The 57,671-nt window shown below is 59.1% G+C and carries 50 protein-coding genes, 1 tRNA gene and 1 riboswitch (2 of these 52 running past the window's edge); of the genes, 27 read left to right on the top strand and 24 right to left on the bottom strand.

Annotated features, from left to right (window positions below; translation table 11 throughout):
• Nucleotides 1-1,793, bottom strand: the 5' portion of a protein-coding gene (locus ATU_RS08135) for an LTA synthase family protein (RefSeq protein WP_035258595.1). It extends 148 nt beyond the left edge of the window; only the first 1,793 of its 1,941 coding nucleotides appear in the window; the start codon lies at nucleotides 1,791-1,793; the stop codon falls past the left edge of the window.
• Nucleotides 1,794-2,015: 222 nt separating this feature from the next.
• Here ATU_RS08135 and ATU_RS08130 point away from each other — a divergent pair, with 222 nt between their 5' ends.
• From ATU_RS08130 to bluB, 3 genes are all read left to right on the top strand, one after another.
• Nucleotides 2,016-3,695, top strand: a complete 1,680-nt coding sequence (locus ATU_RS08130; RefSeq protein WP_010971777.1) for an NAD+ synthase — start codon at nucleotides 2,016-2,018, stop codon at nucleotides 3,693-3,695.
• Between the two features lie 69 nt (nucleotides 3,696-3,764).
• Complete coding sequence (locus ATU_RS08125) at nucleotides 3,765-4,595, top strand: TolB family protein (protein WP_010971776.1); 831 nt, start codon at nucleotides 3,765-3,767, stop codon at nucleotides 4,593-4,595.
• 70 nt (nucleotides 4,596-4,665) lie between these two features.
• A riboswitch (cobalamin riboswitch) is annotated at nucleotides 4,666-4,848 on the top strand.
• Nucleotides 4,849-4,944: 96 nt separating this feature from the next.
• The gene (bluB, locus tag ATU_RS08120) at nucleotides 4,945-5,661 is read left to right on the top strand and encodes a 5,6-dimethylbenzimidazole synthase (protein ID WP_006316679.1); all 717 of its coding nucleotides are present in this window, start codon (nucleotides 4,945-4,947) and stop codon (nucleotides 5,659-5,661) included.
• Nucleotides 5,662-5,854: 193 nt separating this feature from the next.
• On the opposite strand, the gene ATU_RS08115 is transcribed toward bluB, so the two are convergent.
• The gene (locus ATU_RS08115; RefSeq protein WP_035258593.1) at nucleotides 5,855-6,970 is read right to left on the bottom strand and encodes a DUF2865 domain-containing protein; all 1,116 of its coding nucleotides are present in this window, start codon (nucleotides 6,968-6,970) and stop codon (nucleotides 5,855-5,857) included.
• A gap of 135 nt (nucleotides 6,971-7,105) precedes the next feature.
• Nucleotides 7,106-9,421 carry an NADP-dependent malic enzyme gene (locus tag ATU_RS08110; protein WP_010971773.1) on the bottom strand — a complete coding sequence of 772 codons (2,316 nt, stop codon included), beginning with the start codon at nucleotides 9,419-9,421 and terminating at the stop codon, nucleotides 7,106-7,108.
• 615 nt (nucleotides 9,422-10,036) lie between these two features.
• Here ATU_RS08110 and ATU_RS08105 point away from each other — a divergent pair.
• Together ATU_RS08105 and ATU_RS08100 are read left to right on the top strand one after the other, a co-directional pair.
• Nucleotides 10,037-11,200, top strand: a complete 1,164-nt coding sequence (locus tag ATU_RS08105) for an acyltransferase family protein (protein WP_246767025.1) — start codon at nucleotides 10,037-10,039, stop codon at nucleotides 11,198-11,200.
• A gap of 244 nt (nucleotides 11,201-11,444) precedes the next feature.
• Complete coding sequence (locus ATU_RS08100) at nucleotides 11,445-12,275, top strand: UDP-2,3-diacylglucosamine diphosphatase (RefSeq protein ID WP_010971771.1); 831 nt, start codon at nucleotides 11,445-11,447, stop codon at nucleotides 12,273-12,275.
• Nucleotides 12,276-12,529: 254 nt separating this feature from the next.
• Here ATU_RS08100 and dgcA read toward each other — a convergent pair whose 3' ends face one another.
• Complete coding sequence (gene dgcA / locus ATU_RS08095; protein ID WP_010971770.1) at nucleotides 12,530-13,513, bottom strand: N-acetyl-D-Glu racemase DgcA; 984 nt, start codon at nucleotides 13,511-13,513, stop codon at nucleotides 12,530-12,532.
• 143 nt (nucleotides 13,514-13,656) lie between these two features.
• Here dgcA and ATU_RS08090 point away from each other — a divergent pair, with 143 nt between their 5' ends.
• The 4 genes from ATU_RS08090 to ATU_RS08075 are packed head-to-tail and all read left to right on the top strand — an operon-like array spanning nucleotide 13,657 to nucleotide 17,664.
• Nucleotides 13,657-14,817, top strand: coding sequence for an ABC transporter permease (locus ATU_RS08090; protein WP_010971769.1), 1,161 nt, complete (start codon nucleotides 13,657-13,659; stop codon nucleotides 14,815-14,817).
• A 10-nt stretch (nucleotides 14,818-14,827) separates the two neighbouring features.
• The gene (locus ATU_RS08085; RefSeq protein WP_010971768.1) at nucleotides 14,828-15,664 is read left to right on the top strand and encodes an ABC transporter ATP-binding protein; all 837 of its coding nucleotides are present in this window, start codon (nucleotides 14,828-14,830) and stop codon (nucleotides 15,662-15,664) included.
• 8 nt (nucleotides 15,665-15,672) lie between these two features.
• Nucleotides 15,673-17,043, top strand: a complete 1,371-nt coding sequence (locus tag ATU_RS08080) for an MlaD family protein (protein ID WP_006315371.1) — start codon at nucleotides 15,673-15,675, stop codon at nucleotides 17,041-17,043.
• Nucleotides 17,044-17,058: 15 nt separating this feature from the next.
• Nucleotides 17,059-17,664: an ABC-type transport auxiliary lipoprotein family protein gene (locus ATU_RS08075; protein WP_006315372.1), complete on the top strand. Its 606-nt coding sequence runs from the start codon at nucleotides 17,059-17,061 to the stop codon at nucleotides 17,662-17,664.
• A 58-nt stretch (nucleotides 17,665-17,722) separates the two neighbouring features.
• Here the strand turns inward: ATU_RS08075 and ATU_RS08070 are convergent, their stop codons facing one another.
• The gene (locus ATU_RS08070; RefSeq protein WP_010971767.1) at nucleotides 17,723-18,160 is read right to left on the bottom strand and encodes a PACE efflux transporter; all 438 of its coding nucleotides are present in this window, start codon (nucleotides 18,158-18,160) and stop codon (nucleotides 17,723-17,725) included.
• Nucleotides 18,161-18,687: 527 nt separating this feature from the next.
• Here ATU_RS08070 and ATU_RS08060 point away from each other — a divergent pair.
• Complete coding sequence (locus ATU_RS08060; protein ID WP_006315377.1) at nucleotides 18,688-18,936, top strand: hypothetical protein; 249 nt, start codon at nucleotides 18,688-18,690, stop codon at nucleotides 18,934-18,936.
• Between the two features lie 140 nt (nucleotides 18,937-19,076).
• Here ATU_RS08060 and ATU_RS08055 read toward each other — a convergent pair whose 3' ends face one another.
• The 4 genes from ATU_RS08055 to ATU_RS08040 all read right to left on the bottom strand — a co-directional run bounded on the left by ATU_RS08055 (nucleotide 19,077) and on the right by ATU_RS08040 (nucleotide 20,738).
• Nucleotides 19,077-19,265, bottom strand: a complete 189-nt coding sequence (locus ATU_RS08055; protein WP_006315378.1) for a hypothetical protein — start codon at nucleotides 19,263-19,265, stop codon at nucleotides 19,077-19,079.
• A gap of 288 nt (nucleotides 19,266-19,553) precedes the next feature.
• The gene (locus tag ATU_RS08050) at nucleotides 19,554-19,784 is read right to left on the bottom strand and encodes a hypothetical protein (protein WP_003502959.1); all 231 of its coding nucleotides are present in this window, start codon (nucleotides 19,782-19,784) and stop codon (nucleotides 19,554-19,556) included.
• 202 nt (nucleotides 19,785-19,986) lie between these two features.
• Nucleotides 19,987-20,238, bottom strand: coding sequence for a hypothetical protein (locus ATU_RS08045; RefSeq protein WP_006315380.1), 252 nt, complete (start codon nucleotides 20,236-20,238; stop codon nucleotides 19,987-19,989).
• 167 nt (nucleotides 20,239-20,405) lie between these two features.
• Entirely contained in the window at nucleotides 20,406-20,738 is a 333-nt protein-coding gene (locus ATU_RS08040) for a hypothetical protein (protein ID WP_010971762.1), read from the bottom strand.
• A 309-nt stretch (nucleotides 20,739-21,047) separates the two neighbouring features.
• Here ATU_RS08040 and ATU_RS08035 point away from each other — a divergent pair, with 309 nt between their 5' ends.
• Entirely contained in the window at nucleotides 21,048-21,485 is a 438-nt protein-coding gene (locus tag ATU_RS08035) for an energy transducer TonB (RefSeq protein ID WP_010971761.1), read from the top strand.
• Between the two features lie 166 nt (nucleotides 21,486-21,651).
• On the opposite strand, the gene ATU_RS08030 is transcribed toward ATU_RS08035, so the two are convergent.
• A tRNA-Lys gene (locus tag ATU_RS08030) sits at nucleotides 21,652-21,727 on the bottom strand.
• Between the two features lie 154 nt (nucleotides 21,728-21,881).
• A complete protein-coding gene (locus ATU_RS08025; protein WP_010971760.1) occupies nucleotides 21,882-22,136 on the bottom strand; it encodes a GlsB/YeaQ/YmgE family stress response membrane protein in 255 nt (84 codons plus the stop codon).
• Between the two features lie 145 nt (nucleotides 22,137-22,281).
• Here ATU_RS08025 and ATU_RS08020 point away from each other — a divergent pair, with 145 nt between their 5' ends.
• The 3 genes from ATU_RS08020 (at nucleotide 22,282) to ATU_RS08010 (ending at nucleotide 28,597) form a co-directional block, all read left to right on the top strand.
• Nucleotides 22,282-24,927: a mechanosensitive ion channel family protein gene (locus ATU_RS08020; RefSeq protein ID WP_035258583.1), complete on the top strand. Its 2,646-nt coding sequence runs from the start codon at nucleotides 22,282-22,284 to the stop codon at nucleotides 24,925-24,927.
• Nucleotides 24,928-25,091: 164 nt separating this feature from the next.
• On the top strand, nucleotides 25,092-27,605 hold the full coding sequence (locus tag ATU_RS08015; RefSeq protein ID WP_010971758.1) for a GcvT family protein: 2,514 nt from the start codon (nucleotides 25,092-25,094) through the stop codon (nucleotides 27,603-27,605).
• A 158-nt stretch (nucleotides 27,606-27,763) separates the two neighbouring features.
• Complete coding sequence (locus tag ATU_RS08010) at nucleotides 27,764-28,597, top strand: response regulator (protein ID WP_035258644.1); 834 nt, start codon at nucleotides 27,764-27,766, stop codon at nucleotides 28,595-28,597.
• A 14-nt stretch (nucleotides 28,598-28,611) separates the two neighbouring features.
• Here ATU_RS08010 and ATU_RS08005 read toward each other — a convergent pair whose 3' ends face one another.
• Nucleotides 28,612-30,168, bottom strand: coding sequence for a phospholipase D family protein (locus tag ATU_RS08005; protein ID WP_010971756.1), 1,557 nt, complete (start codon nucleotides 30,166-30,168; stop codon nucleotides 28,612-28,614).
• 155 nt (nucleotides 30,169-30,323) lie between these two features.
• On the opposite strand from ATU_RS08005, the gene ATU_RS08000 reads away from it, so the two are divergent.
• The 3 genes from ATU_RS08000 to ATU_RS07990 are packed head-to-tail and all read left to right on the top strand — an operon-like array spanning nucleotide 30,324 to nucleotide 31,643.
• Complete coding sequence (locus tag ATU_RS08000) at nucleotides 30,324-30,638, top strand: ArsR/SmtB family transcription factor (RefSeq protein ID WP_010971755.1); 315 nt, start codon at nucleotides 30,324-30,326, stop codon at nucleotides 30,636-30,638.
• On the top strand, nucleotides 30,635-30,991 hold the full coding sequence (locus ATU_RS07995; RefSeq protein WP_010971754.1) for an SRPBCC family protein: 357 nt from the start codon (nucleotides 30,635-30,637) through the stop codon (nucleotides 30,989-30,991). The genes ATU_RS08000 and ATU_RS07995 overlap by 4 nt, the downstream gene beginning before the upstream one ends.
• Before the next feature lie 43 nt (nucleotides 30,992-31,034).
• Nucleotides 31,035-31,643, top strand: a complete 609-nt coding sequence (locus ATU_RS07990; protein WP_010971753.1) for an ATP-dependent Clp protease proteolytic subunit — start codon at nucleotides 31,035-31,037, stop codon at nucleotides 31,641-31,643.
• A 7-nt stretch (nucleotides 31,644-31,650) separates the two neighbouring features.
• Here the strand turns inward: ATU_RS07990 and ATU_RS07985 are convergent, their stop codons facing one another.
• From ATU_RS07985 to ATU_RS07975, 3 genes are all read right to left on the bottom strand, one after another.
• Complete coding sequence (locus ATU_RS07985; RefSeq protein WP_010971752.1) at nucleotides 31,651-32,541, bottom strand: NAD-dependent epimerase/dehydratase family protein; 891 nt, start codon at nucleotides 32,539-32,541, stop codon at nucleotides 31,651-31,653.
• A 599-nt stretch (nucleotides 32,542-33,140) separates the two neighbouring features.
• A complete protein-coding gene (locus tag ATU_RS07980) occupies nucleotides 33,141-34,004 on the bottom strand; it encodes a class I SAM-dependent methyltransferase (protein WP_010971751.1) in 864 nt (287 codons plus the stop codon).
• Between the two features lie 29 nt (nucleotides 34,005-34,033).
• On the bottom strand, nucleotides 34,034-34,690 hold the full coding sequence (locus ATU_RS07975; RefSeq protein ID WP_035258642.1) for a TetR/AcrR family transcriptional regulator: 657 nt from the start codon (nucleotides 34,688-34,690) through the stop codon (nucleotides 34,034-34,036).
• Between the two features lie 223 nt (nucleotides 34,691-34,913).
• Between ATU_RS07975 and ATU_RS07970 the strand changes: the two genes are divergently transcribed.
• Complete coding sequence (locus ATU_RS07970; RefSeq protein ID WP_035258639.1) at nucleotides 34,914-35,807, top strand: NAD(P)/FAD-dependent oxidoreductase; 894 nt, start codon at nucleotides 34,914-34,916, stop codon at nucleotides 35,805-35,807.
• A 405-nt stretch (nucleotides 35,808-36,212) separates the two neighbouring features.
• On the opposite strand, the gene parE is transcribed toward ATU_RS07970, so the two are convergent.
• Nucleotides 36,213-38,345 (bottom strand): DNA topoisomerase IV subunit B, encoded by a 2,133-nt coding sequence (gene parE / locus ATU_RS07965; RefSeq protein ID WP_010971748.1) that lies wholly within the window; start codon nucleotides 38,343-38,345, stop codon nucleotides 36,213-36,215.
• Between the two features lie 225 nt (nucleotides 38,346-38,570).
• On the opposite strand from parE, the gene ATU_RS07960 reads away from it, so the two are divergent.
• The 4 genes from ATU_RS07960 to ATU_RS07945 all read left to right on the top strand — a co-directional run bounded on the left by ATU_RS07960 (nucleotide 38,571) and on the right by ATU_RS07945 (nucleotide 42,812).
• Nucleotides 38,571-39,452, top strand: coding sequence for an alpha/beta fold hydrolase (locus ATU_RS07960; protein ID WP_010971747.1), 882 nt, complete (start codon nucleotides 38,571-38,573; stop codon nucleotides 39,450-39,452).
• A 212-nt stretch (nucleotides 39,453-39,664) separates the two neighbouring features.
• The gene (gene tpiA, locus ATU_RS07955) at nucleotides 39,665-40,435 is read left to right on the top strand and encodes a triose-phosphate isomerase (RefSeq protein ID WP_006315428.1); all 771 of its coding nucleotides are present in this window, start codon (nucleotides 39,665-39,667) and stop codon (nucleotides 40,433-40,435) included.
• Between the two features lie 115 nt (nucleotides 40,436-40,550).
• Nucleotides 40,551-41,024, top strand: a complete 474-nt coding sequence (secG, locus tag ATU_RS07950; RefSeq protein WP_010971746.1) for a preprotein translocase subunit SecG — start codon at nucleotides 40,551-40,553, stop codon at nucleotides 41,022-41,024.
• A gap of 150 nt (nucleotides 41,025-41,174) precedes the next feature.
• A complete protein-coding gene (locus ATU_RS07945; protein ID WP_006315432.1) occupies nucleotides 41,175-42,812 on the top strand; it encodes a CTP synthase in 1,638 nt (545 codons plus the stop codon).
• A 109-nt stretch (nucleotides 42,813-42,921) separates the two neighbouring features.
• Here ATU_RS07945 and ATU_RS07940 read toward each other — a convergent pair whose 3' ends face one another.
• Both ATU_RS07940 and fumC read right to left on the bottom strand, forming a co-directional pair.
• The gene (locus tag ATU_RS07940) at nucleotides 42,922-43,854 is read right to left on the bottom strand and encodes an alpha/beta hydrolase (RefSeq protein ID WP_010971744.1); all 933 of its coding nucleotides are present in this window, start codon (nucleotides 43,852-43,854) and stop codon (nucleotides 42,922-42,924) included.
• Between the two features lie 198 nt (nucleotides 43,855-44,052).
• Complete coding sequence (gene fumC, locus ATU_RS07935) at nucleotides 44,053-45,444, bottom strand: class II fumarate hydratase (protein WP_010971743.1); 1,392 nt, start codon at nucleotides 45,442-45,444, stop codon at nucleotides 44,053-44,055.
• A 462-nt stretch (nucleotides 45,445-45,906) separates the two neighbouring features.
• On the opposite strand from fumC, the gene ATU_RS07930 reads away from it, so the two are divergent.
• Nucleotides 45,907-47,811, top strand: a complete 1,905-nt coding sequence (locus ATU_RS07930) for a L,D-transpeptidase family protein (protein ID WP_455698004.1) — start codon at nucleotides 45,907-45,909, stop codon at nucleotides 47,809-47,811.
• Between the two features lie 201 nt (nucleotides 47,812-48,012).
• Here ATU_RS07930 and ATU_RS07925 read toward each other — a convergent pair whose 3' ends face one another.
• Complete coding sequence (locus tag ATU_RS07925; protein ID WP_010971741.1) at nucleotides 48,013-48,714, bottom strand: HAD family hydrolase; 702 nt, start codon at nucleotides 48,712-48,714, stop codon at nucleotides 48,013-48,015.
• 190 nt (nucleotides 48,715-48,904) lie between these two features.
• On the opposite strand from ATU_RS07925, the gene rpiA reads away from it, so the two are divergent.
• The 4 genes from rpiA to ATU_RS07905 all read left to right on the top strand — a co-directional run bounded on the left by rpiA (nucleotide 48,905) and on the right by ATU_RS07905 (nucleotide 53,343).
• The gene (rpiA, locus tag ATU_RS07920) at nucleotides 48,905-49,600 is read left to right on the top strand and encodes a ribose-5-phosphate isomerase RpiA (protein ID WP_035258577.1); all 696 of its coding nucleotides are present in this window, start codon (nucleotides 48,905-48,907) and stop codon (nucleotides 49,598-49,600) included.
• Between the two features lie 16 nt (nucleotides 49,601-49,616).
• Nucleotides 49,617-50,183 (top strand): DUF2059 domain-containing protein, encoded by a 567-nt coding sequence (locus ATU_RS07915; RefSeq protein WP_010972660.1) that lies wholly within the window; start codon nucleotides 49,617-49,619, stop codon nucleotides 50,181-50,183.
• Between the two features lie 143 nt (nucleotides 50,184-50,326).
• Complete coding sequence (gene gor, locus ATU_RS07910) at nucleotides 50,327-51,715, top strand: glutathione-disulfide reductase (RefSeq protein WP_010971739.1); 1,389 nt, start codon at nucleotides 50,327-50,329, stop codon at nucleotides 51,713-51,715.
• A 251-nt stretch (nucleotides 51,716-51,966) separates the two neighbouring features.
• Nucleotides 51,967-53,343, top strand: coding sequence for a class II 3-deoxy-7-phosphoheptulonate synthase (locus ATU_RS07905; protein ID WP_010971738.1), 1,377 nt, complete (start codon nucleotides 51,967-51,969; stop codon nucleotides 53,341-53,343).
• Between the two features lie 69 nt (nucleotides 53,344-53,412).
• Here ATU_RS07905 and ATU_RS07900 read toward each other — a convergent pair whose 3' ends face one another.
• From ATU_RS07900 to sfsA, 5 genes are all read right to left on the bottom strand, one after another.
• Nucleotides 53,413-55,152, bottom strand: a complete 1,740-nt coding sequence (locus ATU_RS07900) for a TadG family pilus assembly protein (protein WP_010971737.1) — start codon at nucleotides 55,150-55,152, stop codon at nucleotides 53,413-53,415.
• 1 nt (nucleotide 55,153) lies between these two features.
• Nucleotides 55,154-55,576 (bottom strand): TadE/TadG family type IV pilus assembly protein, encoded by a 423-nt coding sequence (locus ATU_RS07895; protein WP_006315456.1) that lies wholly within the window; start codon nucleotides 55,574-55,576, stop codon nucleotides 55,154-55,156.
• A gap of 137 nt (nucleotides 55,577-55,713) precedes the next feature.
• On the bottom strand, nucleotides 55,714-56,556 hold the full coding sequence (radC, locus tag ATU_RS07890; RefSeq protein WP_010971736.1) for a RadC family protein: 843 nt from the start codon (nucleotides 56,554-56,556) through the stop codon (nucleotides 55,714-55,716).
• Nucleotides 56,557-56,569: 13 nt separating this feature from the next.
• Nucleotides 56,570-57,403 (bottom strand): type I methionyl aminopeptidase, encoded by an 834-nt coding sequence (map, locus tag ATU_RS07885; RefSeq protein WP_169539112.1) that lies wholly within the window; start codon nucleotides 57,401-57,403, stop codon nucleotides 56,570-56,572.
• 31 nt (nucleotides 57,404-57,434) lie between these two features.
• A protein-coding gene (gene sfsA, locus ATU_RS07880) for a DNA/RNA nuclease SfsA (RefSeq protein ID WP_006316347.1) crosses the window boundary here: on the bottom strand, nucleotides 57,435-57,671 show its final stretch. 483 nt of this gene lie beyond the right edge of the window; 237 of the gene's 720 nt are visible here — the last part of the coding sequence; its start codon lies off the right edge, out of view; its stop codon occupies nucleotides 57,435-57,437.

The raw sequence follows: 57,671 nt of genomic DNA, 5'->3' as shown, positions 1-57,671 counted from the left end.
GGCATGGCCTCGCCATCCGTCGCCACCAGCATGTGCCGGTCGATGACGGAGAATTCCTGCTGAACGTCACCCAGCGTGCCGGTGTAGAAAGGATCGGAGAAGCCCGCGGTCTTCAACACATGATAGGGCAGGAGCGCCGGGCTGATGGTGCCGATATTCTTGCGCACGCCTTTCTTGGAGGACCAGACGACGAGCGGTGTTTCGTGTTCCTTCTTCATCACCTCCAGCGGCGCGCGGCGGCTGGCCACCATGCCCGGCATGTAACCGCTTTCCACGAAGGTCTGGCCGAGCGGCGGCAGGTGATCGCCGAAGAGGACGATGATGGTTTCGCGGTCACGCTTCTTTGCCCAGCGCATCAGTTTCAACAACGCGTCATCGGCTTCCACGACACCCTGCGAATAGGTGGCAAGCGCCTGCGAGGCCGAGGCGGAAAGACCGCCCGTCACATCAATCGTGTTTTCGGCATAACGGGCCGCTTCGTAGGGGCCGTGTCCCTGCAGGGTGACGGCAAAGAGGAAGAGCGGGTTCTTCGCCGTATCGGCGGTCGCCATGATCTCGTTCATCAAGGCATCGTCGGAGGCGAAGTTGCCGCGTTTTTCCATCGCCGGCAGCGTCTCTTCGGAGCGGAATTCCTCGAAGCCAAAATTCTTGTAGACCTGCTTGCGGTTCCAGAACCATTCCTGGAACGGATGCATGGCGATGGCGGAATATCCTTCGCCCCGGAAGAAGCTTGCGAGCGAGGGCACCGGACGGCGGATATATTGCTGATAGGGAATGCTACCATAGGGCAGGAAGGCGTTGGAGAAACCGGTCAGCGCCTCAAATTCCACATTGGCCGTCATGCCGCCGAACTCAGGCGAAAACACATTGCCGGACTGTTTGGCGCGGATGGTCGGCATGGGATCGGCCGAAAGTTCGACATTCTCCAGCCGGGTCGGATCCCATAGCGATTCGCTCATCAGCATGATGACATCAGGGTAATCGCCCTTGTTGGCGGCGAAGGAAGCGGATTTCGAGGTGAGGTCGGCGATGCTGTTGTCGCCATAACCCTCGGGTGCCGCGACATTGGCCATGGGGATATTAAAGGCGAAGGCCATCAGGAAGCCGTTATGGCGGTAGTTCTCCTGCTGATCCCACATCATGGGAATGATGTTGAGGCGATCGCGCACCCAGGAATAATGCGAATAGTCCATCAGCGAGGCAAGACCGGCGAGAAGCGGCAACGCCAGCACAAGACCCGCGGCGCGCTCACGCCAGCTCAAGCCCGGCGAATGGCGGCGCGCCAGCAGCCATAACGCCACAAGGGCTGCGATGGCGGCGCAGAGGCCGAGGACCACCAGTGCTGCCGTCAGGGGCTGGGCCTTCAACATGGTCGGCAGAAGCTCGAGGATCTGCCGGCCGAATAAAAGGTCGGAAGGGTAAAGTGGATCGGAGAGATAAGTCTGTTTCTGGGCGGAAATCAGTCCCGTCAGCGCGCAGAGCGGCGCGACGGCAATCAGCGACAGGTAACGCCTGCCAAGGATCGCATCCAGCGCCAGGAGAAGGGCGAGCACGGCGGCGATGGTGGTTACGCCCGGGCGGGCCGGGGAGGTGAGGAAAGCGCCGACATCACGGAGCGAACCGCGGGCGATCCATTCCAGCGCCACGACAAGCACAATGGATGCGATCGTCAGATTGGCAAGCGTATAGGCCGTACCCGAAAGCTTCGAAAGGCTCCTCAGTCCCGCAGGCGAAAAGACAAGACCAGCCTTTTCGGAAGCCGTTGTTTTTGGCGCCGAATCTCTCAAACTCATACTCCGGTATTTCAGGCGGCAGCGCCGATCCGGGGAGGTGAATCGGACGTCGCAAAATTGTCATGTAACTGTCACATAAGCGCGATGAACGCGACATGAACTTTGCGGAGGATGGCTGGGGCGGTGATAACCTTAGCGTGAACGCAGCCGTGGCGTCTTGCCCAGGCGACGGCATGCAATTGCCGCGTTGCGGAGCGGCCACGGGCGCGGTATTGAAATGGCATGAGCGACAGACACGATATCCAGAACCATCTTCGAATTGCCGTCGGGCAGTTCAATCCGACTGTTGGCGACGTGGCGGGCAATCTCGCCAGGGCGCGTGAGGCACGGGCCGATGCGGCGACGCAGGGTGCCGACCTTCTGCTCCTGACGGAGCTGTTCATTTCAGGCTATCCGCCGGAGGATCTGGTGCTTAAGCCGGCTTTTCTGAAGGCCTGCCTGAAGGCTGTGGAAGAACTGGCGGCGGAGACTGCCGATGGCGGGCCGGGCGTCGTCATCGGTTTTCCGCGTCAGGGCGAGACAGGCCGGCACAATTCGGTGGCGCTTCTGGATGGTGGCAAGATCATCGCGTTGCGTGACAAGATCGATCTGCCGAATTACGGCGAGTTCGACGAAAAACGTGTTTTCGAAGAAGGGTCGATTTCCGGGCCCTATAATTTCCGTGGCGTGCGGATCGGCATTCCGATCTGCGAGGAAATCTGGAACGACATGGGCGTGTGCGAGACGCTGGCCGAAAGCGGGGCGGAAATCCTGCTGGTGCCGAATGGGTCGCCCTATTATCGCGGCAAGCTGGATGTGCGCCATCAGGTGGCGCTCAGGCAGGTGATCGAAAGCGGCCTGCCGCTGGTTTTCGCCAATCAGCTGGGCGGACAGGATGAGCTGGTGTTTGACGGTGCGAGCTTCGGCTTTAATGCCGACAAGACGCTGGCCTTTCAGATGAGCCAGTTCGAGGCCACGCTCGCTGTCACCGACTGGAAACGCACCGCAGACGGCTGGCATTGCGACAGCGGGCCTTTCTCGAAAATCCCTGAGGGCGAGGAGGCGGATTACCGCGCCTGCATGCTGGGCTTTAGGGATTACGTCAACAAGAACGGCTTCAAGAGCGTGGTTCTCGGCCTTTCCGGCGGCATCGATTCGGCGATCTGCGCAGCCCTTGCCGTCGATGCGCTGGGTGAGGAGCGGGTACGCTGCATCATGCTGCCCTACCGCTACACCTCGGAAGAATCGCTGAAGGACGCCGCCGATTGTGCGAGAGCGCTCGGCTGCCGTTACGATATCGTGCCGATCGTCGAGCCGGTGGAAGGCTTTCTTTCGGCGCTCTCCGAACTCTTCGAGGGCACGGAAGAGGGCATTACCGAAGAAAATCTGCAGAGCCGCACGCGTGGCACCATTTTGATGGCTGTCTCCAACAAGTTCGGCTCGATGGTGGTAACGACCGGCAACAAGTCGGAAATGTCGGTGGGCTATGCGACGCTTTATGGCGATATGAATGGCGGTTTCAATCCCATCAAGGACCTCTACAAGATGCAGGTCTATGCCATTTCCAGCTGGCGCAACGCCCATGTGCCGCCGGGCGCGCTTGGCCCTTCCGGCGAGGTTATCCCAGCCAATATCATCGCCAAGGCGCCATCGGCCGAACTGCGCCCCAACCAGACCGACCAGGATTCGCTGCCGCCCTATCCGGTGCTGGATGATATTCTCGAGTGCCTTGTCGAGAAGGAAATGTCGGTCGAGGAAATTCTGGCGCGCGGCCATGATGTGGCCACCGTGCACCGGGTCGAGCATCTGCTTTATCTGGCCGAATACAAGCGCCGGCAATCGGCTCCGGGTGTGAAGATCACCAAGAAGAATTTTGGGCGGGACCGGCGTTATCCGATTACCAACCGGTTTCGGGATCGGTAAGGTGCGCAAACGGAATGTATGCGCCAGTCGACGCTCCACACCAGACTATCGACAGGCCCGGGAGGCAGCATGCGCAGTTCCATCGAAATCTTCAACATCCGGACCCGGAAGATGCGGGTGGTCTGGCAGACGCCGGAGCTGTTTGAAGCGCCGAACTGGTCGCCGGACGGGAAATATCTGCTGTTGAACAGCGAAGGGCTGCTTTATCGCCTGTCACTTGCCGGCGACCCTTCGCCGGAAAAGGTCGACACCGGCTTTGCGACAATCTGCAATAACGACCACGGCATTTCGCCCGATGGTGCGCTCTATGCCATTTCCGACAAGGTGGAGTTCGGCAAGAGCGCGATCTACCTTTTGCCGTCGACGGGCGGCACACCGCGGCTGATGACGAAGAACCTTCCCTCCTACTGGCATGGCTGGTCGCCGGACGGGAAAAGTTTTACCTATTGCGGCATTCGCGACCAGGTTTTCGACATCTATTCCATGGACATAGACAGCGGCGTTGAAACGCGCCTCACCCATGGTGAAGGCCGCAACGACGGCCCGGATTATTCGCCGGATGGACGATGGATCTATTTCAACTCCAGCCGAACCGGCCAGATGCAGATTTGGCGCGTGCGGGTGGATGGTTCCAGCGTCGAGCGCATCACCGACAGCGCCTATGGCGACTGGTTCCCGCATCCGTCTCCTTCGGGTGACAAGGTGGTGTTCGTTTCTTATGACGCCGATGTCTTCGATCATCCGCGTGATCTCGATGTGCGGGTGCAGCTGATGGATATGGATGGCGGCAATGTCGAAACGCTGTTCGACCTGTTTGGCGGGCAAGGAACGATGAATTCGCCCAACTGGTCTCCTGATGGCGATGAGTTTGCTTATGTCAGGTATTTCCCGGTGGAATGATGACGGTAAGGTGCGGCAGGCCACATTGCCGCACCACCCGTGGGACACTTGTGCTTGCAAGCTTTTTTGCCCATAGCTTCTCCGGTCAGGTGCCCGCCCTTGCGGCGGGAGAATCGGGAATCCGGTGAAAGACCGGAACGTGCCCAACGCTGTAAGGCGGATGCTCTTTTTCTCATGCCACTGAAGCAATTCGGGAAGGCGAAAGGGGCGGATGAAGCTTAGTCAGAAGACCGGCCTGGCAGGATAGACCGAACCGCGCGGACGGCGGCAGGTTGCTGAAGAGGCGCGTCATCGCTGCAAAACCGGCATGGTTTCTGCACCGGCGCGCCCGCATTGTTGGGGTTAAACGATGCCGACCGATCCGTCCGCTGGCAATCCATTGCAAGCCAATCCATTCGATCACGCGCTTTCACCCGCCCGCCCGTTTTCCGGTGCGGAACGCGAAGCGATCTACCGCGCCATCGAGACGCGGCGTGATGTGCGCGACCAGTTCCTGCCCGATCCCTTGCCGGAGGAGCTGGTGGAACGCCTGCTGAAAGCGGCGCATTCCGCGCCCTCGGTCGGTTTCATGCAGCCGTGGAACTTCACCCTCGTCACCGATGGAGGGGTGCGCCAGGCCGCATGGGTGGCCTTCAGCCGCGCCAATGAGGAGGCGGCGGCGATGTTTGAAGGCGAGAAGCAGGCGCTTTACCGCAGCCTGAAGCTTGAGGGTATCCGCAAGGCACCGCTCAGCATCTGCGTCACCTGCGATCCCACCCGCGGCGGCAAGGTGGTGCTGGGCCGCACCCACAATCCGCGCACGGATGTCTACTCTACCGTCTGCGCCATCCAGAACCTCTGGCTTGCCGCCCGCGCCGAAGGCATCGGTGTCGGCTGGGTCAGCATTTTCCACGACAGCGATGTTCGCGCCATTCTTGATATCCCCGAGCATATCGAAATCGTCGCCTGGCTGTGCCTCGGGCGCGTCGATGCGCTTTATACCGAGCCGGAGCTGGCGGTGAAGGGCTGGCGGCAGCGCGTGCCGCTCGAGGAACTGGTGTTTCGCAATCGCTGGGGTGGGCGGTAAGGGATGAGATGCGATAGCGTCGCCTCTCGTTCCTTCTCCGCGCATGGGGAGAAGGTGGCCCGAAGGGTCGGATGAGGGGGCTAGCTCACCGAATATCGCTGACGTTGCCCCTTCATCCCGCTGTCACGAACTTCTCCCCCTCGGAGAGAAGAAACAGGGGCGCGCTCGCCCCATTACGCACGCGCAAGAGATTTCACTGCTGCGGCTGAATGCCTTTAAGTGCCGGGTTCTTCAGGTCTATCCGGCCTGTCTGATCCGGCAGGAATTTGGGGCCGATGACGCGCACCCTGGTGTCGTTCGGGTCATAGTCGCGTTCGGGAACGGGTTGTTCCGGCGGCTTTGCGGCCTGTTGCTGCTCGGCGGATTTCTGCGGCTTGTCTCCACTCTTGTCACCCTGGGGTGATGGAATGGTGCTGATGCTGGAATAGGGCCTTTCGGCTTGCGGCCGGGCGGCCTCTTCCTGCTTCTGCATGTCCTGGTGGTAGGCGGCCATGTTGCAGGCGCAGCCCGGCGCTTTCGGGGAGGAATTGCGATAGGCGAAGGCGGTCGGCAGGTCTTTGTAGGGTTTGCCGGTTTGCGCAGACACCATGTCTGCTGTTTCCTGATCCGTCATGGAATGGAAATAAAGCTCCGTCTCGGTTCCCGGGCACATTTTCTGGCATTGTTCGGCCTGGGCGCGGAAATCGAGCGGCGAGGCGTTGGAGGCAATCGGGAAGAATGAACCGTCGCAGGTGCGCACGCAGAGTGTGCGAAGCCCGCCCTCAGCGGCGGCATTGGGGTAGGGCGAAAGGCCTGCCTGTCCCGGCTCATTTTCCTGCTGACGGAAGGCATCGGGATAACGCGTCACATCGGGAGCCTGCGGCAGTCGCGTGTCCGTTTCCGGCATTGTGCTGCAACCGTTGGCATCGAGGGCGGCGAGAATGCGCTGGCGCCTGACGTCGCCGTCGTCATTGCGCGCTGCCGCCATGGCGTCGTCGCGATCGCGGATGATCGCGTCACGTTCGGCCTCGGCATCCACCAGCGCATCGCCGATCTCGGCGCAGACGCTGGCATTGGGATTGCCATAAACGATGACGCTGCCTGATGAGCAGCCATAGCTGCGCATGTCGTTCCTGATCTTGCGGATGACGATGTTCTGGCGGGCGAGCGCATTGGCATAACGCCGCACCTCGGCCGTGTTGCCGATAACGCGAGGCGGCTCGCGCAGCTGTTGATACAGCGTATCGCACACCTGCTCCGCAAAAGCGGCGGCAGGAGCCGTGAAAACAAGGGGAAGCAGGAGGCCGATGATGCGGCTGCGCCGGGTCAATTGTGCGATCCGTTTGATGTCCCCGGCCGGTGGCAGGGGTGTTACGCTTCAGGAAATCCGTGTTTCGGGAAGATAACATATGCTGTTGCCGCATTGCGGCAACAGCATGTTCAAAACTGCGTTAATGCGCCTTCATCACACCGAAGGGTGCGAGGCCTGCACCACGGCAAAGGCCGCCATGTTGACGACGCCGCGCGAGGTGACGCTGGGCGACAGGATGTGGGCGGGCAGGGCCGTGCCGAGCAGGATCGGGCCGACATGCAGGCCTTCCGTCAGCGTGCGAGTGACACCGAGCGTGATATTGGCGGCATCGAGGTTCGGGAAGACCAGAAGGTTCGCCTCGCCGGTCAGCACGCTGTTGGGCATGGCACGCTTGCGCAGCGCTTCGGAGAGTGCCGAGCCGCCCTGCATCTCACCATCCACTTCCAGTTCTGGCGCTGCCTGCTGGATGATCTTCAGTGCGCGGCGCATCTTGCGGGCGCTTTCCGAGTCACGCGATCCGAAGTTGGAATGGCTGGCGAGCGCGATCTTCGGCGTAATGCCGAAACGACGGATTTCCTTCGCCGCAAGGATCGCCATCTCGGCCACTTCTTCTGACGTCGGGTCGTTGTTGACGAAGGTATCGGTCAGGAACAGGGCGCCCTGCTGGGTAATGAGAAGGCTGAGGCCCGCAAAGGAGCGCACACTTTCCTGCTTGCCGATGATCTGGTTCACGTCGCGCAGATGGCGGTCATAACGGCCTTCCAGACCACAGATCAGCGCATCCGCTTCGCCACGCTTCACCGACAGCGCACCGATGACGGTGGAGTTGGTACGCACGATGGTGCGGGCGGCTTCCGGGTTGATGCCGGCGCGACCGACGAGGGCGAAATAATCATCCACATATTCGCGGTAGCGCGGATCGTCTTCCGGGTTGACCACGGCGAAATCCGCATGCGGGCGGATGCGCAGGCCGAAGCGCTTCAGGCGCGTTTCGATGATCTGCGGGCGACCGATGAGGATCGGGACGCCGGTGCCTTCTTCCAAAAGCACCTGGGCGGCGCGCAGCACGCGCTCGTCTTCGCCTTCGGCAAAGATGATGCGCTTCTTTTCGGCCGCCTTGGCGGCATTGAAGACCGGCTTCATGATGAAGCCGGAGCGCCAGACGAAACGGTTCAGCTGGTCGAAATAGGCCTCGAAATCGGTGATCGGCCGGGTGGCCACGCCGCTTGCCGCCGCAGCGCGGGCAACGGCGGGTGCAATGCGCAGGATGAGGCGCGGATCGAACGGCGAGGGAATGAGATAGTTCGGGCCAAAGATCGGCGTTTCGCCGCTATAGGCTCTGGCGGCGACTTCCGAGACTTCCTCGCGGGCAAGCTCTGCAATGGCCTGCACGGCGGCCATCTTCATTTCCTCGTTGATCGTGGTTGCGCCGCAATCCAGCGCGCCGCGGAAGATGTAGGGGAAGCAGAGAACATTGTTGACCTGGTTCGGGAAATCCGAACGGCCGGTGCAAATCATCGCATCCGGGCGGGCGGCACGGGCAGCCTCCGGCATGATTTCGGGATTGGGGTTGGCAAGCGCGAGAATCAGCGGATTTTCCGCCATGCGCTCCAAGAGTTCCGGCTTCAGCACGCCCGCGGCGGAAAGGCCGAGGAAGACATCGGCACCGTCGATCGAATCCGCCAGCACACGCTTGTCTGTCTTCTGGGCGTAAACTTCTTTCCACTCGTCCATCAGCGTGTTGCGGCCTTCATAAACGAGGCCTTCGATATCGTGGACCCAGATGTTTTCCTTGTTTGCACCCATGGCGACCAGCAGGTTGAGGCAGGCAAGCGCTGCCGCACCGGCACCGGACGCAACGATCTTGACGCTCGAGAGCGATTTTCCGGCCAGTTCCAGCGCGTTGGTGACGGCGGCGGCGACGATGATCGCCGTGCCGTGCTGGTCATCGTGGAAGACCGGGATGTTCATCTTTTCGCGCAGCTGGCGTTCCACCTCGAAACATTCCGGCGCCTTGATATCCTCAAGGTTGATGCCGCCGAAGGTGGGTTCCAGCGCGGCGATGGTGGAGACCATGTCGTTGATGCCGGGCGCATCGATCTCGATATCGAACACGTCGATACCGGCGAATTTCTTGAAGAGGACGGCCTTGCCTTCCATAACAGGCTTGGAAGCGAGCGGACCGATATTGCCGAGGCCGAGCACCGCCGTGCCGTTTGAGATGACGGCGACGAGATTGGCGCGCGCGGTATATTCCGCTGCCATTTCCGGGTTCTCATGGATGGCGAGGCAGGGGGCGGCAACACCCGGCGAATAGGCAAGCGCCAGATCCCGCTGGTTGCCGAGTGGCTTGGTGGCCTGGATTTCCAGCTTGCCGGGGCGTGGGTAGCGGTGGAAAAAGAGCGCCTGTTCCTCGATGTCGGCCTTTGCCGTGTTGGCGGGCGTGTTGTTCTTATCGTGAGAGGTCATGTCTTCCACCGTCATATCTGGTTCAATTCCGGCCCCCTGAATACAACAAACTTCCCCAGGGTACAGCCGTTATTTACCGCCTTCTCATGCAAATGCAGGCATGGCTGATACCAACCCCCAACGCGTTCTAATCATTGGCGTTGGTGTCAGAGATGTCGTCCCTGCGCATCTAAGTGCTGCCCCAATGGCTAATCTCGCTTCGTGGCGCTGAATTATGATTTTCTAATGGAATCCTGTGAGTCCAAATCATTGGGCGTTGATATGAATGGACCTACACCATTCACAAAGCACTGTGTCTTTGTGTCGTAGAGCAGGAATGTTGTGACTTTCTGGCAGTCATCTTATTGTGTATATAATATTCAAAAGTCACCTTGCGGTAACAAATTATAAATAGACGCCAATTTTTTTTATTGCAAAAATGTATTATTTAATATCTATGTAGATGTATTATATTTCGGTATTTTATTATATTTGTCGTTTTTGTTTTGGTACTGAAGTTAATTAATTAGTTTCGTATTTATATCCAGAACATAAATCGTTTTTTTAAGGCTGTATATTTATTCATTGCTGAATCCTGTCAGCGGATTTTTATCACGATTTAGATTGGGGATTGGAGTGAAAAGTTTTCGGTCACTGGAATCGCTTAGAGCGTGGATGGCTTGGTGGATTGTTCTCGGTCATGCACTGCAACTCGTGGGCGCTGGGACAAACGGTTTTCTGTCATTCGTGCCTTCGAAGATCATGAACTTAATTCTCGACGGCGGGCCGCCGGTTGACGTTTTCATCATCATCAGTGGCTTTGTCATCACCCACCTAATGATCAACAAGCAGGAATCTTACGTTCCATATATTACGCGGCGGGCGTTCCGCATATTCCCAATCTACCTCGTTACATTATTTATCGCGATTGCGACAATTGATCTCTACCAGGCGGCATGGGTTGAATACCCGTTTGCTCTTAACCGTGATATGCGCATTGCTCGTTTCGACGAGCAACAAGGCCAATTCTGGACTCATCTCGGCCTTCACCTGACGATGCTGCACGGGATAGTTCCTGATAACCTACTGCCGTTCTCCAGTACATCGATCCTTTCCCCAGCCTGGAGCCTCAGTCTTGAATGGCAGTTCTATCTGGTCGCGCCCTTCCTCATTACGCTGCTTATTCGAAACATGAATTTTGCACTCTTGGGCGCGTTACTTTTGCTCGGCATGCAGTGGTTGGTCGCGCACCAGCAGGTCTTCGAATGGCAATACAATGGGTTCTTGCCCAAGATAATTAGCTACTTCGTTATTGGCATCCTGTCCCGTCTTGTTCTGGAAAAGATGTACCGAAAACAGGTCTATTTGGATGTTGTGTTGATTACGGCCTTCTTGCTCTTGTTTGTGCCGACTTGGGTTGCTTTGATTTGGATAGTGTTTTTCGCGCTGGCAGCATACGAAAGCAAGCTTACAGATCTCAACATCCCTATTTTGCGACATTTCGGTGCTCTTGTCGCGTTTAATGGCGTGGTCGCAAAAATGGGCAGTTGGTCCTACTCTACTTACCTTATTCATATTCCTGTTTTTAGCGTCGTGCTGGGTCTCTATGTGCGAACCGTTGGTGTCGAGAATGTATCGCAGACCTACGCTCTTCTTTTATTGCTTGCCAGCTTTCCAGTGATCGTTCTGCTTTCTTGGACACTCTATAACACAATCGAGGACCCCTTTCGAAAGCTTGGCTCTCAGATCGCCAAAAGGAAAGCTCCACCATCAGCGGCGGTAACGGAACCGCGGGCATAGTACTTTCGGCGTGGCTTACCGGGGCGCTGTATGCGTTAGAAAAATTTGTGGTGCAGCCAAGACGCCGTTGGTTGTGAAGTATGTGAAAACATTCGGAGCAATCTTTGGGCGTTATTCGCGTTTTCGTGAGGCCGTCAGTCATATTCCATACAAAAACCCGCCGCTGTCATGTTGCTGAAACACGAGTCTGGTTCTGAGAGGTAAGAAAGCCGCAGGGACGCAACCGAACAGGGGGAATAAATCCGTGGCCGGTCAAATCGAAACCAGACAGTTCAGAACGCTTTTCATTTCGGATGTTCATCTTGGCTCCAAGGCGGCCAAGACGGATTTCCTGCTCGACTTCCTGAAATACCACGAGGCCGAGACGATCATCATGGTCGGCGACATCGTCGACGGCTGGCGGCTGCGCCGCAGCTGGTACTGGCCGCAGGGCTGCAACGACGTGGTGCAGAAGCTGCTGCGCAAGGCCCGCAAGGGAACCCGCATCGTTTACATTCCCGGCAATCACGACGAATTCCTGCGGGAATTTCCGGGCATGCATTTCGGCGGCATCGAAGTGGCCGAGCGCATGATCCACGAGGCTGCCGACGGCAAGAAATATCTCGTCATCCACGGCGACGAGTTCGACGTGGTGGTGCGCAACGCCCGCCTGCTCGCCTATCTCGGCGACTGGGCCTATGACGCGGCAATCGCCATCAACATCGCCATCGCCGCCGTGCGCCGCCGCATCGGCCTGCCTTACTGGTCGTTCTCGGCCTGGGCCAAGCTGCAGGTCAAACACGCCGTCAACTTCATCGGCGAGTTCCAGCGCGTGGTGGCCGACGAGGCGCGGCGCAACAATGTCGACGGCGTGATCTGTGGTCACATTCACCACGCCATCATGGAAGACATGGACGGCATTCGCTACATCAACACCGGCGACTGGGTGGAGAGCTGCACGGCGATTGCCGAAAATGCCGATGGCAGCTTCGAGCTGATCACCTGGATGCAGACGAGTGAAGCCACCGCTGAACATGCTTCGGATGAAATGGAGCCGGTGAATATTCCGGGGCTGATCGGCAAGCACGCGGCGTGATTGGGACCTGCGGGCTAAAGGGATACCTGGCCTTCGGTGTTTTCCTTGAGATCAATACGCGCTCGTGTGGGGCGAGTGGATGTCGCTTGTTTCTTCTCCCCGCCGGGGAGAAGGTCGCGGCAGCGGGATGAGGGGCAAGCTCTCCGAAATCCGGCAACGGTGCCCCCTCATCCGACCCTTCGGGCCACCTTCTCCCCGGCGGGGAGAAGAAATACGCGGCGGCGTAGCACCTCATCTTTTTTTAATTTCAGGGCTTACCCCCACAGTTCCGGCCGCGCCGGATAAACCAGCGAACCCTCATAAACCAGCCCCGGATCACGATCCTCAGCCAACAACAGCGGCCCGTCGAGATCGGCAAAGGCCGTGCCCTGGGCGACCAGCACGGCGGGGGCCATTCCCAGCGAGGTGCCGAGCATGCAGCCGACCATGATGGTGAAACCGAGCCGTTCGGCTTCCGCCTTCATGACGAGCGCTTCCGTCAGGCCACCGGTCTTGTCGAGCTTGATGTTGATTGCATCGTAACGGTCGCGAAGGCCGGCGAGGTCTTCGGTGGAATGCACGCTTTCATCGGCGCAGATCAGAACCGGGTGTTCGATGCGGGCGAGCATGGCATCCTTGCCGGCGGGCAGGGGCTGTTCGATCAGCGATATCTTCAGTTCCGCCGCAAGCTTCAGATAATATTCGATATTGTCGTCGTTCCAGCCTTCGTTCGCATCGATGATGATACGCGCCTCGGGTGCCGCGGCGCGCACGGCTCGCAGGCGGGCTTCGTCATCGGCGGTGCCGGTCTTGATCTTCAGGAGCGGGCGGCCGGCATTTTCCGCGGTCTTTGCGGCCATGGTGTCCGGGTCGGCGAGCGAGATCGTATAGGCGGTGACGAGCGGTTGTGCCGGCTGTCCGAGAACCTGTTCGGCGGCTCTCTTGCCGCTCATCTTCGCTTCGAGGTCCCAGAGCGCGCAATCGACCGCATTGCGGGCGGCCCCCGGTTTCATCACCTGCTGCAATTCCTGCCGTGTCAGGCCGGCTGCTACTCGATCCGCCATCGCTTCGATATCGGCGGTGACGCCTTCGATGCTTTCGCCATAACGCGGATAGGGCACACATTCGCCAATTCCGGTGAAGGAACCATCGCGGATGGTGCACGTTACGACATCCGCATGCGTCCGGGTGCCGCGTGAAATGGTGAAGCTGCCAGCAACGGCGAAACGTTCAGTTGTGGCTTGAAGGTAACGGGGCATGTTTTTTCACTTCCTAATAGGCGTCAAAAGACACATGACGCCAAATTTATCGCGAATTGTCGGCCGTCACTGTGGCTTGCCGAAGGCCAAACCGTTATGAAACCATTAAGAATCTCGTGACGGCTGCACTCGCTCGGAGCATTATGCAAGAACAGGACACACGGCAACAGGCGAACCCGGCCGCAATCACCGAAGACGATGCCGTCTCCGGCGGCGGCTCGCGTTATGTCTTGAGCGGCTCCTGGCGCAACAGCAATCTCTCCGGCATTTTCGAAAGTCTCGACAGGATTGAAAAAAGCAAACCTGCCAGTCCTGTGGATATCGATCTCTCCGCCGTGGAGGCGATCGATACGACGGGCGCGTGGATCATTCAGCGCCTGCGCAAGGACCTTGAGGCGAGTGGCGCAACCGTCACGCTCACCGGCAATGACCGGATCGAGGACGTGATTGGCCAATTGCCCGACAAGGCCGAGATGGACGTCGAACCCGTTGCCCGCGAAGGGCTGGTAGAACGCATTTTTGCGCCCATCGGCCAGGCCGTGGTTCAGAACGGCGCGGATTTCCTGGCGGGCATGTATATTCTCGGCTCGGCCGTGCGCGGCGCGCAGATGAAGCTCGGGCGCGGGCGCGGTGTATCGCCGGCGGCGATCGTCAACCAGATCGACCATATGGGCGTGCGCGCCGTGCCGATCATCATGCTGATGTCGTTCCTGATCGGCGCCATCATCGCCCAGCAGGGCGCGTTCCAGCTCAGATATTTCGGTGCGGAAGTCTTCGTCGTCGATCTCGTCGGCATTCTGCAATTGCGTGAAATCGGTGTGCTGCTGACCGCGATCATGATCGCTGGCCGGTCCGGCAGCGCGATCACGGCCGAAATCGGCTCGATGAAGATGCGCGAGGAAATCGACGCGCTGAAGGTGATCGGGCTCAATCCAGTTGGCGTGCTGGTGTTTCCGCGGTTGGTGGCTCTGACAATTGCGCTGCCGCTTTTGACCATCCTTGCCAATTTCGCTGCACTTTTCGGCGCGGCCATCGTGGCGCTGGCCTATTCCGGCATTACCTTCGAGGTGTTCCTGTCGCGCCTGCATGGCGCGGTTGAGGAATCGACCATCGCAGCCGGCATGATCAAGGCGCCGTTCATGGCGCTGATCATCGGCATCGTTGCGGCGGTCGAGGGCATGAAGGTGGGCGGTTCGGCGGAATCGCTCGGCAAACACGTCACCTCGTCGGTGGTGAAGTCTATCTTCGTCGTCATTCTGGTGGATGGTCTTTTTGCCATCTTCTACGCAGCCATCGATTTTTAGGGAGGGCGCGTTGGAAACTCAGGACCAGAAACCGCAAGAGACGAAAACTGCGAAGAACGGCCGCGAGGCGGTGCTTTCCGTCGAGGGCGTGACTGTCGGTTTCAATGGCCGCAACGTGCTGGAAGACCTCAATCTCGATGTCTATCGCGGCGAAATCCTCGGCTTCATCGGTCCGTCCGGCGCGGGCAAATCCGTCTTGATGCGCGCGATCCTGCGGCTCCTGCCGCGGCAGGCGGGTGCCATCCGCATTCTCGGCACCGATTACGACAAGGCAAGTGAAGACGACCGCATGATGCTCGACCAGCGGCTCGGCGTGCTGTTCCAGCAGGGGGCGCTGTTTTCCGGCCTGACGGTGAAGGAAAACATTCAGCTGCCGATGCGGGAATATCTCGATCTGCCGAAAAAGCTGATGGACGAGCTTGCTTATCTCAAGATCGAGATGGTGGGCCTGAAGCCCGATGCCGGCGACAAATACCCGTCCGAACTCTCGGGCGGCATGATCAAGCGTGCGGCCCTTGCCCGGGCATTGTCGCTCGATCCCGACCTCGTTTTCCTCGATGAGCCGACATCCGGCCTCGATCCCATCGGGGCGGCGGAATTTGATATGCTGATCGCGCGGTTGCGCGATTCGCTCGGCCTGACCGTTTATATGGTGACACACGACCTCGACAGTCTGTTTTCCGTCTGTGACCGCATTGCGGTCCTCGGCGACAAGCGGGTTCTGGTGGAAGGGACATTGCAGGACATGTTCGCCTGCGACGACCCGTGGGTGCAATCTTATTTCCGCGGCAAACGGGCGCGCTCTGTCGTTCTTCCGGACGGCAAACATGAAAATCCGGTGGAGTAACGGGAAGCATGGAAACCAAGGCGAACTACACCATAGTCGGAATTTTCACGCTGATCGTGATCGCGGCCGCATTCGGCTTCGTTTACTGGATGGCGGAATTCGGCCGTGGCGGCCCGACGGCGCAGCTCGTGGTGCGTATTCCCGGCTCCGCCAACGGTCTTTCCGTCGGCTCGCCGGTGCGCTTCAACGGCATTCCGGTCGGCACCGTACGCGGCCTTGCCATCGACCGCGACGACCCGGCCTATTCCATCGCCTTTACCGAAGTGCAGGCGGATGCGCCGGTTTTCCCTTCCACACGCGCCGTGCTTGAAATTCAGGGCCTGACGGGTGCCGCCTATATCGAGCTTTCCGGTGGCAACAAGGATGGCGAGCGCATTCTCCAGAAGTCCGTCGAAAGCGGTGTTCCCGCCGAGTTGACGGCCGATCTTTCCAGCGTCACCAACCTGCTTGCCACGGCTGACAAGATCCTGAAGCGCGCCGATGGCGCGATCGGCGAATTGCAGGGTTTCGTGCAGGATGCCCGTGGCCCGCTGACGCAGACGGTGCGCAATGCCGAGAAGTTTTCCGATGCGCTGGCGGCCAATTCCGACGGTATCAAGAATTTTATAGCAAGCCTCAGCTCGCTTTCCACCACCGTACAGTCGGTCTCGGTGCGCCTCGACGGCACGCTGACCGCCGTCGAAAATCTGGTGAAGGCGGTGGATGCCGGCAAGATTGACTCCATCCTTTCCAATGTCGACAAGGTGACGAAGGATGTTGCCTCGGCTTCCAGCGATATCCAGGGCATCATGGAAACGGTGCAGAGCACGGCGCGCAATTTCGAGGCGGCGAGCACGGAGGTGCAGACGGTCGTGAAGCGCGCGGATGAGCTTCTGGCCTCCGTCGATCCCGCCAAGGTCAGCACCGTGGTGGGCGATGTTTCCGCAGCGACTGCCGATGCGCGTGACGCCGTGGCGAATTTCAAGCGGATAGCCGACGATGTCGGTGCCCGTCGCGCCGATATCGACCAGGCGGTTTCCGATTTCACCGAGATGGGTCGCAAGCTGAACCTCGCCTCCAGCCGCGTCGATGGCATTCTCGCCAAGGTGGACGGCATGCTCGGCACCGACGACGCCAATTCGCTGTTTGCCAAGGCACGCGAGACGCTTACCTCGTTCAAGGCGGTAGCGGACAATCTCAATGCCCGCATCGGGCCGATCGCCGACAATCTGACCCGCTTCTCCAGCTCGGGCCTGAAAGATTTCCAGGCGCTGATCGGCAGCACGCGACAGACGGTCGACAATCTCAACAATGCCATCACCAATATCGACCGCGATCCGCAGCGGTTGATTTTCGGCGGCGAAACCGTGAAACAATATGATGGCAGAACAAGGCGCTAAGAGGGGTATAGGCCAATGAGACTATCTATAAACGGCCAAAAGCGCCGCGCCCTCTTTCTGGCTCCGCTGTTTGCCGCCTTGATGGCAGGCTGTGCGGGTGCGCCGAATAACGACACCTTCGATCTCTCCGTCTCTTCGGCGGCCGTTACTCAGGGTCCCTCGCTGAAAAGCCGGCAATTGCTGATTGCCGATCCGACGGCGTTGAAGGCACTGGATAGCGAAAACATCGTGGTGCGGCTTTCCGGCTCGGAAGTGCAATATCTCGGCAATTCGCAATGGAGCGACCGCCTGCCGCGTATGGTGCAATCCAAGCTCGTGGAAGCCTTCGAGGATACCGGTAAGCTCGGCGGCGTCGGGCGTCCGGGGCAGGGGCTGGCGATCGACTATCAGGTCGTGAGCGACATCCGCGCCTTCGAGATCGATACGGCAAGAAATGTTGCCAATATCGAGATATCGGTGAAGCTGCTGAACGACCGCAACGGCACGGTAAAGGCGCAGGAAGTGTTCCGCGCCAGCGCCCGTGTCAGCGGTTCCGGCAACGCCAATTTCGTGAAGGCGCTGGATCAGGCCTTCGCCGCTGCCACGCGGGAGATCGTGGCCTGGACGCTGAAGTCACTCTGAGCATCGCGCCGCATTAACGGCAACTCATGCAGGCGAATTTCCGCCGATTAGACGCCGCTCAGGCGGCGTCCTGCTGCGACTTCCATTCCGGCAGCGGGAAAATCCGGTCGTAGCTCCAGTTGAAGACAAAAGCATAGACCACGTAAAACAGCGCAAAGGAGATATCCATCACCAGCGCGTGGACAAGGCTGATATTCAGATACCAGGCGATGAACGGCATCAGCACGATTAGCAGGCCAAGTTCGAACAGAACGGCGTGGGCGACCCGTATCGCCGGCGTCTTCAGCGTCGTGCCCTTCAGCCGTTGCATGGCATGGTCGAAGCCGAGATTGTAGACATAGTTCCAGACCGTGGCGAGCGTGGCGCTGACGAGGCCGACGATGCCGATATCTTCCATGGGCATGCCGAAAAGCAGCGCGCCCAGGGGAATGACGAGCATGAGGCCGATGATTTCAAAGCTGAGCGCGTGGCGGATACGATCTTGCAGGGAGCGCATTTCATTCTCCGGTATATCACCGGGCCGTCCCGCATGCTGTCGCCGATTTGGCCGAGGTCGTCCTCGCGCTTGACCATATAGAGCTTTCGGGTGGATTTTTCAAGCGTTGGGTGTTGCTGGCAATCCGGGGCGGTGTGGTCGTTCTCGTGCGCACCAACGGAACTGTGATCGGAACAAGATCGGCGCATTTTCGTTATCGCTCATGGAAGGAGGCGTGCCATGCAACAGAAACCCTCTGAGGGAAGAACGATCAAGGCCGCCAATACGGCGACGGTTTCGACTTATACGCCCAGTCTCATTTCCCTGAAGGGAAGTTACGTGGCGATGATATTTCGCAGGCCGCTTTGCCGAAATCCGCTGGATGTGCGGAAAAAATAGGGCGATGCAATCGCCCTTCGACTTGCCCGCACATCAAAACGACGACTGCCGACATGATGATGAGCTTTAGATGTCTCTAAAGTGTGATTTTCAATCCGGTTCGTCTCCACCTAGACTGGAGATTGCCATAAAAGCGAAGGGAGAATGACATGAAATCAGTTCTCATTATCGCCGCTGTCTTTGGTTTTTCCGCCAGTGCAGCGCTTGCGGAATGCGCAGGTCATGAAAAGATCAACGCTTCCGTTCCTGCCGTCGACCGTGAATTCAAAACCGCAAGCATTGTTCCGCCGACGGACCCGGTGGACAAGCCCATCGTCGTCCTGAAAAAGACTGACCGACTTCCGGCAGCAGTTGCGACGACCGGTGAGCCCGAAGCCGCAATGCAGCGCATGCAATAGACAAGAACAATAACTTCTTCATTCAGAAAATCCCGTGCGTGAGATGATCCGCACGGGATTTCGTTTTTGGAGACGAGGGGGAAGCAGGGGTATTGCAGTCAAGGCCTGCTTCGCGAGCCTCCCGAGCATGTCCATGGCGACTAGCTATCGAGTTTAAGCGACAGCTGCTTCGGCCCTTCGTTCTTTTTGAGAACGTAAAGCGGCCGGGTGATGATGACTTCCGTGCGGCGTTGCAGTTCGCGGCGCCGTTCAAGCGCGCGCTCACGCATGTCGCGGGAGCGGGCGACGACGGAAAGGGCATTTTCTATGGCTGCGTCTGACGTATTCATCGCTGACCTCCATAATGTTCACTTTATGTTCTCATTATTGGTGGCTTGTGTCAACACTATGGCACGGTTTCTGACGGGCCAACGATATGTGTTTGAGGATGAGCATGGCCTGAAACAGGGCAGCCGGCCGCGAGGTCATACGAGACCGACTCCAGCTGCGTGGCGGCTTCCACGACGCGAGCCAGCGTTCCGGCAGTGTCGGTCGGGACACTCCGGGTCTGCAGGGTCGATTTTCGTTATGATGTCTCGATATGACGGGGCGCTGATCCGCCCGGCATCAGAAGGGGATCAGGAGAGGGGGCGTTGGTCCGGCGCGGGGAGGCCGCCGGCGGTCAGGAGATCGGTGAGATGCTCGCTGGCGAGCGCGACGATGGCAAGGGCGGCCTGCTGGCGGTTCCAGCCGGCATGTTCCGCTTTTTCGATCAGCCCTTGAATGGAAGGCTCCAGTGCGAATTGGCACTCGGCCTGATAGTCCATGGTGTCGATCGAAAGCGACGGGGAATTAATTGCGGCCCGCATCCTTTGGTCTCCCTGTTTTCCGACATGCTCTTCCTACGCAAAACGCAAATCGGAACATGCACATTCAGAGGCCCGTGATATCGCGCACGTTTAAGAGCACCGCATATCACTGGCAGCGAATCCCCCAGCAGGCGGACGTTAACGGCAAGTCTCGATCGCTGTCAACGAACGTTCGGTAGCGATGATGCTGCCATGCTCTTTTTCAGAGCCTTCCGTTCCGGAACGGTTTTCGCCGCCAGATCAAAAGCGCCATGACATAAAGCGCAAAAAGCACGAACCATGTGACGGGCAGCACCATGAAAAGCGCCGCATAGGCACAGTTTCCCTCAAAACAGGAGCCGAGAAAGCCGGAATCGGCAAGGGCTGCCGATAATAAAAACGCGCATATGCCGCTCCCGACAGCGCCGAGAATGAAAAGCGATATGTTGATGAGTAATCTCATGGCCCCGATCATAGGGATGATTGAGACAGCTTTGGGGAGAAGGTGCTGCGGCAACGCTGATAATCATCGTTCCGGCAGTTTTCTGCTGCTCAGTCGTCGCTGGAGGTCGAAACCTGGGGGCAATATCTTATGGCGTTGCGTGCCCCGCCAGAACCAGGCAGGGCTGCATGGACGCTGACTTATTCGGTGATCGTGTATTCGCCGAGTTCGCATAGATTCTGCGTGTCTTCCAGGTCTTCGAGCGCATCGCCCTGGAACTCGAAGCGCATGTCGTATTTGCAGACTTTGCGGCCATCGGCGATTGTGATTTCTATTGTTTCGCCCGGACCAAGCGCGTTCTTTCCGAAGACGTCATCTTCCCACTCACCAACGCCGACGGGTGAGGTGTAGAAGGCATTGAGAACAGACCCTGTTCCATTCTTCAGCGTGAACACAAGGTCCTCCGCCTGTGCCGCACCGGCAGCCGCAATCGTGGCGCCAAAAAATGCTGCCATAATCCATTTTGATGTCATGATATCCCCTTTGCCCCTTGTTCTGGCAGGTAATCCATACAGCTAAATCAGAGGCTTGCAATATAAACTGCTGCCGTTGGTTAAGAGGCGAGGGGATAGGCTTGTTTGTATGTTATTATGCATTTATTAGTTTCGCAGATGTAATTTAAAATTATTATATTAATTAATATCATGTATTAAATTATTTTGTAATTTTTGCATAAATTATTTTTGTTTCATTTTTTTATATTTTTGCTTATGGTATATACGGTTATTATTTATTTTAAGCTATTGATATCTAAAGTATTACTTTAAAATCAGGATTGTTGAATGACCGGCTACCTGTCCTTGTGCCGTTGTTTCAAGCTGCCCTTTCTTGTGGCTTTGAGCATTCTGCTCGCAGCTGCCATGACGCAGGTTTCAGCTCAGTCACGTATCTGCCGGGATCCGACCCCGGCCCGCAATCTCAACGAAATGTTTGATGCGATCTATGCCTGCTGGGTACCGCCGGAGGATACGGAAGGGTTGGTGGTGACGCTGCGGTTTATTCTCCACAAGGACGGGCAGATAAGGGGAAAAGTGGTCGTCATTGCCGCGCGTCCGCAGGAAGAGAGCCCGAGACGACAGGCCTTTATCGAATCCGCCATCAATGCGGTAAAGCAGGCAGCGCCGGTAGCTTTCACGGAGGAATTCGGAAGCCGCATTGCTGGCCGCCCACTGGAGACGCGCTTCATGGGGACAAAAAGTTCTTCGGAAACGGCTTTGTAGCTATCTCGTACTGCAATTTTTGCAAGAGTAGCTGTTGAGGTCTGCGGCGCCGGTAATGATCGCTGTCTGTCACTGCCGAGGTGGACTATACAGGCAGACGTCAAAATGAAACGTCAATACGATGCTTTGAGCAAGCATCGCAACATCATGCCATTAAAGGAGAATTTGGTGGGTGATGTAGGGCTCGAACCTACGACCCGCTGATTAAGAGTCAGCTGCTCTACCAACTGAGCTAATCACCCGACCGGCACCGTGTGGCGGTGTGAGGGGGGCTATAAAGGGGAAGTTTGGGCTTGTCCAGCGCGGAAATGAAATTTCTTCGATTTTTGTGACGAAAAAATTTCAGTCGCGCTGGAAAAGCCTGAAAATCCGGGGTTTTACGGATTTTTCCTTTATTCACCCGCGTCTGAAAGCTCTGCCGATGGCGATGAGGATGCAGGCGCCGACGAAGCCGGCAATGAGATAACCGAGCCAGCCGGTCAAAACGATTCCAAATACTGCAAGAATGGCGTTGGCGACGATCGCGCCGACGATTCCAAGAAGGATGTTCATGAAAACACCCATATTGCTTTTCATGAATTGTTCGGCGAGCCACCCGGCGACCCCACCGATGATGATAGCTGCAATCCAGCCAATGCCAGCAGATTCCATGATTTCCTCCCATGTTGCTGCATCATCAAAGGTGATGATTCCTGTGGTGAAAAGCAAGCAAACTCCTGAAAACCTCGCCTGATGCGGGTGGTTTTCCGCGCCACAGGCGCTAAATAGCCTGAAGCGGCGCAAAGAGACGAAAGGCATGGATGTGCGATTGATGTTCGGCGGATGGATGAATGGCGGACGGGTGTGGCGCGGGCGAGCGGTTGCTGGCAGGCGAGGTGGCGGCATGGCCCCGATTCTGGTCGTTCTTTTTGCCCTCCTCAGCAGCCTTTGGGTGATGCCGGCCCTTGCGCAGGAAACAACGACGCCGGCAGCGCCGGGCGCCATCCAGGCCTCTACGGTCGAGCAAACGAGATCAGATCTCGAAAAATGGAAGACGGACATCGCGTTCATCTCGGGGCAGGTGGAGGCGGGTGGACGCGACGACGTCCAACTGGTTGACCTCAAGGGGCGGGCCGATGGCATCGCTGCCGATGCCGCCGCCGCCAATGCCAAACTTCGGGCACGGCTGGACCAGATCAAGACCCGGCTGGATGCACTGGGTGCGGCACCAGGCGAAGGCCAGCCGCCGGAGGCAAGCCTGGTGACGGAAGAACGAAACCGGCTGACGGCGGAGCGCGGCGAGGTGAATGCCATGGCGGGCGAAGTGGAGGCCACCGCCAACAATGCCGCGCAGATTTCCAACAATATCACGGCGGTTCGCCGGGCTCTTTTTGCCGCCACCCTGTTCAAGCGCACGGAAGTTTCCGCCCAGACGCTGGGCGACGCATCCTCCGCCTTTCTGGCCGAGCTTACCAATCTCAACAATGCCTTCAGCAACTGGACGGCCTATGTCTGGAACTACAAGCGGTTGCCGATGTTCGGGGCCGTGATGCTGTCGATCATGGCGGCGCTGTTGTTTCTGGTCGGCGGTTACCGCTTTTTCGGCAGCCGCATGGACCGGCGTGCCTTTACGGGCGAGCCTTCTTATCTCAGAAGGCTTTCGGTGGCTTTCTGGTCAACCATGGTGCAGTCTCTGTCGCTGTTCCTGTTTCTCGTCACTTCGGCCTTCTTCCTCGATAATTTCAACGTATTGCGGTCCGACATAGCGCCGATCCTGTTCGGGGCGATGGCGATCACCGGTTTTGTTTATTTCGTCTCGCGACTGAGCTATGCGATCTTTGCGCCGACGCAGCCGGAATGGCGCCTGCTGAAGGTGTCCAACAAGGGCGCGCATACGCTGTCTTCGGCGGTGCTGCTGATGGCGCTCGTCAACGGTCTCGATTATTTGTTCGGCACGATCAGCGAGACGCTTTATTCGCCGCTGATCGTCACCGTCGCCAAGAGTTTCATCGCGTCCATCATCATCGGGCTCATTCTGCTCACCGTATCGTTCCTGCGGCCGATGATCGGCGAGGAACAGGATTACGACACCGGCAATCAGCGCCTGCCGCGCTGGCTCGTCATTCTGCTGCGGGTGGGTGGCCTCATCCTCATCGGCGCTTGCCTGACCGGTTATGTCGGGCTTGCGCGTTTCCTCGCCACTCAGATCGTCGCGACCGGTGCGGTGCTGGCGACCATGTATATCGGCATTCTCTCCGGCAAGGCGATTTCGCGGCAGGGTGCCTTTGGCGAATCCCTTGCCGGGCGTTATCTCGCGCGGCGTTTCAGCCTCGGTCCGGTTGCGCTCGATCAGGCCGGCCTTGCTGCAGGGCTCGGCATATATGTCGTGGCGCTTGCTTTCGGCGTGCCGCTCATCCTGTTTTCCTGGGGTTTCCAGCCGGGCGATATCGAAAGCTGGGCCTATCGCCTGCTGACCGGCATCACCGTCGGCAATGCCTCCATCTCGCTGATCGGTCTGTTCGGCGGCGTCCTCGTCTTCGCCATCGGCTATATCATCACCCGCTGGTTCCAGAAGTGGCTGGACAATAACGTCATGGCGCGGGGCCAGGTGGATGCCGGGGTGCGCAACTCGGTCAAAACAGGCATCGGTTATCTCGGCATCGCCGTTGCGGCCATCTTTGGCGTCTCCTCCGCCGGACTCAATCTTTCAAGCCTGGCGCTGGTCGCTTCGGCCCTTTCGGTCGGTATCGGTTTTGGTCTGCAGAACATCGTCTCGAATTTCGTCTCGGGCCTCATCCTCCTGGTCGAACGCCCGTTCAAGGTGGGAGACTGGGTGGTGACCGGCACGACGGAGGGAACCGTCAAGCGGCTTTCCGTGCGCGCCACCGAAATCGAAACTTTTCGCGGCCAGTCGATCATCGTGCCGAATTCGGAATTCATCAATTCTTCTGTCGGGAACTGGACGCACCGCAACCGCATCATGCGGGCGGAAATTCCGGTTTCCGTGGCTTATGATTCCGATCCGCAGCAGGTGATGGATATTTTGCTGGAGCTGGTGCGCGCCCAGCCGCCGGTGCTGCGCAACCCCGAGCCGCATGTGGAATTCCTGCGTTTCGGCGATTTTTCGCTGGATTTCGAATTGCGTTTCCACCTTGCCGATCTTTCGAACGGGCTGGCTGTAAAAAATGCGCTGCGGATCGCCATCCTCCACCGTTTCCGTGAAGAGGGCATCGCCATCCCGTTCCCGCAGCGCAACCTCAACATCCATGTGGAAGGCGACGCCAATCCGCAGATGCTGGCGGCGCTGCTTTCGGAAGAGGGCGACAAGGCCGTGGTGGGCCATACAGGGGCGGCTGCCGCGCCGACTAGCAGCGCGACGCTCCCAAAAGACGGTCCTGAGACCGACGATGAGGCGGCTCCCGCAAACGCTGCAACCGCCAAGACCCCCGGCAAGGCCAAATGATGATCACCGACATGGTCGTGTCTGCGACAGCAATTTCCTCCCTGTCGCAGCACCCCTTGGCCATGTCGCAATCAGGCGGCTGAACGGCAGGCAAGCGCTTCATATTCCTCCCATCCAATGTCGGCGGAATAAGGCGAGGCCGGCGCTTTTCAGGGGTTCTGTAAATGAAGACACATGCACGGGCGGTGGTGATCGGTGGCGGCGTTGTCGGCGTCTCGACGCTTTATCATCTTGCCAAAAAGGGCTGGAGCGACAGCGTTCTCATCGAGCGCAAGGAGCTGACCTCCGGTTCCACCTGGCATGCGGCAGGCCTCTTGCCGCTGTTCAACATGAGCTATTCGGTTGGCCAGATCCACAAATATTCCGTGAAGTTCTACGAGGAGCTTCAGGAAGAGACCGGCATGAATGTCGGCTTCTCCAAGGTTTCGAATATCCGTCTCGCCCGTACCAAGGATCGCTGGGACGAATATATGTATTATGCCGGCATTGCCGAGACCATCGGTGTGCGCGTCAACATGCTGACGCCGGAGCAGGTGAAGGAAATCTGGCCGCTCTGCGAAACCGACGGTCTGCTCGGCGCCATCCAGCATCCTGACGACGGTTATATCCAGCCCGCCGACCTGACACAGGCTCTCGCCAAGGGCGCGCGTGACCGTGGGGCGACGATCTATCGCAACACGACAGTTACCGCCATCGAGCAGCTGGAAGACGGTCACTGGAAGGTGACGACGGACAAGGGCGAGATCATCGCCGAACATATCATCTCCTGCACCGGCAACTTCGCCCGCAAGACCGGCGAGATGGTTGGCATCGATATTCCGGTCATCCCGGTCGAGCATCAATATATCGTCACTGAGCCGCATCCGGCCATTCTGGAGCGCCGCCGTCAGGGGCTGCCGGAAATGGGCGTCCTGCGTGAATCGGACTCTGCCTGGTACATGCGCGAGGAAGCGGGCGGCCTGATCCTCGGTCCGTATGAAGTCGGCGCGCCGGTCTGTTATGTCGATGGTCCCTCCGACGACAGCGAATATGAGCTGTTCCAGGAAGAACTCGACCGCTTGATGCCGCATATCGAAACGGCAATGGTGCGCGTTCCGGCCTTTGGCGAAGTGGGCATCAAGAAGGTTTATAATGGCGCGATCGCCTATACGCCTGACGGTAACCCGATCGTCGGCCCTGCGCCGGGCCTCAAGAATTTCTGGCTGAACGAGGGCCATTCCTTCGGCATCACCGCCGCCGGCGGCGCCGGCTGGCAGCTGGCCGAATGGATCGTCGATGGCGAACCGACGCTCGACCTGATGGGTGTCGATCCGCGTCGTTTCGGACCGCACGCTACGGAAGGTTACCTCATTGCCAAGAACGAGGAAGCCTATGCCAACGTCTTCACCATGCATTATCCTGATGAAGAGCGTTCCGCCGCTCGTCCCTTGAAGACGACGCCGGTTTACGACCGCCTGAAAAAGCTCGGCGGCGTGTTCGGCTCCGTTTACGGTTGGGAGCGCGCCAACTGGTATGCGCCGGAAGGTTATGCGCTGCGGGAAGAAGACCTCGGCGTCGGCGCCGATGTCATCACCAGCCACAATTACGCGCCGCCGCTGGACGATGGCCGTATCGTCGAGAAATGGTCGTTCCGCCGCTCGAACTATTTCGAACATGTCGGCAACGAGGTGAAGAACGTCACGAACAATGTCGGCGTGCTTGATATGTCGGCCTTCGCCAAGATGGAGGTTTCCGGCCCCGGCGCGCGTGCGTGGCTGGACAGTATTCTGGCCAATATCGTGCCGAAGAAGCGCGGTCGTATTGCGCTGACACATCTTCTGACGCCGAATGGCGGTGTGAAGATTGAGTTCACTGTTTATGAATGGGCGCCTGGCCGGTTCTACATGGTTTCGGCAGGCGGTCTTGAGGCACATGACCATGACGTTCTGCGCCGTCTTGCACCCACCGACGGTTCCGTGGTGCTGCAGCCGATCACCCAGAAATACGGCGTGCTGGTGCTGGCCGGTCCGAAGTCGCGCGATCTCCTGAAGAAGCTGACCCGCACCAGCCTCGAGAACAAGGATTTCCCCTGGCTCACCGGCAAGCAGATTTCCGTTGGCGTGGCGACGGCGCATGCGCTACGCGTCAACTTCGTGGGCGAGTTGGGCTGGGAGCTGCACCATCCGATCGAGATGCAGAATTACATCTTCGACCGGCTGATGGAAGCGGGTGCGGAATTCGGCATCAAGCCGTTCGGCATCCGGGCCATGGTGTCGATGTCGCTCGAAAAGTCCTATCGCAACATGGGCCGCGAGCTTTCGGTGGAATATAACGCCTATGAATCCGGTCTCGACCGCTTCCTGCGGCCGGAAAAATCCTTCATCGGCCGCGATGCGCTGGTAGCCTATAAGGAAGCCGGGCTGAAGTCGGTGTTTTCGACGCTGACCGTGTCGGGCAATACGGATGTCGATGCCCGCGGGTCGGAAGCGATTTCGGATGAAAACGGCGTTCTTGCCGGTCGTGTCACCAGCGGCGGCTTCGGTTGGCGCATCGGCAAGTCGATTGCACTTGCCATGCTCAAACCGGAATATGCGGCGGTTGGCACGAAGCTGAAGATCCGCATTCTCGGTACGCTTTATGATGCCGAGGTGGTGGAAGAAAGCCCGTTCGACACGGAAAATGCGCTGCTGCGCGCATAAGATCATTCCCTCCCAAAGCTGGAATACGGCCCCTCGCGGGCCGTATTTCCGTTTAGGTAAGCATATGCCCGCATTCCTTGCTGGCAAAAGTGCTATTAATGATTCTGAAAAATGAGCCTGATATGTTTTCCTCACATACGATTGGGGATCGGGGCAGAATGAATTTCCTGGGCATTACGGGCATGCAATATTCGGGCGTGCCTTTTACCAACAACCGCATTTTACTGGCGGAAGACAGCAATGTGTTCACCCAGATGGTGAGCATGCGGCTCAATGAAATGCTGGGCGTTTCCGTGGAGGTATGCCGCTCGTTCGAAGAGTTGCAGGCCTGTTACGAACATTCGCCCGAGCCGGTGACACTCGCCATTTCCAACATCAACCTGCCAGGGGCGGAAAAGGGTGAGGCGCTGGAATATCTGATCGATCTTTCGATCCCGACCATCGTTTTCACCAGCACCTTCCATGAGGCGACGCGCGAAACGCTGATCGCCAAGGATGTGGTGGATTATATCCTGAAGGACAATATCTTCGCCGTGGACATGCTGACGGAATCGGTCTGTCGGTTCCTCACCAATCACCGCCATCATGTGCTGATCGTCGATGACAGTCCGACAGCGCGGGCGCTGCTGTCGAGCCGGCTCAAACGCTATAATTTCCGTGTCAGTCTTGCTGACAGTGGTGCCAAGGCGCTCGAAATCCTGAGGGCCAATCCCGATATCGGTCTCGTCGTGACCGACTATAATATGCCCGATATTGACGGTTTTGAACTGACGCGGCGCATCCGCACCGTGCGCGGTTCGCATGAGCTGCGCATTATCGGCGTGTCGTCCTCCACCAACCGTCTTCTCTCGGCGCGATTCCTGAAGGCGGGTGGCAATGACTTCATGCTGCGGCCCTTCATCGACGAGGAATTTTATTGCCGCGTCAACCAGAACCTCGATACGCTGGTGCAGATACAGCTGGCAAAAGCGGGGATAAGGCCGGCGGCCTGAGCCGGGTTTTCCCGTCAAAGCTGAGATTCAAGCGGCAGGACACGCATGATGCCGGCGATGATCCGGCGGCTGATCGCCGCGTCGGGTTCGCGCCGGTAGATCTTTGGCTGCCCCCGTTCTTCCGTCATCCAGACGATACGGTTGGCGCTGTCGATATCAAGTTCGAAGCTCATCGTGCGGCGGATTTCTTCGGCGAATATCTCGTCCATGCGGGCCACCAGCGGGGCTGAATTGAACACCACGCCCATTTCCGTATTGAGCGAGGCGGAGCGGGGATCGAAATTGAGTGAGCCGATATAGCCGGTCTCGCCATCGCGGGTGAAGGCCTTGGTGTGCAGGCTTGCCTGTCCCGAACCGCGCAGGGTGAAGCTGCCCTGATCCGCCTGCGAACGCAATTCATGCAAACGTACCCCGCCGGAGAGAAGCGGTTTCCGGTAACGCGCATAACCGGCGTGAACGGCGGCGACATCGGTTGCGGCCAGTGAATTGGTGAGGATGGCGAGCGACACGCCGCGTTCGGCGAGATCGAGAAAAATCTCCACACCCTGTTTACCGGGAATGAAATAGGGAGAAGTAATGTGCAGGCTCTCTCCCGCCGCCTGCATCAGCGGCAATAGGCTTTCCATCAGGAAATTATGGCCCTTGCGGCGTTTTCCCGCCGCTTTTTCGGGCGGATCGGCAAGCACATCTGCCGTATCGACCCAGTGCAGGCGGTCCGACATCAGGAAATGATCACGACCATATTGGCTCTCCACCCGCTCCAGATAGGGTCTCGCGGCTTCGCTTTGCGGCAGGGCGTCCAGTTCGCGCCGCAGTTTGGCAAGTTTGTTCGGTCGGCGCGCCAGCAGCGAGCGTACTGGCACGGAAACGGCGCTGTTCCAGTAATCGTCGAAGATTTCGGTGGCGTCGGCAACGATCCCGCCGAAACCGAGAATGTCGAAATCGTGGAAATTTGCCCGTTCGGCGGCGTCGAAGTAAGCGTCGCCAATATTTCGGCCGCCGACGATCACGGCGCGGCCATCGGCAATCCATGCCTTGTTGTGCATGCGCCGGTTGACGCTTCGAAAGCGCAGCACCAGTTCGAGGCTGCGATGCAGGATGTTTTCCCGTGCCCGGGTGGGATTGAACAGGCGGAGTTCGATATTGGGGTGGCTGTCGATGGCATGGAAGATGCGGTCTGACATGGAGACGCCGAGATCATCGAGCAGCAGCCGCACCCGCACGCCGCGATCAGCGGCGGCGATGACCTCGCGCATCATCAGCCGCCCGGTCAGGTCGGCATTCCACATGTAATACATGAGATCGAGGCTGCGCCCGGCGGCCCGCGCCGCCGCCACACGCACGGCAAAGGCATCGAGGTTGGAATGTAAGAGGCAGAGTGCATTCTTCTCGTTCCAGCCGTTTCTGATCGATTGCCAGTGCCGGTCCAGCGCCGTTTCGTCTTCGGTAACCGGCAGAGCGGTGGAGGGGCGTTTGGGAATGGCTTTTTCCCGCTGTTTGCCGATGACGACGAACAGGCTCGGCCCAATGAGCATGAGAAGAATGATGATGAAGACCGTAAATGCAGTCACTGTTGTTTGTCGCTCCCGGCCTGAAGATTATCAGGCGGAATACAAACGCGCGAGGAGATAAAGCGTTCACCACAGCAGATGCTGGCGTGACGAAAAAAGCCGGCTTCAGCATCAGGGGGCTTGTGAATGACATAAGTACGTGCTTATGTGTTGTCATGACAGAGAATGATATTTTCCGGGCGCTGGCTGATCCCACGCGCCGTGCCATTTTTGAGAAGCTGGCGGATGGCGCCATGAACGCTTCCGCCCTGCGTGAAGGGCTCGAGATCAGCCAGCCGGCCATGTCGCAGCATCTTTCGGTGCTGCGCGGGGCGGGGCTCGTGGTGGAGAGGCGGCAGGGCCGTTTTGTCAATTACGAGGTTGATCCGGACGGGCTGACGCGTATCGCGGCATGGCTCGGCAAATATCGCGCCTACTGGCCGCAGCGTATCGACGCACTCAAGCTCTTGCTGAAGGATATGGATCAATGAACAGGCAGATACCCAAAGTGCCGGATGCCATCGAGCTTGAATATGATCTGGACGAGCCGCCGCAGAAGGTGTGGCGGGCGATCAGCATTCCCGCCTTTCGGGAACACTGGTTGCCGAAGGAAGCCTTGGCGCAGCCCGAAGCGATCAAGGTCTCGCCTGGACGGGAAGTCTGCTACAGGCTGCGGGAGGACACACCGCCATTCCTGGAAAGCACCGTGACGTTCCAGATCGCGTCGAATGACCGTGGCGGCACCAGTCTGCGTATTATTCACGACCTGCCCGCCATCAAGTCCGGCCGGATGACGAAGGCTGCTGCAAACCACAACGGTTCGCCGATCAAGCTCGCGGCCTGATCCGGCACGTTTCCCAACATTTTCAAACGACAGGAGTTCGCCGATGCGCGAAACGATGCAACTCGTCCCTATGGTAGTCGAACAATCCTCAAGGGGAGAACGGTCTTTCGACATTTATTCCCGCCTGCTGCGGGAAAGGATTATCTTTCTCAACGGGGAGGTCGACGATACGGTCTCAGCGCTGGTGTGCGCGCAATTGCTGTTTCTCGAAGCGGAAAACCCGAAGAAGCCGATCCACCTCTATATCAACTCGCCGGGTGGCATGGTGACCAGCGGTTTCGCCATGTATGACACCATGCGTTACATTCGTGCGCCGGTGCATACGCTCTGCATGGGTACGGCCCGTTCGATGGGGTCATTCCTGCTGATGGCGGGTGAACCGGGCACGCGGGCGGCGTTGCCCAATGCCAGCATCCTCATTCACCAGCCTTCCGGTGGCTTTCAGGGGCAGGCGTCGGACATGCTCATCCATGCCGAAGAGATCAGGCAGACGAAACATCGCATGACGCGGCTTTATGCCGAGCATTGCGGGCGCAGCTACGAAGAATTCGAAACGGCGATGGATCGCGACCGCTTCATGACGGTGCAGGAGGCTCTGGAATGGGGGCTGATCGACCGCATTCTGGAAGTGCGAGAGGATGCGGCGGCATAGGGCCGGCCTATTCGGATTTCCTGCCGATATTGGCGCCGGCCGGCAGCACTTCCAGGCTGCGCCGGGCAAGCTGGGCCAGCACTTCATCGGAGCCGAACTGGGATGTCCAGCCAAGCCCCTCTACGGCGCGGGCGGGTGAATAGACGCGGTCGATGGTCGTCGGCAGCGCCCAGCCTTCCTGTGCGAAAGCGTCTGTGAGGCCCGGGGTCCGCTGGCGGAGAACGGAGGGCGCATCCTTGGCGAGGGCGTCGCAGTCATCAGCGAAAAACGGGGTGGAGGCCGATACGATATAGCGCTGGAAGTCTTCTCCCGCATTGCCCAGCGCCAGCACATGAGCGTCGGCGACATCACGGATATCGACGCCGCGATGTTGCCGATATGCTGCCATCACGTCGGCGGGCTCCGGGAAACTGCGTGACATGCGGAGCACGCGCACAGCGAGGTGCGGTCCGGCCATTTCCTCTAGCAGATGCTCGGCTTCTAGCTTCGTGCGGTGATAGATACTTTTTGGCTGGGGCGGCGTATCTTCATCGATGAAGGTGCAGGACCCCGAAGAAACAGCGTGTCCGTAGAGTGCCGTGGTGCTGGTGAAGACCAGCCGTGGCACGCCGGTCGCCATCGCCGCTTCCGCCACCATGCGGGCTCCATCGACATTGATGCGCTGGAATTCGGCATTCGGAACGCAACCAACATGCGGAGCATGAAGGGCCGCCGTATGAATTACCGCATCCGCTCGCTCAAAAGCTCTCCGCAGCAGCGACTCGTCCGCGAAATCGTCGACGATATGGGTGGTGGAAAAGGGGGAGCGGTCTATGCCAGTGACATCATGCCGGCCGGCGAGGGCACTGAAAATCGCGCGGCCGACCCGACCGGAGCTGCCCGTCAGCACTATCCGCATGATGTTCCCTCCGCATCAACAGAAAAGCAGCGCCTGGCGCCGCCTTTCAAGGGTTCATCCGGATGATCAGATGAGCAATGTATCCGAATACTGGCCATTCCCGCTGTAACCCTTTGATACTTGAACCCACGAACCTCAAAGCACAAGTACTTTTGGCCACCCAGGATGTCAAAATTGGCCAATGGCATGAACCGAAAGAAAAAGCCGGGATGAAACCCGGTTTGAATTCGCGTAAATTGTCTCGATGTCTACAGTAACAATTGCCGACTGGGACTGCCGGGCGGCTGAGGTCCCGCCATTGAAAGCTTGCTCTGCCGATCCGAAATGATCGAGTTTTGACGCGTCATCAGAAGCCGCATTTCGATCGGATCGATTCGAAGGGCTGCAAGTCCGATTTCAGTCGCAATTTACCAAGGCCATGGCGGCCGATTAAGGCTCATGCGGTGAAAGGGAGACGGCACAATCATCGGCCATGCCTGGGAACAACGTTGTGCCTCACCATGGCCGGCTTTCTTGCCGGCCTCCCTTATTTATCGTCGTGACGCCAATTGTCTCCGAGAGACCCGCGCCGCATTCTGCCTGCCGACTGTTAATCCCTGTCAGCTTGCGGGATTGCGCGCGGTGACGATCCATGTCGCGCCGTTGATCATCACCGACCGCTCACCGGGGCATCCCGACAAAGCGGCACGAACCGCAACCGAGGCGCGGTCGCGTATGTCGTCGGGCTGATCAGCGAGCACCCGCGACAACGGGCCGACCTCAAGTGTCATGTTCACTGCGTCATCGAGCGCCGCGTCCCGTGTTGCGCCCTCGCCAAACGAGACTGAAGCATCGAAAGGCTCGATAGCGATATCGGTGAACCCTGCCTTCGTCAGGATGCGCTCCACACGCTCCTGGTCGCCAAACGAGAACGGGCCGGGGGCTTCCGGACCAGGCGGCGTCATCGATGGGAGGATGCCCTTCATCGCGCCCATCGGCAACCGCATCCAATCGTTCTCAGTCACGCCGCGCCAGCAGACAAAAGCGGCCCGCCCGCCCGGCTTGAGCGCACGGCGCATATGGGCGAACGCCCCTGTCGGATCGTTGAAGAACATCACCCCGAAACGTGAGAACAGGATGTCGAACGCGCCGTCGGGCAACTCGGCCCTGCTGGCGTCGGTTACCCGGAACACGACCGACATATCCTGTGGCGCGAGGGCGCGGGCTCTCTCGATCAGCGGTTCGGATATGTCCACGCCCAGCACATGGCCCTCCGCGCCGACGCGAGCGGCCAGATCTCGGCTGGACGCCCCCGCGCCGCAGCCGACGTCCAGTACGCGTTCGCCGGTAGTGGGCGCGGCGGCTTCGATCGCAGCTTGGCCGAATGGCGCCATCATGGCATCGAGCCGGGCCTGGTAGGCGGCCCAGCGCTCCCCGCTTTGGCCTCTCCAGTCGGCAATATGCTCCGCATTTTGTTGTGCCATGTCCACATCCTTTCTTTTCCGATCCGTTCTTAACCAGGCTGTGCGCACACGTGGTCGTCGCCACCGTGCGCGGCCATGAACATGGCGACGGCCGACCGGCAATAGGATTCGATTTCGTTGTCGTCCTCTGCTCTCGCCTCATCGAAGCGTGCAATAATCAGGAGATCAGAGCCTTTGAAAAGCGCGGCAAACAGGCGGGCGGACTGGACAGGATCAGGCACATTCAGAAGCGCCTTCGCGTGCAACTGACGCAGCAAGGCCTCGATTTGGGCAATCATATGGGCGGGACCGGCTTCGTAATGAATCTTGCTCAACGACTTTTGACTTGTGACATCGGCCGTGACCATGGCTTCGACACTGCGAACGTCCGGGCGCAACAGCGTCCGAAGCAGGGATGATCCCACCGCCATGAGCTGATCTTCGGCCGAACCGTCGACGCCTTCGAAAAGGACCTGTGGTATTAACTGATGGCAGCGGGCCGCAAAGGCTGCGCCAAACAGCGCCTCTTTATTCTCGAAGTGACGATAGATGCTGAGTTTGGATATCTTCGCCCGCTGAGCGACCTTGTCCAATGTCGTCGCTTGAAAACCCAGCTCCGCAAAGAGTTCGCCTGCAGTGTCGACGATCGTTTGACCAAGTGCTTCGTTGACGGGCCGGCCGCGCCGGCTCTGACTATTTTCAGTCACCATAATTGCAGTCCTTGACAGTATCGTTATTGTGGAATTAGGATACCATGGAGTTTCTGAAATAAGCAAGCCGAAGAATTAAGCGAAACACGAGGGCGCCATGCAACGACGAACACTGCTGAAGCTGGCCGCGCTTTCAACCATCGGCGTCCCTTATACCAAGGCCACCGCCAGCCCCAGCCTCAGCCTGCTACCCTCCGTCCACAACAAGGAATCCATCACCATGAATGATGTCATCATCATCGGCGGCAGCTTTGCTGGCCTCGCCGCCGCTCTGCAGCTTGGCCGTGCTCGCCGCAAAGTCATCGTTCTCGATACCGGCCTTCAGCGCAACCGCTTCGCTGGCCGCTCGCACGGTATGCTGGGTCACGATGACAAGCCACCGTCCGCAATCCTGGCCGAGGCGCGGCAGCAACTCGCGCGCTACCCTGCTATCAGGATTGTCAATGCCCGCGCCGACAGCATCTCCGGTACCATCGACAATTTCTCCGTCCTTACTGGCGATGGTGAAACCCTAAGCGCGCGCCGCCTGATCCTGAGCTATGGCGTTGTTGACCAAATGCCTGATGTTTCGGGTTTTGCCGAGAACTGGGGCACATCCGTTATCCCATGCCCCTATTGCGACGGCTTCGAAGTTGCTGACCAGCACTGGGGCCTCGTCTGGTCTGGCCCGCAGTCGATGAATCAGGTCAGGCTGTTTCACGATTGGACCGACAGGTTGACTGTTTTCGGCAATGGTCACGACATCACCCCCGACATACGGGCCGATCTGGAAAGCCGAAAGGTACCTGTCGTTGATGGTCGGATCAACGAAATCGCACGTCACGGGAGCCATGGCGCCACTATCAAGCTCGATACCAGTCCTGATGTCGAAGTCGACATCCTGTTCGCGCATCCGCGCAACAAGCCATCCGCAAGCCTGCATGACGCACTGGGCCTCGCCACGGTCAACACGCCAACCGGCATCGCCCTCAAGACCGACGAGCGCCGCGAAACCAGCATGCCAGGCATTTACGCCGCCGGTGACCTTGCTAACCCCGGCATCCCCTCGGTCACCACGGCAACATGGCAAGGAGCGATGGCAGGTATCTTCGCTCAGCAGTCTATGCTGGTTTGAGAAGACAAGTTGAAGGATGAGCATAGCCGTTGAACCGAACAGCGTGGGGGAGTGACCTTGCCTGCGCCCTTCGTCTGTCTGGGAACGCTGCTGTGAAGCACAGCAGCTTCGGAAGGCGCAGTTGGCGAGCGATGTGTCGCTTCTCTCCGCCTGCTCATATCGATGATCCGGAACCTCGAGCTCTTGGCGCAGGGCCTGAAGGAATGATCATGACTGGGAGACCTCGTGGTTACGTGAACAGGGTGGTTTGACTATAACTCTTTCTCGGTTTCACTGTCTGTTCTGACGGGCGTTTTCCGGGCACTCTTCAGTGCCCGGAAATAATCAAACGTGGCGTTGGCCAGTTTCAGGTTCCAAAATGGCCAGTATTAGGGCTATTTGGCCAAGACTAGCTTGGGTTTCTCATCAAATATCCAGATTATCCGCGAAAGCCGCCCGTTCCTGAATGAAACGGAAGCGAGCATCCGCCTTGGTGCCCATCAGATTGTCCACCGCCTCGCGGGTGCCTTCGAAATCCACGTCATCGATCTCGACGCGCAGCAGGGTGCGCTTTTCGGGATCCATGGTGGTTTCCTTCAGCTGTGCGGCCATCATTTCACCGAGGCCTTTGAAGCGGCCGATTTCGACCTTCTTGCCCTTAAAGACGGTTTCCATCAGCTCTGCGCGATGAGCGTCGTCGCGGGCATAGGCGCTTTTGGCACCCTGACGGATGACGTAGAGCGGCGGCACGGCCAGATAGAGATGGTTGCCGCGGATGAGTTCCGGCATTTCCTGATAGAAAAAGGTGATGAGCAGCGAGGCGATGTGGGCGCCGTCGACATCGGCATCGGTCATGATGATGATGCGTTCGTAACGCAGATCCTCTTCGCGGTACTTGGTGCGCGTGCCGCAGCCGAGTGCCTGGATGAGATCGGCGATCTGCTGGTTGGCCGATAGCTTTTCGCGGCTGGCGCTGCCGACGTTCAAAATCTTGCCACGCAGCGGCAGGATGGCCTGATTGGCGCGGTTGCGCGCCTGCTTGGCCGAGCCGCCAGCCGAGTCACCCTCGACGATGAAAAGTTCCGCATTCTCAGCCGTGTTCTGCGAGCAGTCCGCCAGCTTGCCGGGCAGGCGCAGCTTGCGCACCGCCGTCTTGCGGTTGACTTCCTTTTCCTTGCGGCGGCGAAGGCGTTCTTCGGCGCGCTCGATCACCCAGTCGAGCAGCTTGGCCGCTTCGCCCGGGTTGCCGGTGAGATAGTGGTCGAAGGGATCGCGCAGCGCGTTTTCAACAATGCGCTGGGCCTCGACGGTCGCAAGCTTGTCCTTGGTCTGGCCGACGAATTCCGGCTCGCGGATAAAGACCGAGAGCATGCCGGCTGCCGAGATCATCACGTCATCGGTGGTGATTTCACGGGCGCGCTTGTTCTGCGTCAACTCGGCATAGTTCTTCAGGCCCTTGGTGAGCGCGATGCGGAAACCGGCCTCATGCGTGCCGCCTTCGGGCGTCGGGATGGTGTTGCAATAGGAATGGATCTGCGTGTCGCCGCCATACCAGGTGACAGCCCATTCCAACGCACCGTGGCCGCCGGTCTTTTCGGTGCGGCCCGAGAAAATCTCGCGGGTGACCGTGAATTCCTTGCCGAGCGTGGCCGCCAGATAGTCCTTGAGACCACCCGGAAAATGGAACACGGCCTTTTCAGGGATTTCGCCATCGGCCGGCACCATGCCGGGGTCGCAACTCCAGCGGATTTCTACGCCGCCGAACAGATAGGCCTTGGAGCGGGCCATGCGGAAGATGCGGGCCGGTTCGAATTTCGCGTGATCGCCGAAAATCTGCGGGTCGGGGTGGAAACGCACGCGGGTGCCGCGGCGATTATGCACGTCGCCCAGTTCCTCAAGCCCGCCAATCGGCGCGCCGCGCGAAAAACGCTGGCGGTAAAGCTTGCGGTTACGGGCGACTTCAACTTCCAGCAGGTCGGAGAGCGCATTGACCACGGAAACGCCGACGCCATGCAGGCCGCCCGATGTCTCATAGGCCTTGCCGTCGAATTTGCCGCCGGCATGCAGCTTGGTCATGATGACTTCGAGCGTCGATTTGCCCGGAACCTGCGGATGGTTTTCCACGGGGATACCGCGGCCGTTATCGGTGACGGTCAGAAAACCTTCAGCATCGAGATGAACCTCGATGAAATTGGCGTGGCCTGCGACGGCCTCGTCCATGGAGTTGTCGATGACTTCGGCAAAGAGATGGTGCAGCGCCTTTTCGTCGGTGCCGCCAATATACATGCCCGGACGCATGCGAACGGGCTCCAGCCCTTCAAGCACGCGGATCGACGAGGCGCCGTAGTCATCACTGGAAGGAGACACGGGGGCGGGCGGAGCGGACGTTGGGATGGCCGCAATGGCTGCGGGTTTCGGCTGCACATTCCGGTTGGCGGGCACGTTGGCAGCTGCGGTCGCCGGGGCCTTCACGGGTTTCACCGTGTCCTCGTTCGTTTCCGTATCGCTGTTTTGTGCTGCCGGAAGACCGGAGAAGAGATCGTTGCTGTCGTCCATCATGTCCAAAGTTCAAAAGCGTGTGTCAGAATTTCGCCATGCGAATCATTATGTCAATCGCGTCAATCATAACGCCAAATGCGTTTCCCGTCCGATTGAACCGGGTCCGCTTGGGCGAGCGCGGTGCATCCTATGCCACGATTGTGTCAGGGGTTCGCAACAGGAGGATTGCGCTGCCGGCCTTGCGATGGCAAGTCTCGCAGCCACGAATGAACGGTTAGCCAAGGCATGTCCACAGCTCATTTCACGTTTTGTACTCTTTTCAGCCTCACTGTTGCGGCCATGCCGGTTGCGGCCCCGGCTGCTGACGGGCCGCTGCGGCCTTTCAAGGATGAGCTGTTTTCCGTCCAGACGGTGGTTTCCACCGGCGATGGCGGCGCATCCGAAGTCATCGACTATCAGGAAATGCGCGACATCAACGGCCGCGACGAGGTGCCGGAGCGCCGGGTGAAGCGGCAATACGTGGATATGGCGCCAAAGAAGGCGCAGGCGCTGGAAACCGTTTCCGTCGAGGGCAGGGCGCTTGAGGTGGGCCGTGTCGGGCCGGCAAGCGGACAGGCCTTCACCGTCATCTTCATCCACGGACGCGGCGGCGACCGCCGGCTCGGCATGAACGACTATACGTTCGGCGGCAATTTCAACCGGCTGAAAAATCTCGCCATTGCCAATGGCGGAACCTATTACGCGCCGAGTGTGCGCTCCTTTGACGAAAACGGCGTTGCCGATGTCGCGGCGCTGATTGCCGATGCGGCGCAGAAGTCGGGTGGGAAGCCGGTGGTGCTCACCTGCGCGTCTATGGGTAGTTTCATCTGTTATGGCATCAGCCGCGACAAGGCGGCCGTCGCCAATCTCAAGGGCATGGCGATCCTTGGCGGTGCGGTCGATCCCGATTTTCCGAAAAGCGCATTTGCCAAGACGAAAAAGCCCGTTTGGTTCACCCATGGCAGTGCCGACAAGGTCTATTCGGCCGATCAGCAGGCGACGATCTTCCGCTCGTTACTCAAGGCCGGCGAGCCGGCGCGGTTTACGCGCTACGAGACAGGCAGCCACGGGACGCCGGTGCGCATGACCGACTGGCGGGCGGTATTGAACTGGATTTTGAGCCGCTGAGGCCTCTGTTTGGATCAGCAACGGAAAAATTTGCGAAATCCGCCGTTGTTTTGAACCTTTAAGCCGCTTTTTTGTACCATTTGCGGCCAGCTGCGGTTAAAGGAATAACCCGGGATTTCCGGCAGGGTTTCTGTCGTGATTGAGGGCCGCGTGCGGCCGAGGGATGGGGGTGCCGCCAAAAGCGGGCCAGAGACAAAGGGAATGGGATACCTATGACGCCGAATGTTCGACCGCTTGTTGCCGGAAACTGGAAGATGAACGGCACCCGTGCCTCGCTCGATCAGATCAAGGCCATGGCAGAGGGCGTTAAGGGCGCGCTGTCCGAGAAGGTGGATGCGCTGATCTGCCCGCCCTCGACATTGCTCTACGTAGCAACGGCGCTCTGCGATGACAGCCCGCTGCTGATCGGCGCGCAGGATTGCCACCAGAATGATACCGGCGCCCATACCGGCGATATTTCCGCCGAGATGATTGCCGATTGCTTCGGCACCCATGTTATCGTTGGCCATTCCGAGCGCCGCACCGACCACGCCGAGACCGATCACCTGGTTCGCGCCAAGGCATCCGCTGCCCATCAGGTCGACCTTATCGCCATCGTCTGCATCGGCGAGACTGCGGATGAGCGCAAGGCGGGACAGACGCTGGATATTCTCAAGCGCCAGTTGGCCGGCTCCCTGCCGGATGAAGCGACTGCTGAAAACACCGTCATCGCCTATGAGCCTGTGTGGGCGATTGGCACCGGTCTTACCCCGACCACGCAGGACGTGCGCGAAGCCCATGCCTTCATGCGCGACGAGCTGGTCAAGCGCTTCGGTGACGCCGGCAAGACCATGCGCATTCTCTATGGTGGTTCGGTGAAGCCCGCCAATGCGCTGGAACTGATGGGCGTCGAGAATGTCGATGGCGCGCTGATCGGCGGCGCCAGCTTGAAAGCCGCAGACTTCCTTTCCATCTATGCGGCATATGAGCAACTGACGGCCTGAGACCAGCTTTCCTGTCACAGCGGCTGGAAAGGGGCTTGGAATAAACCTTCGCCTCATGTAAAGAGCCGCGAAACCTTCTTTGTAGTGCTCCGCGCGGGGCATGGAATGGATTGTCATGCAGACCGTTTTGATTGTTATTCACCTCATGATCGTGCTGGCGCTCGTCGGCGTTGTCCTGATCCAGCGTTCCGAAGGCGGCGGCCTCGGTATCGGCGGCGGTTCGGGCTTCATGTCCGCGCGCGGAACGGCCAATGCGTTGACCCGCACAACGGGTATCCTCGCCGCGCTGTTCTTCCTGACGTCGCTCGGCCTTGGTCTTATGACCCGTTACGAATCGCGTCCAACCGATATTCTGAACCGTATTCCGGCCACGCAAGGCCAGGGCAACGGCATTCTCGACACGCTCGGCCCGGCACAGACGCCGGCAGCGCCGGCTCCGGCTGGAAATGGCGTTCCGACCAATAGTGGTGCAGCCGCACCGGCGCAGACGGCTCCGGCACAGGCCACACCGGCTCCGGCCGCTTCCGGCACGGCCGCTCCGGCCCCGGCGCAGCCCGCCGATCCGAACGCCGTTCCGACCGGTCAATAAGCCCGGTTTTGATTTAACGCTCCGGCAGGCCAAAAGCCTGCCGGTTTTCTTTTGTTCGCATTCCGGCTCGCCCCATCGCAGATTCGTCAACAGCGAATTTTCGAAACAATGAAATTTGGGCTGGCGGAATCAGAGGTAAAAAGGTATCCGGTGAATCCCATGGCGCGATATGTATTCATCACAGGCGGCGTGGTCTCCTCTCTCGGTAAGGGCATCGCAGCTGCGGCACTCGGAGCTTTGCTGCAATCCCGTGGTTATCGGGTGCGGCTTCGCAAACTCGACCCTTATCTGAACGTTGATCCCGGCACCATGAGCCCGACACAGCACGGCGAAGTGTTCGTGACGGATGACGGTGCCGAGACGGACCTCGACCTTGGCCACTATGAACGCTTTACCGGGCGTTCGGCCACCAAGACCGACAACATCACCACCGGTCGCATTTACAAGAACATCATCGACAAGGAACGCCGCGGCGACTATCTCGGCGCGACGGTACAGGTCATTCCGCATGTCACCAACGAGATCAAGGATTTCGTGACCGAAGGCAATGACGATTACGACTTCGTCATCTGCGAAATCGGCGGCACGGTGGGTGATATCGAGGCGATGCCGTTCATGGAGGCGATCCGCCAGCTCGGTAACGACCTGCCGCGCGGCACCGCAATCTATGTTCATCTGACGCTGATGCCTTACATTCCGGCGGCCGGCGAATTGAAGACAAAGCCGACCCAGCATTCCGTGAAGGAACTGCAGGCGCTTGGCATTCATCCCGACATCCTGCTGGTGCGCGCCGACCGGGAAATCCCGGAAGCGGAACGCCGCAAGCTCTCGCTGTTCTGCAACGTGCGTCCGTCCGCCGTTATTCAGGCGCTGGATGTTGCCAACATCTATGACGTTCCGATCGCCTACCACAATGAAGGTCTCGATTCGGAAGTGCTGGCCGCCTTCGGCATCGAACCGGCGCCGAAGCCGCGTCTGGAACAGTGGGAAGAGGTCTGCAACCGCATCCGCACGCCGGAAGGCGAGGTAACGATTGCGATCGTCGGCAAATATACCGGCCTCAAGGATGCCTACAAGTCGCTGATCGAGGCGCTGCATCACGGTGGCTTCGCCAACCGCGTCAAGGTTAAGCTGGAGTGGATCGAGTCGGAAGTCTTCGAAAAGGAAGATCCGACGCCTTATCTCGAAAAGGTCAACGGCATTCTGGTGCCGGGCGGTTTCGGCGAGCGCGGTTCCGAAGGCAAGATCATGGCGGCGCAGTTCGCCCGTGAGCGCAACGTGCCCTATTTCGGCATCTGCTTCGGCATGCAGATGGCGGTCGTGGAAGCGGCCCGACATCTCGCCGGCATCGAAAATGCCTCGTCCACCGAATTCGGTCCCACGGCGGAACCCGTCGTTGGCCTGATGACCGAATGGGTGAAGGGCAACGAGCTGGAGAAGCGCTCCACCAAGGGCGATCTCGGCGGCACCATGCGTCTCGGCGCCTACAAGGCGGCGCTGAAGAAAGACACCAAGATCGCCGAAATCTATGGCACCACTGATATTTCCGAGCGCCACCGCCACCGCTACGAGGTGAATGTGGACTACAAGGACCGGCTGGAAGAGTGCGGCTTGGTCTTCTCGGGCATGTCTCCCGATGGTGTCCTGCCGGAGACGGTGGAATATCCTGACCATCCGTGGTTTATCGGCGTGCAATACCACCCGGAACTGAAGAGCCGCCCGCTCGACCCGCATCCGCTTTTCGCCAGCTTCGTCGAAGCGGCGGTGGAGCAGAGCCGGCTGGTTTGACGGTTTGAATGATACAAAAAAGGGCCGCGTTTGCGGTCCTTTTTTGTTTGGCGAACAGACTTTCCGTCCTGCAATCATGGTTTGTCGGGATCGGGATTACCGGGTTGCATCAAGCGAGAAAGTTGTGTTTTCGCAGCCATGCTTCAAACCATTGCGGCCATTCCTGCGTTGCGGTTCCGGGCTTGCCCATGCCAAAGCCGTGGCCACCGGAGACGATTGGATGAAATTCGACATTCACCCCCGCCTTCTCGCAGGCCCGCTGCATGATGAGGCTATTGGCGGGATTGGAAATCCGGTCGTCATCCGCCTGTGTGATGAAGACCGGCGGGCAATCGTTGCTCACATGGCTTTCCACTGACCATTCTCGCGTCGCCTCGTCTGTAGAGTGAGCGCCGATAAGCGATCTACGGGTGGACGTATGGTCATAAGGCGGTGCAAGCGTGATGACCGGATAGATCAGGGCTGCGACATCCGGCCGGGCTGATTGCCTGTCGATGTCATCGACCGCCGTGTAGGATGCAAACGCCGGGCGGGTCGCTGCCAGTCCCATCAAGTGGCCGCCTGCAGAAAAGCCAAGTGCGCCTATCCGTTGCGAATCGATCTGCCAATCCGAACTGCGTGCACGTATCAGACGAAATGCGCGCTGTGCGTCCTGAAGCGGTGCCAGCGGCCCGGCAGTCCATCCCTCGGTCGGAAGGCGATAGGTGAGGACAAAAGCGCAAATGCCTCTGGCGGCAAGCCAGCGTGCGGCGGGATAGGACTCCTTGCCTTCCTCGATGCGTTTATACCCGCCGCCGCCTGCAATGAGCATTGCAGACCCGTTTGGCCTGATGGGTGCAAACATCTCAAGGCCCGGTATGGCGATGTTGGTGACAGCGCCTTTTTTGCTGATGTTCTGGGAACCGCTTGGACCGTGGCCGCCAGGAGGCGGGCCGGGCCAGAGGGAAAATCGGGGTCGATCGCCGTCGGCAAGCAGATGCGGGGCTTTCATCACAGTGGCGAGGAGCGCGCCACCCAGAAGCAGGCTGCGGCGGCAGATCATGATATCACCCTCGTGCTTGGTCGTGGCATTTTCTGCGGAAGAACAGTGTATGAGGAAGATGTAAAAACACCAAATGAGGTCAATGCCGGTGCATCTCGATGTTCCGGCCCTATCCCGGTCTCATTACCCAGCTGTCAATCGGGCAAACAAAAACGGGCCCGAAGGCCCGTTCCCAATTCCCACAAATTCCAAACCGGCTTACTTCGGGCCGATCATGTTTTCGGGGCGCACATACTGGTCGAATTCCTCGTTGGTGAGGTATCCACCACCAACGGCTTCTTCGCGCAGCGTCGTGCCGTTCTTGTGGGCGGTCTTGGCGATCTTGGCGCAGATGTCGTAGCCGAGCTTGCCGTTGAGCGCCGTGACGAGCATCAGCGAGTTCTCGACGCCCTTCCGGATATTGTCTTCGCGCGCCTCGATGCCGACGACGCAGTTGTCGGTGAAGGACACGGCCGCATCGCCCAGAAGCTGGACCGACTGCAGAAAGTTGTAGGCCATCATCGGATTATAGACGTTGAGTTCGAAGTGGCCCTGCGAGCCTGCGAAGGAAAGCGCTGCATTGTTGCCGAAGATATGGGCGCAAACCTGCGTCAGTGCCTCCGACTGCGTCGGGTTGACCTTGCCCGGCATGATCGACGAGCCGGGCTCGTTTTCCGGCAGCGACAATTCGCCGAGACCGGCGCGCGGGCCGGAACCGAGGAAGCGGATGTCGTTGGCGATCTTGAAGAGTGCAGCGGCAGCGGCGTTGATCGCGCCGTGCGAGAAGACCATGGAATCATGCGAGGCAAGCGCTTCGAACTTGTTCGGCGCGGTGACGAAGGAAAGGCCGGTAATCTCAGAGATTTCCTCGGCGACCTTTTCGGCAAAACCAACAGGGGCATTGAGGCCCGTGCCAACCGCCGTACCGCCCTGGGCGAGCTTCGACAGTGCGGGCAGTGTGAGTTCGATATTGGCGATCGCCGAGGCGACCTGAGCGGCGTAACCGGAGAATTCCTGGCCGAGCGTCAGCGGGGTCGCGTCCTGCGTGTGGGTACGGCCGATCTTGATGATCTTTTCGAACTGCTTGACCTTGGCTTCCAGCGCCGTGTGCAGGTGCTTGAGGGCCGGCAACAGGTGGTGAACGATCTCTTCCACGCAGGCGATGTGCATCGCCGTCGGGTAGGTGTCGTTCGAGGACTGGCTCATATTGACGTGGTCATTCGGGTGAACAGGCTTCTTGGTGCCCATTTCGCCGCCGAGCATTTCGATCGCGCGGTTGGAAATCACCTCGTTGGCATTCATGTTGGACTGGGTGCCGGAGCCGGTCTGCCAGACGACGAGCGGGAAATGCTCGGTCAGCTTGCCGTCGATGACTTCCTGCGCGGCGGCGATGATGGCATCTCCCACCTTGGGGTCGAGACCTGCAAGCGCCATGTTGGCGCGGGCAGCGGCCTGCTTGACGATGCCGAGCGCACGAACGACAGAGGCGGGCTGCTTTTCCCAGCCGATCTTGAAGTTGCCGAGCGAGCGCTGCGCCTGCGCGCCCCAGTAGCGATCGGCCTGAACTTCAATAGGGCCAAATGTATCGGTTTCTGTCCGTGTGGCTGTCATCAATCTTGCCTTTTTACTCGTTTTCCTCCGCCAAAACGGCACTTCGCCCGCCTTGCGCGGCCGATATATAGAATCATCGCGCCGGCAATGAAAGCGCTGCAATGCGGCAGAGGCAGATATTTCCCACGACCTTAAGCGATTTCGACCTCGTCAGGGTGATGGCGTGAAAAACGGCGCGGCGTGTCATTTTTACTACGGCTTGAAATGCCTTGAAGACCGGGCTTTCCGTGATGCGAAAAGGCAGTGGCGGGCCACGGCAAAGTGAATGAAATAAATGGAAATTTAACCATTCTCGCCAATTCTGGAAATTACGTTTTTATGGCTTTGGCTGTATCATGAGGTTCATTTCGGCACGGTTGTGGGCTTTAGGCGTTTTCTTTTCAACGGGCCGTCTATCGGCTAGACAGGCATGAAACTGATGCCCGCCGTTTTCGGGCGGTGCTGGGTGCTACGAGGATCAAATTGCAAGTCACATCTGGAAAATCATCGGCAGCACTGGTGCTGGCTCTCGGTCTTTCCGTTTCCACCGCTCTTCCCGGCAGCGCCGGCGCGGTGACGCTGATGGACCTCCTGCGCGGCGGCCCGGGCAAGATCGCGCGTGATCGCGGTGAACTGCCGCCGGCCGGCATCGTTACCTCGCCATCCGGCTCCGGATCAAGCGCCGGACAAAGTGCGGATGCCTCCGATCCCGAGCCTCTGCCGCGCGTTTCCGGCCCGCGTTATTACGATTACAAGGCGGATGCGGCTCGTGTGGTAAACACGGCGAATTTCGGCGAAGGCCTTGCCAACCTGAAGTTCAGCGCCACGCCTGAGATCGGCAAGGCACTGGAGGCCTATTACGGCGCGGGCGGCAAGACGCTGTGGGTTTCCGGCGGCGAACTGACCGAGCGCGCCAACGCCGTCCTCGCTTTCTTCGAGACGGTTGGCGAGAGCGGCCTCGATCCGGCCGATTACAGCATTTCCGCACCGGCAAGGGATGTGACCGCGAGCATCAGCAACAATGCTGCCGGCACGACTGCGACCGGCACGCCGGTCGAAACGGCCTCCGTATCGACCTCGGATTCTTATCAGCGGGCCCAGATGCAGTTCGAACTGGCGCTGTCGGCCAAGGTTCTGGCCTATGTGCAGGATACAACGCGTGGCCGCGTCGATCCGAACCGGTTGTCTGGCTACCATGATTTCAAGCGCAAGACCGTCAACCTTGCGCCGGTGCTGAAGCTTGCAGGCCTCAGCCCCGACGTCGCCGCCTATCTGCGCAGTCGCGAACCGTCGAGCGCCGAATACCTGGCGTTGAAGGCGGAACTTGCCCGCCTGCGCGGCGAGGGCGATACGGCTCACACTGTTCGCGTTCCGGCTGATCTGGTGCTGAAGCCCGGCAATAGCAGCGCCGATATGGCCAGTGTCGTCAAGGCGATCGAGCATCGCGCTTCGCCGGCCTTCAAGGCCGAACACGCGGCGATCATGTCCGCTTACCAGCAGACGCCGGATTATACGCCTGATCTCGTCGATTTGGTGAAGGCGTTCCAGAGCGAAAACGGCCTGAAGCCGGATGGCGTGATCGGCCGTGCGACCGTGCGCGCCATGGTCGGCGAAAGCAACGATGCCAAGATTGCCAAGGTGCAGGTGGCCATGGAGCAGGTCCGCTGGCTGCCGGCAGATCTCGGCCAGCGTTACGTCTTCATCAACCAGCCCGCTTTCATGGCCTATTATCACAATGACGGCGTGGAACAGTTCGGCATGAAGGTGGTTGTCGGTTCCAAGGCGAACCAGACCTATTTCTTCCAGGACGAAATCCAGACCGTCGAGTTCAATCCCTATTGGGGCGTGCCGCAGTCGATCATCGTCAACGAGATGCTGCCGAAGCTGCGCCGCGACCCGTCCTACCTCGACCGGTTGGGTTACGAAGTACAGGTTGGCGGCCGTGCGGTCTCATCCAGCAGCGTCAATTGGTACGGCTCAACCAACGCCGTTTCCGTGCGTCAGCCGCCGAGCAGCGACAATGCGCTGGGCGACCTGAAGATCCTGTTCCCTAACGCGCATGCGATCTACATGCATGACACGCCGGCCAAGAGCTTCTTCAACCGCGACATGCGGGCGTTGAGCCACGGCTGTATCCGTCTGGTCGATCCGCGCCGCATGGCTGCTGCCGTTCTTGGCTCCAGCGTCGACAAGGTCAATGAGCAGATTGCAGCGGGTAAGAACCGCGCAGTGCAGGTGCCGGAGAAGGTTCCGGTCTATGTCGCTTATTTCACGGCTTGGCCGGACAAGGACGGTAAGGTGCAGTTCTTCGACGACGTCTATGACCGCGACAGCTATGTGCAGAAGGCATTCGCCGTGACGACAAAAGCGCGGGCCGCGTCGATCTGATTGGAGTACAATCGAGAGAGAAAGCGCACGAAACGGCGCTGAATTCCCTCTTCCGTCATGCTCGGGCTTGTCCCGAGCATCTGCAACGTCTCAATTCTATTGGATGTGATTAGATCCTCGGCGCAAGGCCGAGGATGACGTCGAGAGTGAGGAAATGTCATCCTCATTCGCCCCATTCCTGCTTTTATGTCGTCCAGCCTCTCAGGCTGCCGCTGCACCCTTGGAAACCAGCTTCTCAAAGAGCGCCGGCGTTAGAGCGGCGAAATCATCAATCACGACATCCGGCTCAAGTTCTACCATCGGCACATCCGTATAACCGAAGGTCACGCCGATTGATGGTACTGCTGCATTCCTGGCGGCGAGAATGTCGTTGATGCTGTCGCCGACCATTATGGAGCGCTGCACGTCGCCCCCGGCCTTTTCGATGGTGCCGAGAATATGGCGGGCATCGGGCTTGCGGAAGGCGAAGGTGTCGCCGCAGGTAATCGCCGCGAAATAACGCGTCAGGCCGAGTTTTTCGAGCAGCGGCACAGCGAGGATTTCGGTCTTGTTGGTGCAGACAGCAAGCGTGATGCCGGCTTGCGAGAGCGCATCCAGCGTCTCGATGATGCCCGGATAGGGGCGGCTTTCGCCGGGCATTTCAGCGCGGTAATGGGTGATGAAGCGTTCGTAAAGGGGATCGATATCGGCTTCCGGCAATTCCGTCTCGCGCAACGCGAAGGCGCGCTTGATCATCACCCGCGCGCCTTGGCCAACGAGGTGGGTCAGATCGTCATAGGTGACGGGGGCAAGCCCGGCTGCGGCGATGGTGTGGTTGAGGCTGGAGACCAGATCGGCGGCGGTATCGACGAGCGTGCCGTCAAGATCGAAAATAGCGAGCGGGGAGAGCGGGCGGGATGTCACGGGAACGGGCCTCTTGGGGAATGCGGGTGCTGAACGATCTGCGCTTTCATTGACGCCAAGCCTAGGCAAACGGGCCTGTCTTTGCAACCGCGTCACAACGTTCTGTTTGTTGCCTTGAAAAAGGCTTTCGTTTGGCTTTCGACCCGTGTAAACAGCACGGCGACGACAAAGCTACCGGAGTTTCAGGCACATGGATGCCCGCCAGATGAAGATCAAGGCCGCCGAGGCCGCATTGTCCCATGTGCAGGACGGCATGCGGCTGGGTATCGGCACCGGTTCGACGGCCGAGGAATTCGTCCGTCTTCTGGCGGAGAAGGTTGCGGCCGGCCTGAAGGTCGAGGGCGTTCCCACATCCGAGCGTACCGCACGTCTGTGCGTCGAGCTTGGCGTGCCGCTGAAATCCCTCGATGAATTGCCGGAACTGGATCTGACCATCGACGGCGCCGACGAAGTTGATCATGTACTACGTCTCGTCAAGGGCGGCGGCGGCGCGCTGCTGCGCGAAAAGATCGTGGCGGCAGCATCCGGCCGCATGATCGTCATCGCCGACCAGAGCAAGGTCGTCGAGACGCTGGGCGCCTTTCCGCTTCCCATCGAGATCAATCCCTTCGGCCAGGTGGCGACACGCATCGCCATTGAAAAACTGGCGGCTCGGTCGGGTCTTTCGGGCGAACTGACGATGCGTTCTTCCGGCGACGGCGCCTTCATGACGGATGGCGGACACCTGATCCTCGACGCATCTTTTGGCCGTATTCCTGATGCAGAAGCACTGGCACGCGAGCTGAACACTATCCCCGGTGTTGTTGAGCACGGACTTTTCATAAATTTGGCATCGCTTGCCATCATCGCGGGCCCTGAAGGCGCCCGCATGATGCAGGCAGTATAACAGGAGCGAGATTTTCATGATCAAACTAGCGGGACTGGGCAAAGCTGCCGCTGCTTCGATCCTCATTTCCGGCATCGTGTTCGGTACTGCCGCACGCGCGCAGGAAATTTCCGAAGCGCACATCGCTGCCGCACGCAAGGCAATCGCCTCTCTTGGCGTTACCGACCGTTTCGACGACATTCTGCCGGGTCTGGCCGAGCGCCTGAAGGGCGAACTCATTCAGGCCTCGCCGAATGTGCAGGACGCCATCACCACGACGGTTGATGCCAAGGCGCTTGAGCTTGCACCGCGCCGCGCCGATCTGGAACGCGAAGCGGCACTCACCTATGCGCGCGCCTTCAGCGTTGACGAGCTGAATGCCATTTCCGCATTCTACAGCAGCGAAGCTGGCAAGAAGCTCCTCAAGGATGGCCCGATCGCCACGCGCGAACTGATGAAGGCTGCCGACATCTGGGCCGCCGGCATCAACCGCGATCTCAACACCGCCAGCATGACTGAACTGCAGAAGGTTGCCGGCGCCGATCTGAAGCCGCTTCCGGCTGATCATAACGCTACCGGCGGCGCGCCCGCAGCCAAGCCGTAAGGCGACCTTCAAAGGTTCAGAAATATTCAAAGCCCGGTCGCAAGACCGGGCTTTTCATTTGTGCGTCGCAGCACCTATATGTGGCGTGAACAGACCGCTGGCCCATATCGGGGTCATGGCGGTTTTGAGCAGGGGTTTTGACTATGACAGCTTATGACTACGATCTCTTCGTCATCGGTGGTGGTTCCGGCGGCGTGCGCAGCGGCCGCGTGGCGGCCTCGCTGGGCAAGCGCGTGGGAATAGCTGAAGAATACCGTTATGGCGGTACCTGCGTCATTCGCGGCTGCGTGCCGAAGAAGCTGTTCGTTTATGCCTCGCAATTCCCTGAATATTTCGAGGATGCCGAAGGTTTCGGCTGGAGCGTCGGCGAGCGCCGTTTCGACTGGAAGAAGCTGATCGCGGCGAAGGACAAGGAAATCACCCGGCTCGAAGGCCTCTATCGCAAGGGGCTGGAGAACGCCAAGGCCGACATCTTCGACAGCCGTGCGGAACTGGTCGATGCCCATACCGTGAAGCTCACAAAAACCGGTGAGACCTACACGGCAGAGCGTATCGTGATTGCCGTTGGCGGTACGCCGAACGAGCACAAGGCGCTGCCCGGTCATGAACTGACGATCTCCTCCAACGAAGCCTTCGATCTAGAAGAACCGCCGAAATCGATCCTGATTGCCGGCGGCGGTTATATCGCTGTCGAATTCGCCAATATCTTCCACGGGCTCGGCGTGGAAACGACGCTGATCTATCGCGGCAAGGAAATCCTGTCGCGTTTCGATCACGACATGCGCAAGGGCCTGCATGAGGCGATGGAGGCCAAGGGCATCCGCATCATTCTCGAAGATATTATCGAGGAAGTCAGCAAGGATGGCGCCGGCGGCTTCGTGGCACGCACCAAACAGGGCAGCTCGCTGCATGTCGGCCTGGTGATGCTGGCGCTCGGTCGCGACCCGAACACCAAGGGACTCGGTCTCGAAAATGCCGGTGTGAAGGTGGATGCGCGCGGCGCGATCATCGTCGACGACTATTCGCGCACGAACGTGCCCAGCATCTTCGCGCTGGGTGACGTCACCGACCGGGTACAGCTGACGCCGGTAGCGATCCACGAGGCTATGTGCTTCATCGAGACCGAATACAAGAACAATCCGACCAAGCCGGATCACGAGCTGATTGCGACGGCGGTGTTCTCGCAGCCGGAAATCGGAACCGTTGGTCTTTCGGAAGAGGAAGCCGGCAAGAAATATCGGGAACTGGAAGTCTATCGCGCCCAGTTCCGGCCGATGAAGGCGACGCTTTCCGGCCGACAGGAAAAGACGATCATGAAGCTGATCGTCAATGCGAGCGACCGCAGGGTTGTCGGTGTGCATATTCTTGGCCACGAGGCGGGTGAAATGGCGCAGCTTCTCGGCATCACGCTGAAGGCGGGCTGCACCAAGGATGATTTCGACCGCACCATGGCGGTTCATCCCACAGCCGCCGAAGAACTGGTGACGATGTATGCGCCGAGCTACCGCGTGGTGAATGGCGAGCGCGTGTAACGCCAATACAGGCGTGATGTGATCGCTGTCCAAATTCGCCCGCCGCCCTTCGAAAACGGATGTTTTTTGGATGGCGGCGGGTGCGTTAAATCGTTTGAATTGACTTTTGTACGTCTGGAGCGCCCAAAACGGGCAGAATGAGCCTGTTAGCCCCGACATCGGCTATGCAAAGCCGATGCTTGGAGCTATAAGCCGCTCAATTTTTCGAGGCGGTCGCGCGGCAGTCGCGCGGGCGAAAAAAGGGTAAGAACATGGCACAGAATTGGACCCCCGGCAGCTGGCGGCAGAAACCGATCCAGCAGGTTCCCGAATATCCTGATGCGGCCGCACTTGCGGCTACCGAAGCCACGCTTGCGACCTATCCGCCGCTGGTTTTTGCCGGTGAAGCCCGTCGCCTCAAAAAACAGCTCGCCAATGTGGCGGAAGGCAACGCCTTCCTGCTGCAGGGTGGCGACTGCGCCGAAAGCTTCCTCGAGCATGGCGCCGACAATATCCGCGACTTCTTCCGCGCTTTCCTGCAGATGGCCGTGGTGCTGACCTATGGCGCACAGCTGCCGGTGGTTAAGGTCGGTCGCATTGCCGGCCAGTTCGCCAAGCCGCGCTCTTCCAACGTGGAAGTGCTCGATGGCGTGACGCTGCCGTCCTACCGCGGTGACATCATCAACGGTATCGAATTCAACGAGGCCTCGCGCATTCCGAGCCCGGAGCGCCAGCTCGACGCCTATCGCCAGTCGGCCGCGACGCTTAACCTGCTGCGCGCTTTCGCGATGGGCGGTTACGCCAACCTTGAAAACGTCCACCAGTGGATGCTCGGTTTCATCAAGGACAGCCCGCAGGCGGACCGCTACCGCAAGCTGGCCGACCGCATTTCCGAAACCATGAACTTCATGCAGGCGATCGGCATCAGCGCGGAAAACAATCCGAGCCTGCGCGAGACCGATTTCTTCACCAGCCATGAAGCGTTGCTGCTTGGTTACGAAGAAGCGCTGACCCGTATCGATTCCACCTCGGGCGACTGGTACGCGACGTCGGGTCACATGATCTGGATCGGTGACCGCACGCGTCAGCTCGACCATGCGCATGTGGAATATTTCCGCGGCATCAAGAATCCGATCGGCCTGAAGTGCGGTCCGTCGCTGACGCCTGACAATCTGATCGAGCTGATCGATGCACTGAACCCGGCAAACGAAGCCGGGCGCCTGACGCTGATCTGCCGTTTCGGCCATGACAAGGTGGCGGACAGCCTGCCGAAGCTCATCCGTGCGGTGGAGAAAGAAGGCCGTAAGGTTGTCTGGTCCTGCGATCCGATGCATGGCAATACGATCACGCTCAACCACTACAAGACGCGTCCGTTCGAGCGCATCCTGTCGGAAGTCGAAAGCTTCTTCCAGATCCATCGCGCCGAAGGCACGCATCCGGGCGGCATCCACATCGAGATGACCGGCAAGGACGTGACGGAATGCACGGGTGGCGCGCGCGCCGTGACGGCGGATTCGCTGTCCGACCGTTACCACACCCATTGCGATCCGCGCCTCAACGCCGATCAGGCGCTGGAACTGGCGTTCCTGCTGTCCGAGCGTATGAAGAGCGGTCGCGACGAAAAGCGTCTGGCAATCGCCAACGCCTGATATCAGGGCTGATCAAATGAAAAGCCGCCGGGATCTCTCCCGGCGGCTTTTTTATGGGCGGTGACGGGATTATTGCACCAGTGCCGGCTGCTGGCAGCGAACGTCGGTGACCCGCACATCGGCTTCGCCGATCTTGACGCCGAGAACCAGAAGCACGTTGTAGAGCAGCTGATCGACGGGCGCGGTGACCACCGCAAGCGTGTTGGCAAGCGCTGCCTGGATGCCCGCCAAACCTCCCAGATCAATGTTGAGGAAGAGGAGCCGGATATCCAGATTAAGGTTCTTCAGCAGTGAGCTGACAAGGGTGGTGACGGTGTCTTTGGTCGAGACGCTCTTGATCTTGGCTTGCGTAATATCCGACTGGGTGAAGGTCAGTTTGGTCTTCGTCATGTTGGTGGCGTTGATGAGGGCGCTGCCATTGATGGCAAGCAGCGCCGAGTCCACGATGGCTGCCTTGGTCACGCGCGGATCCTTGCCGAAATTGGCAAAGGCCGAGGTGTCGACATTGCCGAGTGCGATTTCGGCAACGCCGGGAACGACTTCCACATCCACCGTGCCCTGTCCGCCGCCCGTGCAGCGAATATCGGCAAGCCGCGCTTCGGCATGGGCGACTTCCACATAAAGCGGAAGATTGACCTTGAGGCCGGCAATGGCCTGCAGCCCGTCGACCACGACATTGACCGCCAGCCGGGTCTGCGCGGTCCGCACGATGGTGCCCTGGCCGCCGACGGCGAGCGACGGTGTTTCGACGGGCGGTTCACCGATGGCAAGCGTTGCCTTGACCGAGGCGAGGCCGAGGAGATTGGCGTTGAGATTAAGCGCCAGCTGGTTGCCGCCATTGCCCGCCACGGCAGCGGCATTGATGAGATCGAAGACGCCGGCTGTCACCTTGAGGTTTTCACCCGTACCGATCAGCTTGTCGGAGAAGGGACCGAGATTGAGGATTTCCTCGAGCTTGATCTTGACGTTGCTTTTGTTGGCTGTTTTTTGCAGTGTATTCAAAATGTTGACCACGGCCGGCTGCAAGCCGGTGGTTTTGGTCAGCACGTCGAGGAATTTGCCGTAGCTGATTTCCGTCTGCAACACATCCTTGTAGGTGCCGGCGGTGAGGTTGAGATCGATGGCCAGCGCCTCCACGATCTTCAGCGCATTGACGTCGGCGGCGAGAAGCGCCTGATAATCCATGAGTTTCAACGACACCGTGGTGCCGAGAAGGCCGCCGAGCAGGCTGTTGAGAATTCCCTCATCGAGGCTCGCCAGCCGCGATCCCACCGAAAATGCGGCGATCTTCTGGGATGAGGCCGTTCCGACTGCCGAGACCTTGGGCGGCTTGGTGAAGGCGGAGGCAAAGAATATCTGCCCCTGTTCGACGATGTTCACCTTGATGGCATTGGTGGGCAAGGCATTGTCGACGAAACGCTTGCCGACAGGAACGGTCGCATCCGGCTCATAGTGACCCTTGATGACTTCGGCATAACCCTTGCTGCTGGCAAATTCATTCAAGGGATCGAAGGGTTGCAGCCCCTTGGCGGTCAAAAGACCCTGGTCCGTCTTGACGCCGAGATCCATGCCGTTGAGGGCGAAATATTGCTGGACTGCCTTTTCGGCATCTGTGGCATTGGCTGCCGCCGAGATGGCCGCGAGATCTGCGGTCTGCTGCAATTGCCGTTTCTGCAATGTCAGGTAACCGTAGTCGACGCCCAGCGCCAATATGCCGATGAAGAGCGGCGCGGTGAGCCCGGCCGAAATGGCGATGTTGCCCGTTTTATCCTTGAGGAAGCGGGGAAGCAGGGAAGGAATGGTCCGCATGTCATGCTCCTCCGATCCGGATGGTGGAAAAACGCCGGATGACCGGCTCGGGCAGGGTATAGCTATAGAGGCTCCAGATCGGCAGGTTGCGGGCGTCGTATTCGACTTTGACCGTAAACTGGTTGGCATTGGCGGGATCGGTGGCGACATTGACGGTGAAGCGCGTCTTGTCCATGAAGGCGTAGCTGAGGTCGCTTTTGGTGACGAAATCCCGGGCAAGCTGCTGACGTTCGGTCGTGTTCAGCCCGGCAACCGCCGTTCTTGCCGCGTCGGCGGCGATCTGCTGCACCGAATAGGCCGCCATCAGATAGATACCGTAGGCGATCATGGTCAGCAGGACGAGAAAGAAAATCGGTGCGATGATGGCGAACTCGACAGCTGACGAGCCGGACCGATCGCGAAAGAAACGCACTCCATTAAACATAAAGCACCCCCGTTCCTTCAGGCATCAAGGTTCGATGCCTTGATTTATTATTTTCGGAAATGCTAATTTATAGGTGTTAATTTTTTGTTGATGCCGCTCTTATGGGTTGCAGCCGTTCTTAAACATTCGCGTCTGCTTCAGATCAGCCGAAGGCCCTTGAAGCTGGCGTGGCCGTCCTTGCCGATGATGATATGGTCGTGGACGGTGATGCCGAGCGGCTTTGCCGTATCGATGATGGTTTTGGTCATCTCGATATCTGCACGCGAAGGGGTCGGGTCCCCACTCGGATGATTATGTATTAAAATCAAGGCTGTAGACGATAATTCAAGCGCCCGGCGCACGATTTCGCGGGGGTAGACCGGGGTATGGTCGACGGTTCCCTGACCCTGCACCTCGTCGGCGATCAGGACGTTGCGTTTGTCGAGGAAGAGGATGCGGAACTGCTCGCGCGTCTCATGGGCCATGGCGGCATGGCAATAGTCGATCACCGACGACCAGGAGCCGAGAACCTGCTTATTGCGAATTTCGCTTTTCAGCATGCGCTGGGAAACGGAGGCGACGAGCTTTAGATCAAGCGCCACGGCTTCGCCGACCCCCTTCACTTCTTGCAACAGCGGCAAAGGGGCGCCGAGCACGCTGCCGAGCGTTCCGAAACGGGCGATGAGCGCCTTGGCAATCGGTTTGGTGTCGCGTCGCGGGATCAGCCGAAACAGCAGAAGTTCCAGCAATTCATAATCGGCAAGTGCTGCATCACCACCATCGCGATAACGTGTCCGCAGCCGGTCGCGGTGGCCGTGATAGTGAGCGGCATCCGCTTCTTGTTCTGTGGCAGTCACGGCCCGCGCGGCCTTCTTTGGCGCGCTTCGCGGTTCGGCGAAAAAGCCGCGCTCATCCGCCCCGTTGAACAGATCGCCTTCGCCAGCCTCAAAGCCTGACGTCGGGGAAAGATCGGCGGAAGGCAGGGCAGGGCGTTTTGCCATAGGCGGTCTGGCCTTATGCGAGCGGCGGCAAGCCCGGGCGATCGAAGCCGCCGGGCGACAACGTGAAGATTTCACAGCCGGTGGCGGTGACGCCGACGGCATGTTCATATTGCGCAGAGAGGGAGCGGTCGCGGGTCACCGCCGTCCAGCCATCGGAGAGCACCTTCACATGCGGCTTGCCTAGATTGATCATCGGCTCGATGGTGAAGATCATGCCCTCGCGGATTTCCGGGCCTTCATTCGGCTGGCCGTAATGCAGGATATTGGGCGTGTCGTGGAACAGACGCCCGACGCCGTGGCCGCAGAAATCACGCACCACGGAGCAGCGTTCCGCTTCCGCATAGGCCTGGATCGCCGCGCCGATCGCGCCGGTGCGTGTGCCGGGCTTCACCGCCGCGATACCGCGCATCAGGCATTCATAGGTCACTTCCATCAGCCGCTCGGCGGCGCGCTTGATCTGGCCGACAGGATACATGCGGCTCGAATCGCCATGCCAACCGTCAAGCACATAGGTGACGTCGATATTGACGATATCGCCATCACGCAGCGGCTTTTCATCCGGAATGCCGTGGCAGACGACGTGGTTGATCGAGGTGCAGACGGATTTCGTGTAACCGCGATAATTCAGCGTGGCCGGCAGCGCGCCGTGGTCGGCACCGAATTCGAAGACGAAACGGTCGATGGCGTCGGTCGTCACACCCGGCTTGACGATCGCCGCCAGCTCATCGAGGCACCGCGCCGTCAACTGGCACGCCTTGCGCATGCCATCGAAATCCTCAGGGGTATAGAGGCGGATGACGCCCGTGTTCTTGAGGGGGGCGGAGGCTGCGTCGATATAGGTGACCATCATAGTGCTTTCTGTGTCTTTACGTCCCTGTTCATAAAACAGCCGGACGCCATTCGTCCATCTTAACCGTTCCGCTGACCGAAATTTGTGTCGGCGAGACCGCGCATTTCACCGCATAGGCCTCCACCCCGCGTGCCATCGCCCGCTGAAAGGCCAGTGCATAGATGGGGTCGAGATCGGCGCAGATGCGCATCCGCTCGCAATCGTCGCGCTGGATGAGATAGAGCATCACTGAGCGGTAACCAGCTTCCGCTGCGTCACCCAGTTC

The sequence above is a fragment of the Agrobacterium fabrum str. C58 genome, assembly GCF_000092025.1.
GTDB classification, from domain to species: Bacteria; Pseudomonadota; Alphaproteobacteria; order Rhizobiales; family Rhizobiaceae; genus Agrobacterium; species Agrobacterium fabrum.
This window is presented reverse-complemented; position numbering and strand designations above follow the sequence as displayed.

Coding starts and splice junctions, on each gene's coding strand:
- ATU_RS08130 (WP_010971777.1), top strand. CDS start 2,016: ATGAGCGACAGACACGATATCCAGAACCATCTTCGAATTGCCGTCGGG.
- ATU_RS08125 (WP_010971776.1), top strand. CDS start 3,765: ATGCGCAGTTCCATCGAAATCTTCAACATCCGGACCCGGAAGATGCGG.
- bluB (WP_006316679.1), top strand. CDS start 4,945: ATGCCGACCGATCCGTCCGCTGGCAATCCATTGCAAGCCAATCCATTC.
- ATU_RS08110 (WP_010971773.1), bottom strand. CDS start 9,421: ATGACCTCTCACGATAAGAACAACACGCCCGCCAACACGGCAAAGGCC.
- dgcA (WP_010971770.1), bottom strand. CDS start 13,513: ATGCCCCGTTACCTTCAAGCCACAACTGAACGTTTCGCCGTTGCTGGC.
- ATU_RS08090 (WP_010971769.1), top strand. CDS start 13,657: ATGCAAGAACAGGACACACGGCAACAGGCGAACCCGGCCGCAATCACC.
- ATU_RS08080 (WP_006315371.1), top strand. CDS start 15,673: ATGGAAACCAAGGCGAACTACACCATAGTCGGAATTTTCACGCTGATC.
- ATU_RS08075 (WP_006315372.1), top strand. CDS start 17,059: ATGAGACTATCTATAAACGGCCAAAAGCGCCGCGCCCTCTTTCTGGCT.
- ATU_RS08070 (WP_010971767.1), bottom strand. CDS start 18,160: ATGCGCTCCCTGCAAGATCGTATCCGCCACGCGCTCAGCTTTGAAATC.
- ATU_RS08060 (WP_006315377.1), top strand. CDS start 18,688: ATGAAATCAGTTCTCATTATCGCCGCTGTCTTTGGTTTTTCCGCCAGT.
- ATU_RS08055 (WP_006315378.1), bottom strand. CDS start 19,265: ATGAATACGTCAGACGCAGCCATAGAAAATGCCCTTTCCGTCGTCGCC.
- ATU_RS08050 (WP_003502959.1), bottom strand. CDS start 19,784: ATGCGGGCCGCAATTAATTCCCCGTCGCTTTCGATCGACACCATGGAC.
- ATU_RS08045 (WP_006315380.1), bottom strand. CDS start 20,238: ATGATCGGGGCCATGAGATTACTCATCAACATATCGCTTTTCATTCTC.
- ATU_RS08040 (WP_010971762.1), bottom strand. CDS start 20,738: ATGACATCAAAATGGATTATGGCAGCATTTTTTGGCGCCACGATTGCG.
- ATU_RS08035 (WP_010971761.1), top strand. CDS start 21,048: ATGACCGGCTACCTGTCCTTGTGCCGTTGTTTCAAGCTGCCCTTTCTT.
- ATU_RS08025 (WP_010971760.1), bottom strand. CDS start 22,136: ATGGAATCTGCTGGCATTGGCTGGATTGCAGCTATCATCATCGGTGGG.
- ATU_RS08020 (WP_035258583.1), top strand. CDS start 22,282: ATGGATGTGCGATTGATGTTCGGCGGATGGATGAATGGCGGACGGGTG.
- ATU_RS08015 (WP_010971758.1), top strand. CDS start 25,092: ATGAAGACACATGCACGGGCGGTGGTGATCGGTGGCGGCGTTGTCGGC.
- ATU_RS08010 (WP_035258644.1), top strand. CDS start 27,764: ATGAATTTCCTGGGCATTACGGGCATGCAATATTCGGGCGTGCCTTTT.
- ATU_RS08000 (WP_010971755.1), top strand. CDS start 30,324: ATGACAGAGAATGATATTTTCCGGGCGCTGGCTGATCCCACGCGCCGT.
- ATU_RS07995 (WP_010971754.1), top strand. CDS start 30,635: ATGAACAGGCAGATACCCAAAGTGCCGGATGCCATCGAGCTTGAATAT.
- ATU_RS07990 (WP_010971753.1), top strand. CDS start 31,035: ATGCGCGAAACGATGCAACTCGTCCCTATGGTAGTCGAACAATCCTCA.
- ATU_RS07985 (WP_010971752.1), bottom strand. CDS start 32,541: ATGCGGATAGTGCTGACGGGCAGCTCCGGTCGGGTCGGCCGCGCGATT.
- ATU_RS07980 (WP_010971751.1), bottom strand. CDS start 34,004: ATGGCACAACAAAATGCGGAGCATATTGCCGACTGGAGAGGCCAAAGC.
- ATU_RS07970 (WP_035258639.1), top strand. CDS start 34,914: ATGAATGATGTCATCATCATCGGCGGCAGCTTTGCTGGCCTCGCCGCC.
- parE (WP_010971748.1), bottom strand. CDS start 38,345: ATGATGGACGACAGCAACGATCTCTTCTCCGGTCTTCCGGCAGCACAA.
- ATU_RS07960 (WP_010971747.1), top strand. CDS start 38,571: ATGTCCACAGCTCATTTCACGTTTTGTACTCTTTTCAGCCTCACTGTT.
- tpiA (WP_006315428.1), top strand. CDS start 39,665: ATGACGCCGAATGTTCGACCGCTTGTTGCCGGAAACTGGAAGATGAAC.
- secG (WP_010971746.1), top strand. CDS start 40,551: ATGCAGACCGTTTTGATTGTTATTCACCTCATGATCGTGCTGGCGCTC.
- ATU_RS07940 (WP_010971744.1), bottom strand. CDS start 43,854: ATGATCTGCCGCCGCAGCCTGCTTCTGGGTGGCGCGCTCCTCGCCACT.
- fumC (WP_010971743.1), bottom strand. CDS start 45,444: ATGACAGCCACACGGACAGAAACCGATACATTTGGCCCTATTGAAGTT.
- rpiA (WP_035258577.1), top strand. CDS start 48,905: ATGGATGCCCGCCAGATGAAGATCAAGGCCGCCGAGGCCGCATTGTCC.
- ATU_RS07915 (WP_010972660.1), top strand. CDS start 49,617: ATGATCAAACTAGCGGGACTGGGCAAAGCTGCCGCTGCTTCGATCCTC.
- gor (WP_010971739.1), top strand. CDS start 50,327: ATGACAGCTTATGACTACGATCTCTTCGTCATCGGTGGTGGTTCCGGC.
- ATU_RS07905 (WP_010971738.1), top strand. CDS start 51,967: ATGGCACAGAATTGGACCCCCGGCAGCTGGCGGCAGAAACCGATCCAG.
- ATU_RS07900 (WP_010971737.1), bottom strand. CDS start 55,152: ATGCGGACCATTCCTTCCCTGCTTCCCCGCTTCCTCAAGGATAAAACG.
- ATU_RS07895 (WP_006315456.1), bottom strand. CDS start 55,576: ATGTTTAATGGAGTGCGTTTCTTTCGCGATCGGTCCGGCTCGTCAGCT.
- radC (WP_010971736.1), bottom strand. CDS start 56,556: ATGGCAAAACGCCCTGCCCTGCCTTCCGCCGATCTTTCCCCGACGTCA.
- map (WP_169539112.1), bottom strand. CDS start 57,403: ATGGTCACCTATATCGACGCAGCCTCCGCCCCCCTCAAGAACACGGGC.